Annotated in this window: 52 protein-coding genes (2 of these 52 only partly in view); 21 read left to right on the top strand and 31 right to left on the bottom strand. The window is 63.0% G+C overall.

Features of this window, described 5'->3' with window-relative positions:
• Both CTR2_RS25125 and CTR2_RS25120 read left to right on the top strand, forming a co-directional pair.
• Positions 1-688: the 3' portion of an ABC transporter ATP-binding protein gene (locus tag CTR2_RS25125; protein ID WP_087080098.1), read on the top strand. It extends 161 nt beyond the left edge of the window; only the last 688 of its 849 coding nucleotides appear in the window; its start codon lies off the left edge, out of view; the stop codon is at positions 686-688.
• A gap of 8 nt (positions 689-696) precedes the next feature.
• Positions 697-1,467 (top strand): ABC transporter permease, encoded by a 771-nt coding sequence (locus tag CTR2_RS25120; RefSeq protein ID WP_087080100.1) that lies wholly within the window; start codon positions 697-699, stop codon positions 1,465-1,467.
• 74 nt (positions 1,468-1,541) lie between these two features.
• On the opposite strand, the gene CTR2_RS25115 is transcribed toward CTR2_RS25120, so the two are convergent.
• The gene (locus CTR2_RS25115; protein WP_254913201.1) at positions 1,542-3,227 is read right to left on the bottom strand and encodes a phosphoethanolamine transferase; all 1,686 of its coding nucleotides are present in this window, start codon (positions 3,225-3,227) and stop codon (positions 1,542-1,544) included.
• A gap of 117 nt (positions 3,228-3,344) precedes the next feature.
• Positions 3,345-4,526: an aminopeptidase gene (locus CTR2_RS25110; protein ID WP_087080104.1), complete on the bottom strand. Its 1,182-nt coding sequence runs from the start codon at positions 4,524-4,526 to the stop codon at positions 3,345-3,347.
• A 42-nt stretch (positions 4,527-4,568) separates the two neighbouring features.
• On the opposite strand from CTR2_RS25110, the gene CTR2_RS25105 reads away from it, so the two are divergent.
• From CTR2_RS25105 to CTR2_RS25095, 3 genes are all read left to right on the top strand, one after another.
• Positions 4,569-5,186, top strand: a complete 618-nt coding sequence (locus tag CTR2_RS25105) for a hypothetical protein (protein ID WP_087080106.1) — start codon at positions 4,569-4,571, stop codon at positions 5,184-5,186.
• A 74-nt stretch (positions 5,187-5,260) separates the two neighbouring features.
• A complete protein-coding gene (locus CTR2_RS25100; protein WP_087080107.1) occupies positions 5,261-6,532 on the top strand; it encodes an SAM-dependent methyltransferase in 1,272 nt (423 codons plus the stop codon).
• Positions 6,533-6,543: 11 nt separating this feature from the next.
• Entirely contained in the window at positions 6,544-6,864 is a 321-nt protein-coding gene (locus CTR2_RS25095) for a DUF1840 domain-containing protein (protein WP_087080109.1), read from the top strand.
• Between the two features lie 76 nt (positions 6,865-6,940).
• Here CTR2_RS25095 and CTR2_RS25090 read toward each other — a convergent pair whose 3' ends face one another.
• The 8 genes from CTR2_RS25090 to CTR2_RS25055 all read right to left on the bottom strand — a co-directional run bounded on the left by CTR2_RS25090 (position 6,941) and on the right by CTR2_RS25055 (position 16,946).
• Positions 6,941-7,930: a tripartite tricarboxylate transporter substrate-binding protein gene (locus tag CTR2_RS25090; RefSeq protein WP_003068642.1), complete on the bottom strand. Its 990-nt coding sequence runs from the start codon at positions 7,928-7,930 to the stop codon at positions 6,941-6,943.
• A 288-nt stretch (positions 7,931-8,218) separates the two neighbouring features.
• Complete coding sequence (locus CTR2_RS25085; RefSeq protein ID WP_087080111.1) at positions 8,219-9,466, bottom strand: phenylacetate--CoA ligase family protein; 1,248 nt, start codon at positions 9,464-9,466, stop codon at positions 8,219-8,221.
• Between the two features lie 159 nt (positions 9,467-9,625).
• Positions 9,626-10,465, bottom strand: coding sequence for an ABC transporter ATP-binding protein (locus tag CTR2_RS25080; RefSeq protein ID WP_012840001.1), 840 nt, complete (start codon positions 10,463-10,465; stop codon positions 9,626-9,628).
• Positions 10,466-10,664: 199 nt separating this feature from the next.
• A complete protein-coding gene (locus CTR2_RS25075; RefSeq protein ID WP_087080113.1) occupies positions 10,665-11,981 on the bottom strand; it encodes an ABC transporter substrate-binding protein in 1,317 nt (438 codons plus the stop codon).
• Between the two features lie 220 nt (positions 11,982-12,201).
• Positions 12,202-13,266, bottom strand: a complete 1,065-nt coding sequence (locus tag CTR2_RS25070; RefSeq protein ID WP_003068654.1) for a branched-chain amino acid ABC transporter permease — start codon at positions 13,264-13,266, stop codon at positions 12,202-12,204.
• 17 nt (positions 13,267-13,283) lie between these two features.
• Entirely contained in the window at positions 13,284-14,213 is a 930-nt protein-coding gene (locus CTR2_RS25065) for a branched-chain amino acid ABC transporter permease (RefSeq protein ID WP_087080115.1), read from the bottom strand.
• A gap of 10 nt (positions 14,214-14,223) precedes the next feature.
• Entirely contained in the window at positions 14,224-15,009 is a 786-nt protein-coding gene (locus tag CTR2_RS25060) for an ABC transporter ATP-binding protein (RefSeq protein ID WP_003073630.1), read from the bottom strand.
• An 11-nt stretch (positions 15,010-15,020) separates the two neighbouring features.
• Positions 15,021-16,946, bottom strand: a complete 1,926-nt coding sequence (locus CTR2_RS25055) for an AMP-dependent synthetase/ligase (protein WP_087080116.1) — start codon at positions 16,944-16,946, stop codon at positions 15,021-15,023.
• Positions 16,947-17,172: 226 nt separating this feature from the next.
• Here CTR2_RS25055 and CTR2_RS25050 point away from each other — a divergent pair, with 226 nt between their 5' ends.
• From CTR2_RS25050 to htpG, 3 genes are all read left to right on the top strand, one after another.
• Positions 17,173-17,904 (top strand): Crp/Fnr family transcriptional regulator, encoded by a 732-nt coding sequence (locus CTR2_RS25050; protein WP_003068662.1) that lies wholly within the window; start codon positions 17,173-17,175, stop codon positions 17,902-17,904.
• An 84-nt stretch (positions 17,905-17,988) separates the two neighbouring features.
• On the top strand, positions 17,989-19,971 hold the full coding sequence (locus CTR2_RS25045; protein ID WP_254913202.1) for a pseudouridine synthase: 1,983 nt from the start codon (positions 17,989-17,991) through the stop codon (positions 19,969-19,971).
• A gap of 287 nt (positions 19,972-20,258) precedes the next feature.
• Entirely contained in the window at positions 20,259-22,208 is a 1,950-nt protein-coding gene (htpG, locus tag CTR2_RS25040) for a molecular chaperone HtpG (protein ID WP_087080123.1), read from the top strand.
• A 112-nt stretch (positions 22,209-22,320) separates the two neighbouring features.
• On the opposite strand, the gene CTR2_RS25035 is transcribed toward htpG, so the two are convergent.
• Positions 22,321-23,529, bottom strand: coding sequence for an MFS transporter (locus tag CTR2_RS25035; protein ID WP_087080125.1), 1,209 nt, complete (start codon positions 23,527-23,529; stop codon positions 22,321-22,323).
• A 22-nt stretch (positions 23,530-23,551) separates the two neighbouring features.
• On the bottom strand, positions 23,552-24,046 hold the full coding sequence (locus CTR2_RS25030) for a RidA family protein (protein ID WP_087080128.1): 495 nt from the start codon (positions 24,044-24,046) through the stop codon (positions 23,552-23,554).
• Positions 24,047-24,246: 200 nt separating this feature from the next.
• Here CTR2_RS25030 and soxR point away from each other — a divergent pair, with 200 nt between their 5' ends.
• Positions 24,247-24,714, top strand: coding sequence for a redox-sensitive transcriptional activator SoxR (gene soxR, locus CTR2_RS25025; protein WP_087084416.1), 468 nt, complete (start codon positions 24,247-24,249; stop codon positions 24,712-24,714).
• Between the two features lie 6 nt (positions 24,715-24,720).
• Here soxR and CTR2_RS25020 read toward each other — a convergent pair whose 3' ends face one another.
• Positions 24,721-25,929 (bottom strand): MFS transporter, encoded by a 1,209-nt coding sequence (locus tag CTR2_RS25020; protein ID WP_087080130.1) that lies wholly within the window; start codon positions 25,927-25,929, stop codon positions 24,721-24,723.
• A gap of 120 nt (positions 25,930-26,049) precedes the next feature.
• On the opposite strand from CTR2_RS25020, the gene CTR2_RS25015 reads away from it, so the two are divergent.
• Together CTR2_RS25015 and CTR2_RS25010 are read left to right on the top strand one after the other, a co-directional pair.
• Positions 26,050-26,757 carry a TetR/AcrR family transcriptional regulator gene (locus tag CTR2_RS25015; RefSeq protein WP_087080132.1) on the top strand — a complete coding sequence of 236 codons (708 nt, stop codon included), beginning with the start codon at positions 26,050-26,052 and terminating at the stop codon, positions 26,755-26,757.
• Between the two features lie 10 nt (positions 26,758-26,767).
• Positions 26,768-27,220 carry a hypothetical protein gene (locus CTR2_RS25010; RefSeq protein WP_087084417.1) on the top strand — a complete coding sequence of 151 codons (453 nt, stop codon included), beginning with the start codon at positions 26,768-26,770 and terminating at the stop codon, positions 27,218-27,220.
• A 22-nt stretch (positions 27,221-27,242) separates the two neighbouring features.
• Here CTR2_RS25010 and CTR2_RS25005 read toward each other — a convergent pair whose 3' ends face one another.
• Positions 27,243-28,277, bottom strand: a complete 1,035-nt coding sequence (locus CTR2_RS25005) for a serine/threonine protein kinase (protein WP_087080133.1) — start codon at positions 28,275-28,277, stop codon at positions 27,243-27,245.
• Positions 28,278-28,453: 176 nt separating this feature from the next.
• On the opposite strand from CTR2_RS25005, the gene CTR2_RS25000 reads away from it, so the two are divergent.
• The gene (locus CTR2_RS25000; RefSeq protein ID WP_087080135.1) at positions 28,454-29,119 is read left to right on the top strand and encodes a 2'-5' RNA ligase family protein; all 666 of its coding nucleotides are present in this window, start codon (positions 28,454-28,456) and stop codon (positions 29,117-29,119) included.
• Here the strand turns inward: CTR2_RS25000 and CTR2_RS24995 are convergent.
• From CTR2_RS24995 to CTR2_RS24975, 5 genes are all read right to left on the bottom strand, one after another.
• On the bottom strand, positions 29,116-29,532 hold the full coding sequence (locus CTR2_RS24995; RefSeq protein WP_087080137.1) for an organic hydroperoxide resistance protein: 417 nt from the start codon (positions 29,530-29,532) through the stop codon (positions 29,116-29,118). The two genes, CTR2_RS25000 and CTR2_RS24995, sit on opposite strands and share 4 nt — an antisense overlap.
• 63 nt (positions 29,533-29,595) lie before the next feature.
• Entirely contained in the window at positions 29,596-30,072 is a 477-nt protein-coding gene (locus tag CTR2_RS24990) for a MarR family winged helix-turn-helix transcriptional regulator (protein ID WP_087080139.1), read from the bottom strand.
• A gap of 139 nt (positions 30,073-30,211) precedes the next feature.
• Positions 30,212-31,537 carry a serine hydrolase domain-containing protein gene (locus tag CTR2_RS24985; RefSeq protein ID WP_176391574.1) on the bottom strand — a complete coding sequence of 442 codons (1,326 nt, stop codon included), beginning with the start codon at positions 31,535-31,537 and terminating at the stop codon, positions 30,212-30,214.
• Between the two features lie 21 nt (positions 31,538-31,558).
• On the bottom strand, positions 31,559-32,374 hold the full coding sequence (locus CTR2_RS24980) for a crotonase/enoyl-CoA hydratase family protein (protein ID WP_087080143.1): 816 nt from the start codon (positions 32,372-32,374) through the stop codon (positions 31,559-31,561).
• 75 nt (positions 32,375-32,449) lie between these two features.
• Positions 32,450-33,298: a 3-hydroxybutyryl-CoA dehydrogenase gene (locus CTR2_RS24975; protein WP_087080145.1), complete on the bottom strand. Its 849-nt coding sequence runs from the start codon at positions 33,296-33,298 to the stop codon at positions 32,450-32,452.
• A gap of 196 nt (positions 33,299-33,494) precedes the next feature.
• Between CTR2_RS24975 and CTR2_RS24970 the strand changes: the two genes are divergently transcribed.
• A complete protein-coding gene (locus CTR2_RS24970) occupies positions 33,495-35,087 on the top strand; it encodes a GMC family oxidoreductase (protein WP_087080147.1) in 1,593 nt (530 codons plus the stop codon).
• A gap of 1 nt (position 35,088) precedes the next feature.
• Here CTR2_RS24970 and CTR2_RS24965 read toward each other — a convergent pair whose 3' ends face one another.
• From CTR2_RS24965 to CTR2_RS24955, 3 genes are read right to left on the bottom strand one after another with little or no spacing between them, the layout of a single operon-like run.
• The gene (locus CTR2_RS24965; protein WP_087080149.1) at positions 35,089-36,303 is read right to left on the bottom strand and encodes a GGDEF domain-containing protein; all 1,215 of its coding nucleotides are present in this window, start codon (positions 36,301-36,303) and stop codon (positions 35,089-35,091) included.
• A gap of 9 nt (positions 36,304-36,312) precedes the next feature.
• Positions 36,313-37,764 (bottom strand): AMP nucleosidase, encoded by a 1,452-nt coding sequence (locus CTR2_RS24960; RefSeq protein ID WP_034373561.1) that lies wholly within the window; start codon positions 37,762-37,764, stop codon positions 36,313-36,315.
• A 45-nt stretch (positions 37,765-37,809) separates the two neighbouring features.
• Positions 37,810-39,888, bottom strand: coding sequence for a putative bifunctional diguanylate cyclase/phosphodiesterase (locus CTR2_RS24955; RefSeq protein WP_087080151.1), 2,079 nt, complete (start codon positions 39,886-39,888; stop codon positions 37,810-37,812).
• Positions 39,889-40,048: 160 nt separating this feature from the next.
• Here CTR2_RS24955 and CTR2_RS24950 point away from each other — a divergent pair, with 160 nt between their 5' ends.
• Genes CTR2_RS24950 through CTR2_RS24940 form a run of 3 tightly spaced genes read left to right on the top strand, consistent with a single transcriptional unit; the run spans position 40,049 to position 43,305 of the window.
• Entirely contained in the window at positions 40,049-41,023 is a 975-nt protein-coding gene (locus tag CTR2_RS24950) for a cation diffusion facilitator family transporter (RefSeq protein WP_087080153.1), read from the top strand.
• Positions 41,020-41,469, top strand: a complete 450-nt coding sequence (gene dtd / locus CTR2_RS24945) for a D-aminoacyl-tRNA deacylase (RefSeq protein ID WP_087080155.1) — start codon at positions 41,020-41,022, stop codon at positions 41,467-41,469. The genes CTR2_RS24950 and dtd overlap by 4 nt, the downstream gene beginning before the upstream one ends.
• Positions 41,470-41,523: 54 nt before the next feature.
• A complete protein-coding gene (locus CTR2_RS24940; protein ID WP_087080157.1) occupies positions 41,524-43,305 on the top strand; it encodes a dipeptidase in 1,782 nt (593 codons plus the stop codon).
• A gap of 46 nt (positions 43,306-43,351) precedes the next feature.
• On the opposite strand, the gene CTR2_RS24935 is transcribed toward CTR2_RS24940, so the two are convergent.
• Positions 43,352-44,683 (bottom strand): amidohydrolase, encoded by a 1,332-nt coding sequence (locus CTR2_RS24935; protein WP_087080159.1) that lies wholly within the window; start codon positions 44,681-44,683, stop codon positions 43,352-43,354.
• 156 nt (positions 44,684-44,839) lie between these two features.
• Here CTR2_RS24935 and dbpA point away from each other — a divergent pair, with 156 nt between their 5' ends.
• Positions 44,840-46,249, top strand: a complete 1,410-nt coding sequence (dbpA, locus tag CTR2_RS24930; RefSeq protein ID WP_087080161.1) for an ATP-dependent RNA helicase DbpA — start codon at positions 44,840-44,842, stop codon at positions 46,247-46,249.
• Between the two features lie 101 nt (positions 46,250-46,350).
• Here the strand turns inward: dbpA and CTR2_RS24925 are convergent, their stop codons facing one another.
• Positions 46,351-47,115: a sulfite exporter TauE/SafE family protein gene (locus tag CTR2_RS24925; protein WP_087080163.1), complete on the bottom strand. Its 765-nt coding sequence runs from the start codon at positions 47,113-47,115 to the stop codon at positions 46,351-46,353.
• Positions 47,116-47,296: 181 nt separating this feature from the next.
• Between CTR2_RS24925 and CTR2_RS24920 the strand changes: the two genes are divergently transcribed.
• Positions 47,297-48,280 (top strand): Bug family tripartite tricarboxylate transporter substrate binding protein, encoded by a 984-nt coding sequence (locus CTR2_RS24920; RefSeq protein ID WP_087080165.1) that lies wholly within the window; start codon positions 47,297-47,299, stop codon positions 48,278-48,280.
• A 65-nt stretch (positions 48,281-48,345) separates the two neighbouring features.
• Here CTR2_RS24920 and CTR2_RS24915 read toward each other — a convergent pair whose 3' ends face one another.
• The 6 genes from CTR2_RS24915 to CTR2_RS24890 form a co-directional block, all read right to left on the bottom strand.
• The gene (locus CTR2_RS24915) at positions 48,346-49,017 is read right to left on the bottom strand and encodes an outer membrane protein (protein ID WP_087080167.1); all 672 of its coding nucleotides are present in this window, start codon (positions 49,015-49,017) and stop codon (positions 48,346-48,348) included.
• A gap of 18 nt (positions 49,018-49,035) precedes the next feature.
• Positions 49,036-49,530 (bottom strand): GlcG/HbpS family heme-binding protein, encoded by a 495-nt coding sequence (locus tag CTR2_RS24910; protein ID WP_039050092.1) that lies wholly within the window; start codon positions 49,528-49,530, stop codon positions 49,036-49,038.
• Positions 49,531-49,621: 91 nt separating this feature from the next.
• A complete protein-coding gene (locus CTR2_RS24905) occupies positions 49,622-50,248 on the bottom strand; it encodes a response regulator transcription factor (RefSeq protein ID WP_003068724.1) in 627 nt (208 codons plus the stop codon).
• 7 nt (positions 50,249-50,255) lie between these two features.
• On the bottom strand, positions 50,256-51,770 hold the full coding sequence (locus CTR2_RS24900; RefSeq protein WP_087080168.1) for a sensor histidine kinase: 1,515 nt from the start codon (positions 51,768-51,770) through the stop codon (positions 50,256-50,258).
• Positions 51,771-51,788: 18 nt separating this feature from the next.
• The gene (ybeY, locus tag CTR2_RS24895; protein ID WP_087080170.1) at positions 51,789-52,247 is read right to left on the bottom strand and encodes an rRNA maturation RNase YbeY; all 459 of its coding nucleotides are present in this window, start codon (positions 52,245-52,247) and stop codon (positions 51,789-51,791) included.
• Positions 52,248-52,296: 49 nt separating this feature from the next.
• Positions 52,297-53,307 carry a PhoH family protein gene (locus CTR2_RS24890; RefSeq protein WP_039050090.1) on the bottom strand — a complete coding sequence of 337 codons (1,011 nt, stop codon included), beginning with the start codon at positions 53,305-53,307 and terminating at the stop codon, positions 52,297-52,299.
• Between the two features lie 49 nt (positions 53,308-53,356).
• Here CTR2_RS24890 and ruvA point away from each other — a divergent pair, with 49 nt between their 5' ends.
• Entirely contained in the window at positions 53,357-53,932 is a 576-nt protein-coding gene (ruvA, locus tag CTR2_RS24885) for a Holliday junction branch migration protein RuvA (protein ID WP_012839968.1), read from the top strand.
• A gap of 49 nt (positions 53,933-53,981) precedes the next feature.
• Positions 53,982-55,535: a trypsin-like serine peptidase gene (locus tag CTR2_RS24880; protein WP_087080172.1), complete on the top strand. Its 1,554-nt coding sequence runs from the start codon at positions 53,982-53,984 to the stop codon at positions 55,533-55,535.
• Between the two features lie 24 nt (positions 55,536-55,559).
• Here the strand turns inward: CTR2_RS24880 and CTR2_RS24875 are convergent, their stop codons facing one another.
• Entirely contained in the window at positions 55,560-56,093 is a 534-nt protein-coding gene (locus CTR2_RS24875) for a peroxiredoxin (protein WP_087080174.1), read from the bottom strand.
• A gap of 143 nt (positions 56,094-56,236) precedes the next feature.
• On the opposite strand from CTR2_RS24875, the gene ruvB reads away from it, so the two are divergent.
• Positions 56,237-56,586, top strand: the start of a protein-coding gene (gene ruvB / locus CTR2_RS24870; protein ID WP_087080176.1) for a Holliday junction branch migration DNA helicase RuvB. It continues 745 nt past the right edge of the window; 350 of the gene's 1,095 nt are visible here — the first part of the coding sequence; its start codon is at positions 56,237-56,239; its stop codon lies off the right edge, out of view.

Here is a 56,586-nt window from a genome sequence, read left to right as displayed (position 1 = left end):
CTGTGGCAAGTCCACTTTCATGAAGCTCACCACGGGCCTGAAGATGCCCTCCATGGGCCGCATCACGGTCGATGGCCAGCGTGTGACCGGGCCGCTCAAGATCTCGGGCATGGCTTTCCAGTCGTCCTCGCTGCTGCCCTGGCGCACCACGCTGGACAATGTGCTGCTGCCGCTGGAGATCGTGGAGCCGCACCGCTCGCAGTTCAAGCAAAAGCGCAAGGAATACGAGGCGCGTGCCATCGAGCTGCTGGGCAAGGTGGGCCTGGCAGGCTATGAGCGCAAGTTTCCCTGGCAGCTTTCCGGCGGCATGCAGCAGCGCGCCAGCATCTGCCGCGCCCTGATTCACGAGCCGCAGATGCTGCTGCTCGACGAACCCTTTGGCGCCCTCGATGCCTTCACCCGCGAAGAGCTGTGGTGCATTTTGCGCGACCTTCAGGCCGAGCAGAAGTTCAATGTGATCCTGGTCACCCATGATCTGCGCGAGAGCGTGTTCCTGGCCGATACCGTCTATGTGATGAGCAAGAGCCCGGGCCGCTTCGTGGTGCGCCGCGATATCGACCTGCCGCGCCCGCGTGATCTGGAGGTCACCTACACCCCCGAGTTCTCGGACATCGTCTACGAGCTGCGCGGCCATATCGGCGCCCTGCGCAAGAACGGCCCCGAAACTGCAGCAGCCATTCCTCAATAAGGCGCATCATGAAACATCAAAAGACCGCCGAGCGTTGGGCTCCCTGGCTGCTGTTGCTGCTGATCGTCCTGCTCTGGCAGATCATCTGTTCGGGCTTCGGCGTTTCGGAGTTCATCTTCCCCAGCCCCTGGGCCATTGGCCATCAGCTCTATGAGTTTGCGGGCACGATTGCCATGCATGCCTGGCGCACCTACTGGGTGACGATGGCAGGCTTTGCCCTGGCGATCGCGGTGGGCGTGCTGCTGGGCTTTCTGATCGGCTCCTCGCGTCTGGCCTATGCGGCGTTCTATCCGCTGATGACGGCCTTCAACGCCTTGCCCAAGGCCGCGTTCGTGCCGATTCTGGTGGTCTGGTTCGGCATCGGCGCAGGCCCGGCCATTCTCACGGCCTTTCTGATCAGCTTTTTCCCCATCATGGTCAATATCGCCACGGGTCTGGCCACGCTGGAGCCCGAGCTGGAGGATGTGCTGCGTGTGCTGGGAGCCAAGCGCTGGGACGTGCTGATCAAGGTCGGCCTGCCGCGTTCCCTGCCGTATTTCTACGGCTCGCTCAAGGTTGCGATCACGCTGGCCTTCGTCGGCACCACGGTCAGCGAGATGACGGCTGCCAACGAGGGTATCGGCTATCTGCTGGTCTCGGCCGGCTCTTCCATGCAGATGGGCCTGGCCTTTGCGGGGCTGATCGTGGTGGGAGCCATGGCCATGGTGATGTACGAGCTGTTCAATCTGCTGGAAAAGCACACCACGGGCTGGGCGCGCCGCGGTTCTCAGAGCGAGTGATACGCAGCTGCTGAAAGCAAAAAAGCCTGCCGGATCGTGGATCCGGCAGGCTTTTTTTGCTGCGCAGTCAATGACTAGCTGAGCTTGCGGCAGCTGGCAAATGCATCCAGCGGCTGCTTGTAGGTGGGCGAGCTGACGTCCATCAGACCCATGACCGTATGGAACAGGTTGTCATGCGAGAGCGGCTGATCCAGCGTCTTGCTCAGACAGCTCTGATCCAAACCGGTGCGAGCCCCCAGCGTTCCCAGCCAGGCAATCATGGGCACATGTTTCTGATCATCGGGCGCCATGGCGTAAGGCATGCCATGCAGATAGACACCGAGCTCGCCCAGCGATTCACCATGGTCGGACATGTAGAACATGCCGGTTTCAAACTGGCTTTGCTGGGTCTTGAGCCAGTCTATGGTTTGGGCCAGGAAATGGTCGGTATAGCGAATGGAGTTGTCGTAGACATTGACCACGCTTTGCTGCGGGCAGCTGGACAGGGCATTGGTGGCGCATTCGGGCTTGAAGGCCTTGAGGTCTGGTGTGGAGCGCTTGAAGTACTCGGGGCCATGGCTGCCCATCTGGTGCATGACCAGCACCAGGCCCTTGGCGCGGCGCGCGGGGTCCAGCTTGGCGATGCGCTCGTCCAGGCCGCTGAGCAGCAGGGCGTCCAGGCATTCGCCATCCTGGGCGCACAGCGCCTTGCCGGCCGGCGTATTCACGCTGTCGGCGGTATCGGCCATGGGGATGCGCTTGCACACGCCTTTGCAGCCTGCCTGGTTGTCCACCCAAAGCACGGCCAGTCCGGCGGCCTGCAGTACGTCGAGCAGGTTGTCATGCTCGACCTTGGAGGCGTAAAAGCCTTCGCGGCCCAGGTTGGAGAACATGCAGGGCACTGATTCGCGGGTGCTGGTGCCGCAGGAGCGGGCATTGCGCCAGCTCAGCACATCGCGCTTGGCCAGCTCGGGGTTGGTATCGCGCTCATAGCCGTTGAGGCTGAAGTTCTTGGCGCGAGCCGTCTCGCCCACCACCAGCACCAGCAGCGGTGGCTTCTGGACCGCGGCATAGCTGGCACCCAGGGTCGCACCGCCCGTGATGCTGACAAAAGGCCTGGGCTTGTTGAGCAGGGGATCCAGCGCCACCGAGGCCGCGGACAGCACGGGGTTGATCGGATTGATCATGTAGCGCAGCCAAAGATTGTTGCGCACCACGGGGGCCAGATCGCGGTAGGAAACGGCCAGCGAGGCGGCTATCAGGGCAACGCCGCCCAGCAGCAGCAAGGCGGTGCGCAGCATATTGCGCCAGGCGCTGCTGGCGCGTTTGAGCGGGGTTTTCCACAGCCAGATGGCTGGCAGTATGGCGATGATCAACACCTCGGCCAGCAGCTTGATGTTGAACAAGTCCGAGCTTTCACGCGCATCGGTCTGCAGGATGTTGTGAATCATGCCCTTGTCCATCACGGTTCCGTAGCTGACCATGAAGTACTGGGAACTGGCCGCCACCAGCAGCAGCGCAACCCAGAGCGGCTTGGTAAAGCGCGGCCAGGCAAACAAAGAGGTCAGCAGAAGGCTGGCGCCCAGCACCAGCGGCACAACCCTCAGGGCCAGCAGGGCCAGACTGCCGTGATAGCCATCCAGGGAAGGCAGGCGCAGCCACAGGGCCCAGTTCGCCGTCAGTGTCAGCCAGATGGCCAGGGCCAGAGCGATGAACTGAGGCGTGCGAGGTTGAAAAAGCCCCTTGAAAAATGGGGCAGAAACGGAGTCTTTGGAGGCCACAGCAGACGGCAAAAAAATAGGTATCGGAGAAGTCTGGCGGGACTTTCTTAAAAACCGCTGAAGCCTCCTACATGGTTAACCCTTGTAAAAAATTGTTTTTATGTCAATTTGAGGTGTTTATTGGCACTGAGTCGCTGTTTCTGCCGCTTCTCCCCATTGGGCGCATAGCCGCAGCTTGCGCTCTTCAGCAGGCAAGGCTGCCAGCTCGCGCATCTGGACATAGAAGCCGCGCCAGGTCTCGGGAGTGGCCGGGCCTTCGCCGCGCAGTTGCTGCCACCAGCGAGTCATGGCCGGCACCCAGTCGTCATAGGCGGCCAGGGCTCCAAAACTGGCGTTATTGGCCTGGGCCACCCATTCATCGGTCTGGGTCAGGCGCCGGTAATACTGCTCGCGCAGGGCGAGGCTGGTCAGCAGGGGCTCGTCAGCGGTAATCCATTGCGCTCTGAGCTGCGCATAAGTGGCGCGGAATTCCTCAAATACTTTGTTTTTGATGGCTTCCAGCACTTTGGCATCCAAGGCTTCGGTATTTTTCCGCTCATAAATCTGTTGCAGGCGCTGACGGGTCTCGCGCGTCAGCTGCTGCCATAGCTCGCGCCGCTGCAGGCTCTGTTGCCAACGTTGTTGCGTGGCGGCGCTGGCATGGCTGTGCAGCCACAAGGGCGTGGCCATGCGTTCCACCGTGGTGGCAAAGGATTCGTTGAAGGCCGTGTCATTCTTCACATACAGCAACTGGTGGGCCAGTTCGTGGAACAGCAGGCCGGCAAAGTCACCCTCCTGCCAAGAGGTGAAGGTGCTGAGCAAGGGGTCGCCGCCCAGCCAGTTCAGATAGCCCAGCGTGGAGTAGGCAGGCACGCCATAGACGCTGGTTTCCAACCCCTGGGACTGAAGCGTTCGTGCCTGCGCCTGTGCGTCGCTCTTGCTGAAGTAGCCTCGGTAGGCAATGCAGCCGGTGACGGGAAAGCACCATTGGTGCATCTCCAGGCTGTAGGCCGGGGCTGCCACCACGTTCCAGACCGCAAACGGACGCTGGAGCTGAGCGTAGCGGGTGTAGCTGGCATTGTCGGGCAGAGCCAGCTCCTGGCTGGCGAAGCGGCGCATCTGTTGCGCGGTCTGCAGGCGCTGACGCAGTGCTGCGGAGGTACTGTCTTCTGCCAGCCAGTCATCAATAGGTCGTGCGGCCTGAAGAATCTGCATCTGTCCCTTGAAACCTTGCCAGTAATAGCCGGCGCTGCTGCAGCCCGTCAGGCCTGCAATTGCGGCACTAATTCCCAGCAAAGCCCTCAGGCTGACTACACTCATCCTTTTTCTCATTGCGCTTGTCCGCCTGTCTGGTTTCGCTTCATGGATTTTCTAACGCTCGCCATCATTGTCACCACCGTGCTCTACGTGCTCAAGAAGCAGGAGCAGCGTCAGCACACCCAGCTTCTGGCCCAGCATCTGGCACGCTTTCAGATCGAGAAGCTCATGGCCAATCTGATGGAGGGATATCTGCGTGTCATCGGTGAGAAGGATGCGCAGCGGCGTGAACAGATCTGGCCCGTGCTGGCCAATACCGAGAGCAGTCTGGTGAGCCAGTTTCAGCGTTTCGCGGATGAATTCGCCACCTTGCCGGCCGAGCAGACGCGTACCAGCACCCTGCCGCTGGCGCTGCCCTATATGACCAGGGTCCTGCCTTCGGCCACCATGGATGTGCGCGAGACCATGAAGCTTCATGCCCAGGCACTGGCGGCTGCCCGTGTGGGGGATGCTGCCGACGAGGAAGAGCGCAAGCGCCGAGCCTTCACCATGACGGCCGAGCTGATGCTGATGCAACACACCTGCCACTGGTTCTGCCGCAGCCGCACCGTTGCCTCCATGCGCTTGCTGGCGCGTCACAAGACGGCTTATGAACAAGTGCTGCAGTCTGTGGCCCCCGCCACCCTCAAGGCCTACGACAGGCTGGTGAAAGCCAGCAGCTGATCCTCTGCCAGTCCTGGAGGCAGTTTTAGGCAGGGATGTTTTCCGTCTTGACCCTGCCATAGTCGATGTGAACAATGGTTTTCATGAAAAACCTGTTGAGCACATTGGAGCCGCTGCTAGCAAGACTTCCTGTGACTGCATCGATACAGCTTCCCTCGGGCGAGCGTATCGGGCCTGAACACAGTGCGGTTCAACTCATTTTTCGCTCTCCCAAGGCTGTTGCGGCGCTGCTGGACGGCCAGATCGGCTCGATTGGTTCGGCCATCGTCGAAGGCTGGGTGGAGGTCAAGGGCAGCTCCCGCGACATCATGGGAGCAGCGGCCGGGCTGCTGCGCGGTGATCCGGTCAGTCGTACGCCCTCCTGGCTGGGGCAGACGGTCTCCAAGGCCAGGTCGCTGGCCATGCACACGCTGACCCGCGATGCCGAGCAGATTCAGTTTCATTACGATCTCTCCGACGACTTCTACGCACTGTGGCTGGACCCGCGCCGCGTCTATTCCTGCGCTTACTACAAAGAGCAGGGCATGAGCCTGGCGCAGGCGCAGGAGGCCAAGCTCGATCACATCTGCAAAAAGCTCAAGCTCCAGCCCGGAGAGCGCTTCTGGGACATAGGCTCCGGCTGGGGCGGGCTGATCTTCTGGGCGGCCGAGCATTACGGCGTGCAGGCCCATGGCATCACGCTGTCGCGCAACCAGTTCGATCATGTGCAGCGTCTGATCGCCGAGAAGGGTCTGCAGGGCAAGGTTCAGGTCGAGCTGCGCGACTACCGGCAAATGGGCGATGTGGCGCCGTTCGACAAGATCGGCTCGGTCGGCATGTTCGAGCATGTGGGCAGCGCCAATCTGCAGGAATACTTCGAAACCATTTATTCCATGCTCAGGCCCGGCGGACTGGCCCTGGTTCATGGCATCACGGCGGGCGGTGTCAGCAATGTGGAGCTGGGTGCCGGCATGGGCGAGTTCATCAACCGCTACATTTTTCCCGGTGGAGAACTCATGCATGTCAGCCGCGTGCTGCATGATCTGGCGGCCAGCGGGCTGGAAATGGTGGATACAGAGAACTTGCGCCCGCACTACGCACGCACGCTTTGGGCCTGGTCGGATGGGTTGGAGGCCAGGCTGGGCGAAGCTCAAATCATTTTGCAAGCCCAGTACGACGAGGAAAAGGCCGCCAAGGCTTTGCGTGCCTACCGCCTCTATCTGGCGGGGTCGGCCATGGGCTTCGAGCACGGCTGGATTGCGTTGCATCAGATGCTGTGCTGCAAACCCGATGGCGATCTGCACAGCGGCACGATGACCGGTGCGCAGAGCGGCTATCCTTTCAACCGCGAATACATCTACCGTTGAAGGAACCGCTCATGCCCTACAAATTCAAATCGCGTGCCACGGCAGACCTCATCATGTTGGACGCCAACGGCCGCAAGCTGCTGGAAATCATCGGAAAGTCGCCCGACGAGGTGCACGGCATCATCACCGTGGAGCAGATTCCGGCCGCCATTGCCGCGCTGGAGGCAGCTGCCGCCGAAGAGGCCGCCAGGCGCAAACAGCCGGAGGAGGACGCGCAGGACGAGGATGCCGTGCCTGCGAGCCAGGACAGCGTGGCCCTTGGTCAGCGCATCGTGCCTTTTGTCGACATGCTCAGGCGCAGCGCGGCCGATGGCAAGGAAGTGACCTGGTAAGTCCGGCCACCTTCCGGCTGCCCAACAAAAAAGCCTGCAGATGCAGGCTTTTTTGCGTTGAACGGATCGTGCGTTCTCAGTCGGCGTAGATGCCGGCGGCCTTGATGACCTTGCCCCACTTGGCGATTTCGGCTTCCACAAACTTCTTGTGGCCCGCAGGGTTGGTGCGGTCGTCCGTGGCAATCACGGCACCCAGGGCTTCCTGGCGCTTGATGAACTCGGGGTCCTTGAGCGAAGCCTTCATGGCTTCGTTGATCTTCTGCACCACATCGGCAGGCGTGCCCTTGGGGGCGTACAGGCCGTGCCAGATGGTCACGTTGAAGTCCTTCAGGCCCAGGGACTGCAGCGTGGGCAGGTCCTTGAGTGCAGGCGTGGTCAGAGGCTTGGCAGTGGTCACGGCATAGGCCTGAACCTTCTTGGCGGCAATCTGCGAAGTGGTGTTGGTGGTCTGGTCGCACAGCAGGTCCACCTGGTTGCCCATCAGATCGGCAATCGCAGGAGCTGCACCCTTGTAGGGCACGGGCGTCATGTCCTGCTGCAGCGAGGCCTGGAACATCAGGCCGCACAGGTGCGAGGCCGAGCCCACGCCGGCGTTGGCCAGATTGACCTTGCCCTGGTTCTTGCTGACCCAGTCCTTGACTTCGGCGAAGTTCTTGGCGGGCAGGGTGGGGCGGCCGATCAGTGTCATGGGCACATCGTTGATGATGCCGGCGTACTCGAAGTCGTTGAGCACGTTGAAGGACAGCTTGCGGTACAGCGTCGGGATGGTGGACATACCGATATGCGTCAGCAGCAGCGTGTAGCCGTCATTGCGTGCACGTGCGGCCTTGGCCGTGCCAATCGTGCTGCCGGCACCGTCTGCGTTGTCGATGACGATGGTGGCGTTGTTGAGCTGCTTGCGCATGGATTCGGCCAGGTCGCGAGCCACCTTGTCGGTGGGGCCGCCTGCCGTGAAAGGCACGATGATCGTGATCGTCTTGCCAGCGGCTGGGTAGCTGTCGGCATGGCTGCTGATGGCTGCGGTGGCGGCCAGAGCGATGGTGGCGATCTTGAAAATAGTTTTCACAGTGTCTCCCTAAAAATAATGTGCAAGCAGACCAGGACGGTTGACTTGTCGTGACGTAAAGCCGGATTCTAGGTAGCGCTAATCTGTGGGGTTTTTGTTATTTTCTAAGTGTTATCCCTTGATGGAGCGGGCGATCACATTGCATTTGCGTTAAAGCAAACCGATTGCCTGTCGCGTATTGGCGACACATGTGCAGGGGCTTGCCCAAGCTCAAGCCCCAATACAAAAGCCCCTGTACAAAACCTTTGGGCCGCAGAGCCAGCCGAATGCCGGCAGCTCTTCAGGGCTTCACTGATAGGAGCGCGCGTCCTCGATCACCTTGCCGTCATTGGGCAGGCTGCCGGGAGACACCATCTGCACTTCGCCGCGCAGCTTGGTGACTTCGCGCAAGACGTCGATCACCTGCAGGGCAAAGCCCGGTGCGGTTTCCGTGGTTTCAACCAGCAACTGCATCTGGTCGTTGGCCATCTCACCCGTCACCACCAGCCTGGCCCTGACGATCTGCGGAAAGCGCTTGACGACCTCGGCCACCTGTTTGGCATGCACGAACATGCCGCGCACCTTGGTGGTCTGGTCGGCGCGGCCCATCCAGCCCTTGATGCGGGCATTGGTGCGGCCCGTGGGGCAGGTTCCCGGAAGATAGGCCGAGAGGTCACCCGTGCCAAAGCGGATCAGCGGATAGTCGGGGTTGAGCGTGGTGATGACCAGCTCGCCCACCTCGCCCTCCGCCACAGGGTCGCCGGTTCCGGGGCGCACGATCTCCACGATCACGCCCTCGTCCAGCACCAGACCTTCACGGGCGCTGGTCTCATAGGCAATCAGACCCAGATCGGCCGTGCCATAGCTCTGGTAGGCATCTATGCCATGCTCGCGCATCCATTGGCTGAGCGAGGGAGGGAAGGCTTCGCCGCTGACCATGGCCTTGGTCAGGCTGGGCAGCTTCACTCCCATCTCCAGGGCCTTTTCCACAATGATTTTCAGAAAACTGGGCGTACCCACATAGGCGGCTGGCCGCAGATCGGCCATGGCCTGCACCTGCTGCTCGGTCTGGCCCGTGCCGCCCGCGAACACCGTGCAGCCCAGGGCCTGGGCACCGGTTTCCATCATCGATCCGGCGGGCACGAAGTGATAGCTGAAGCAGTTGTGCACCAGCTCGCCAGCCCTGAAGCCTGCGGCGTACATGGAGCGGGCCATGCGCCAGTAGTCGGGGCGGCGGCTTTCGGGCTCGTAGATGGGACCGGGGCTGGAAAACAGCCTGGGCATGTCGCGGCCAAGGCCAATGGCATTGAATCCGCCAAAAATCTGCTGCGGACGCTGTGCGGCCTGGCGCTCCAGCAGCTCGCTCTTGCGCGTCACAGGCAAGGTGGCCAGCGCTGCGCGACTGGTGATACGGGACGCATCCACACCTTTGAGAATTTCGGCAAAAGCGCTGGAGCGCTGCTGTGCATGGGCAATCTGCAGCGGCAGGCTGGCCATGCAGTCGGCTTCGCGCTGTTCGGGGCTGCGGGTTTCCAGGGCATCGTAGAAATCACTCATGGCAAATCCTGTAGAGAAAATCTGCAAGCAAAACTGAAGTCAATGGGCGCAAGCTAAAAACTGGCGCGCACCAGGCCAGAGACAGCGCGCAAGCGCCGCCGCGCGGCGAGGCTGTCGTCCCCCTCAGGGGAAGGCGCGAAGCGCCTCAGGGGGCCGCCATCAGGCCAGCCAGCGCTTGCGGCGCTTGTAGCTCTTGACGTCCTTGAAGCTCTTGCGCTCGCCGCCACCCACGCCCAGATAGAACTCCTTGACGTCCTCGTTGCTGGCCAGATCCTTGGCGGAGCCGTCCATGACGATGCGCCCGCTTTCCATGATGTAGCCGTAGTCGGCGTACTTGAGCGCCATGTTGGTGTTCTGCTCGGCCAGCAGGAAGGTGACTTTTTCCTTGCTGTTGAGGTCTTTGACGATGTGAAAGACCTCGTCCACGATCTGCGGCGCCAGGCCCATGGAGGGCTCGTCTAGCAACACCATGCGCGGGTTGCTCATCAGCGCGCGGCCGATGGCGCACATCTGCTGCTCGCCGCCCGAGGTGTAGGCCGCCTGGCTGGTGCGCCGGGTCTTGAGGCGCGGGAAGTAGTTGTAGACCTTCTCGAGATTGGCTGCAATCTCACCCTTGTCCGTGCGTGTATAGCTGCCGGTGAGCAGATTTTCTTCGATTGTCAGGTGGGCGAAGCAGTGGCGTCCTTCCATGACCTGGACCACTCCGCGCTTGACAAGTTCGGCGGGCGAGAGGTTGGCGATCTGCTCGCCCTCCAGCGTGATGCCGCCCTTGGTGACTTCGCCGCGCTCGCCCTTGAGCAGATTGGAGATGGCGCGCAGCGTGGTGGTCTTGCCCGCGCCATTGCCGCCCAGCAGGGCCACGATGCTCTGGTGGGGTACTTGTAGCGAGACGCCCTTGAGCACCAGGATCACATGGTTGTAGATGACCTCGATGCCATTGACTTCCACCAGCGGTGCGGTCTGGGCGGAGGTGGAAACTGTGTGCGCGATATCGGTCATGCGGTCACCTGATAACTCAAAATAGATAGCTGCCTGCACTTTATGGATAAGCGCTTGAGGCTGATTTTTATAAATCCGGCTGCGACGAGGTGAGCCTTGGTCAGAGACATCAAGCAAGGACCGGGGCTGGCCGCGCCGCAGCGAGGATGTCGTCCCCCTCAGGCGCTTGGCGCCAGTGAGGGGGAAGGCGCGAAGCGCCTCAGGGGGTGCAGGTTCTGACCTTGACGTTCTTTTCCTTGGCGTACTTTTCCGCGAACTCCTTGTAGAGCGGATCGACCATGGACTTGTCGGCCTGGTACCAGTCGGAAGTCACCTTGAACTTGGCGCCGTCCCAGGTGGCAATACGCGCCCAGTCGGCACCCAGGTGGTTGTCGCAGCTGGTCTTGAAGGGGCGGATGATCTTGCCGAAGCCCAGCTCGTTCAGGCGCTCCTGCGTCATGTTCAGGTTCTCCAGGCCCCAGCGCACCTGCTCGGGCGTCATGACCTTGCCCTTGCCGAACTTTTCCTGTGCGGTGCGGATGGCCTCGACCTGCAGCATGGAGATCACCATGCCGCGGGTATGTGCCAGCTGGCCCAGTTCCTTGGCGTCCTTGGCCGTGCCCTGACCCTTGTCGTAGAGCATGGACTTGATGTCGCCATGCACCTTGTCGCTCTCGGCCGTGTTGTGGATGGTCACCGTGTTGTAGCCCTTGGCGCCGGCACCGATGTCCTTGACGTCATGGTCGGAGCCGCCCCACCAGACGGCATACATCTTCTCGCGCGGGTAGCCCGTGGCCTGCGCCTCACGCACGGCCGTAGGCGTCATCACGCCGGCCGACCACAGCAGCACATAGTCGGGGCGGTTCTGACGGATCTGCAGCCAGGTGGATTTTTGCTCCACGCCGGGGGCAGTCACAGGCAGCTTGATCAGCTCGAAACCATCCTTGGCGGCGCGCTTTTCCAGCAGCGGAATAGGCTCCTTGCCATAAGGCGAGTCGTGATAGACCAGTGCGATCTTCTTGCCCTTGAGGCTGCCTTTTTCCTTCTTCAGGATGTCCTGCACGATGGAGTCGGCGGCTGTCCAGTAGTTGCCCAGCAGGGGGAAGTTCCACTCGAAGACCTTGCCGTCCACGGACTGGGACAGACCATAGCCTGGGGTGACCACCGGCACCTTGTCGCCAGGGGCCTTGTCGGTCACGGCAAAGGTGATGCCCGTGGACTGGGTGTCAAAGCCGGAGGCTCCGCCGTCCTTGTTCTTGAGGCGCTCGTAGCATTCCACGCCCTTGGCCGTGTCATAGGCGGTTTCGCATTCCTCGAACTTGATCTTCACGCCGTTGATGCCGCCCTTGGCGTTGACCAGCTTGAGGTAATCCTGCTTGCCGTCGGCCCATGGAATGCCCAGGGGCGCGAACTGGCCTGTGCGATACACCAGCAGAGGCACGAACTGCTCCTGGGCCTGAGCGGCAGGCGAAGCCATCAAGGCTCCCATGCCTGCAGCAACAGCAGCGGCAGCAATCGCAATCTTCTTGAACATCATCAACTGTCTCCTTGGGTTGTATGGGACGGGGTCCCGGACAGGCACTCTGTGGTGTCTTGATTAATAAGGGCTAGGGCTCACGCATTGGAAACTGTCTTGGGATTTGGCAACAGCCATCTCAGAGACATCGAGCAAGGGCCGCCCCGCAGCGAGGATGTCGTCCTCCTCCCGCGAAGCGAGAGAGGAGGAAGGCGCGCAGCGACTCAGGAGGTGTTTCATATCAATGCGGGAATGGCCAGACGCGCAGCTTCTGACGGGCCGTGGCCCAGAGCTTGGCCAATCCGTGGGGTTCCACAATCAGGAAGAACACGATGAGCGCACCAAAAATCATGTGCTCGAGATAGGTCGCCGTGGCCGTGGACAGCGGCAGACCCAGCCAGTGGGGCACCTGGTTGAGCAGCAGCGGCAGCAGCACGAAGAAGGCGGCGCCGAAGATGCTGCCCACGACGGAGCCCAGGCCGCCGATGATGATCATGAACAGCAGCTGCAGCGAGCGATCCAGGCTGAAGGCAGCGGGCTCCCAGGCGCCCAGGTGGACAAAGCCCCAGAGCGCACCGGCCACACCGACGATGAAGCTGCTCACGGCAAAGGCCGAGAGCTTGGCGTAGGTGGGGCGGATGCCGATCACGGCAGCCGCCACGTCCATGTCGCGCATGGCCATCCATTCACGGCCTACCGAGCTGCGCACCAGATTCTTGGCGGCCAGGCCGAGCAGACACAGGATCGCCAGGCAGAGCAGGTACTTTTCCATGGGTGTGTCGATGGCCCAGCCCAGAATGGCCAGCGGCTTGGCGCTGACGGAGCCGGACGAGGAGTTGTTCGTCACCCAGGCCGCACGGGTCGCCAGCCAGTCCACAAAGAACTGGGCGGCCAGCGTGGCCACGGCCAGATACAGGCCGCGAATGCGCAGGCTAGGCAGCCCGAAAACCACGCCGAACGCCATGGCCACCACGCCACCGCCGAGAAGTGCTACCAGCAAGGGCATGCCTTCAATGCGGGCCTGCAGGTTGTAGGCCGCATAGGCACCCACGGCCATGAAGGCGGCGGTACCCAGCGAAATCTGGCCGCAGTAGCCGACGAGGATGTTGAGACCCAGCGCTGCCAGCGACATGATGACAAAGGGAATCAGAATTGCCTGGAAGGTGTAGTCGCTGGCAATGAAGGGGATGGCCAGGAAGGCAAAGGCCAGCACCAGCAGGATGACCCAGCGGTCCTGGGCGACGCCGAAGATCTGCTGGTCTGCCGCGTAGCTGGTTTTGAACTGGCCGTTTTCACGATAAAACATATTCTTGTTCTCCCCGTTCAGACGCGGTCAATGATCTTGTCGCCGAACAGACCTTGGGGCCGTACCAGCAGGAAGCAAAGGGCCAGACCATAGGCAAACCAGGTCTCGATGCCGCCGCCCACCATGGGGCCGATGTAGACCTCGGAGAGCTTCTCTCCCACGCCGATGATCAGGCCGCCGATGATGGCGCCGGGCAGTGATGTCAGGCCGCCCAGAATCACCACGGGCAGGGCCTTCAGGGCCACCAGCGACAGCGAATACTGAACGCCCAGCTTGCTGCCCCAGATGATGCCGACGACCAGGGCCACGCCGCCGGCCACCGACCAGACGATGACCCAGATGCGCGACAGCGGAATGCCGATGGACTGAGCGGCCTGGTGGTCGTCGGCCACGGCACGCAGCGCGCGCCCGGTCTTGGTTTTCTGAAAGAAGATGCTCAGGCAGATCACCAGAATGGCGGCGATGCAGGCCGCATACAGGTCTTCCAGGCTGATCATCACGCCGCCCTGAAACAGGCTGTCCATGATGAAGACGGGGTCCTTGGGCATACCGACGTCAATCTTGTAGACCTCGCTGCCAAAGACCATGGGACCGAGGCCATCGAGCAGATAGGCAATGCCCAGCGTGGCCATCAGCAAGGTGATGGGCTCCTGATTGACCAGATGGCGCAGGGCCAGCCGCTCTATCACCCAGGCCACGACCACCATCAGCGCCAGGGTGACGACGATGGCCAGCAGGTTGCCGACCAGCCCCGGCTCCAGGCCCAGCCAGCCGGGAATCCATTGCGAAAAACGCGCCATGGCCAGGGCCGAAAACAGCACCATGGCACCTTGCGCAAAGTTGAAGACGCCAGAGGCCTTGAAGATCAGCACAAAGCCGATGGCGATCAGTGCATACAGCGTGCCCACCATGAGGCCGCCGAACAATGTCTCTAAGAAAAATCCCATGACTGCTCCTTCAGTGGCCTGCGCCCAGATAGGCGCGGATCACGTCTTCGTTGTTGCGTACTTCATCGGGAGCGCCGTCGCCGATCTTCTTGCCATAGTCCAGCACCACGACACGGTCCGAAATGTCCATGACCACGCCCATATCGTGTTCGATGAGCACGATGGTGGTGCCGAACTCCTCGTTCACATCGAGGATGAAGCGGCACATGTCCTGCTTTTCTTCCACGTTCATGCCGGCCATGGGCTCGTCCAGCAGCAGAACCTGAGGCTCCATGGCCAGGGCACGGCCCAGGTCCACGCGCTTTTGCAGGCCGTAGGGAAGCTGGCCCACGGGAGTCTTGCGATAGGCCTGGATTTCGAGAAAGTCGATGATGTGCTCGACGAACTCGCGGTGCTGCATTTCCTCGCGTTGTGCAGGGCCGATACGCAGGGCCTGCATGAGGATGTTGCTCCTGATCTTGAGGTTGCGGCCGGTCATGATGTTGTCGATCACGCTCATGCCCTTGAACAGCGCCAGGTTCTGGAAGGTGCGTGCGACACCCATCTCGGCCACCTGGCGGCTGTTCATGTGACTGAAGGTCTGGCCGCGAAAGGTGATGGAGCCTTCGGACGGCGTGTAGACGCCGTTGATGCAGTTGAGCATGGAGCTCTTGCCGGCGCCGTTGGGACCGATGATGGAGCGGATCTCGTGCTCTTTGACATTGAACGAGATATCGGTCAAGGCCTTGACGCCGCCGAAGCGCAGGCTGATGTTCTTGATGTCCAGAATCACGTCGCCGCTGGTTCTTGTATTCATGAAAATTCCTCTCAGGCGGCAGCCGGGTGGAGCTTGGCTTCGACGATGGTCAGCGTGGCACTGACGCTGCCCGTGCGGCCGTCCTCGAACTTCACCAGGGTCTCGATGAACTGCTGCTGCTTTCCGGTGTAGAGCGCTTCCACCAGTACGCCGTACTTGTCGGCGATGAAGTTGCGGCGCACCTTGCGGGTGCGGGTCAGCTCGTCGTCATCGGGGTCCAGCTCCTTGTGCAGCACCAGAAAGCGCGCCACCTGGGTGTCGGCCATGCCGGGCTCGCTGGCCAGGTCGGCGTTGACCTTGTCTATGCAGTCGGCCACCAGCTCCAGCACCTTGGCCTTGCTGGCCAGGTCCACATAGCCGCCGTAGGGCAGGCCCTGGCGCTCGGCCCAGTTGCCCACGGCCTCGTAGTCGATGTTGATGAAGGCGCAGACCTCGTCCTTGCCATGGCCGAAGCAAACGGCTTCCTTGATATGCGGGAAGAACTTGAGCTTGTTCTCTATGTAGTTGGGCGCGAACATGGCGCCGCGGCTGGTCTTGCCCACATCCTTGGCGCGGTCGATGATGCGCAGCTGGCCGTTGGCGTCGATCACGCCGGCATCGCCGGTATGGAAGTAGCCGCTGGCGTCGATCACCTCTGCCGTGGCATCGGGGCGCTTGTAGTACTCCTTGAGCACGGACACGCCCTTGACCAGCACCTCGCCGTTGTCGGCGATCTTGAGCTCGATGCCCGGTGCTGCCTGGCCCACGCTGGACAGTTCCACCTGACGGTCGCGCTGCAGGCAGACATAGGCACAGGTTTCGGTTTGACCGTAGAGCTGCTTGAGGTTGATTCCGATGGAGCGGAAGAAGCGAAACAGCTCGGGGCCGATGGCAGCGCCTGCCGTATAGGCCACGCGGATGCGCGAAAGGCCCAGTGCATTGCGCAGCGGCCCGTAGATGAACAAGCTGCCCAACTGGTATTTGAGGCGATCCATGGCTGCGACGTTCTTGCCGTCCAGAATGTCCGAGCCGACGCGACGTGCCACCTCCATGGCCTTGGCATACATCCATTGCTTGAGCGGCGAGGCATCTTCCATGCGGATGGAAACCGAGGTCAGCATGCCCTCGAATATGCGCGGCGGAGCAAAGTAGTAGCTGGGTCCGATCTCGCGCAGGTCGATGGCGATGGTCGAGGCGGATTCCGGGCAGTTGATGGTGAAGCCCGCCACCAGCCATTGCGCAAACGAGAACAGATGGTCTCCCACCCAGGCCGGCGGCAGATAGCAGATCACATTGTCCGAAGCATTCAGGCCATCGGTCTGCACGCCGCCGCGGGCAGATTCGCCAAAGCTGGCATGGGTCTGGCATACCCCCTTGGGCTTGCCCGTGGTGCCAGAGGTGTAGAGGATGACCGAAACATCGTCGGGCGAGACGGCCTGGACCATGGCCTCATAGGCTCCCGCGTGCTGTGCATCCCATTCCTTGCCCTTGGCCAGCAGCTCATCGGTGCTGATGAGTCCGGGTTGGTCATATTTGCGCAGGCCGCGCGGGTCGTCATAGATGATGTGACGAATGCCGGGAACGCTCTCGCGCACTTCCAGCAACTTGTCCACCTGCTCCTGGTTCTCGGCAAAGGCGAACGCAAGCTCCGCGTCTTCCATCACAAAGCGCATTTCGGCGGCCACGGCATCCTGGTACAGCGGAATGGGCACTGCGCCACAGGCCTGAACGGCCAGAAAGCCCATGTAGACATGGGGCCGGTTATCGCTGATGAACGCCAGGTTCTGGCCACTTTCAAGCCCCAGCGCGCGCAGGCCGCAGGCCATGTGGCGCACGGTCTGCGCGGCTTCGCGCCAGCTCCAGGTTTGCCAGATGCCATACTCCTTTTCGCGCAGGGCGGGCGCATCGGGGCGTTCTGTCGCGTGCTTGAGCAGCAGTTGCGGGAACGTGGTTGTCATGCCTGATCCTCTTGGTTGGGGTTGGTGCCGCCGCGGCTACCCTTCACGAAAGTCTTGCAGACATGCTATGAGCGACTTTGACGTCAGGATGTCTGTTTGACGACAATTTGAGGGAAAGCCTGCATAGTGGAAATCCGCTGTAACAAATGCTGCTGAAAATGGCGCATTTGCTGCCTCGTGGAAATCCCGCTGTTGCGCCAGCGCGGCTTTGGCAATGCTTCTGGGCATGAGTCAAGAACTGTCCCTGCATCAAAGGCGGCGAAAGCCTTTGAGCTCAGAACTCGATGGCATTCCCTGGTGGCCTGTTCTGTTGCCCATAGAACGTGAAAACGTGGCACGCGTGCTGCTTGTCGGCGATGCCGAGCCCGGCGACTATGTCTGTCGCACCGGTCGTCCGCCTACCTACTGGTTTGGCGTGGTCGACGGTCTGCTCAAGATGAATACCGAAAGCGCCGACGGAGTCAGCATGACGCTGGCCGGCCTGCCTCCCGGCGGTTGGTTTGGCGAGGGAACGGTCATCAAGCGCGAGCCCTATCGCTACAACGTGCAGGCCATTCGCAAGACTGTTGTGGGGGGCCTGCCCATCGACATGTTCCACTGGCTGCTTGATCACTCCATAGGCTTCAATCGTTTTGTGATGAACCAGCTCAATGAGCGTCTGGGCCAGTTCATCGCGGCGCGCGAGATCGACCGCATGAGCAACCCTGATCTGCGCGTGGCGCGCACTCTGGCAGCCTTGTTCAACCCCTTGCTCTATCCCGGTGTGGGGCAGATTCTGCGCATCACCCAGCAGGAGCTGGCCAATCTGGTCGGCCTGTCACGTCAGCGTGTGAACGAGGCCTTGTCCGTGCTGCAGCGCGAGCGCGTGATCCAGATCGAGTATGGCGGCCTGCGCGTACTGGACCTGGAAGCGCTGCGGCATGGTGAGTTCTGTGCGTCGCGCAAGGCGCTTGCCTGAGGGACGTCCTATAACCTAGCTCCGCGCTGGAATTGTGGATAACTCTCGCCTCGCGCCCGCGCGTCGCGAGACAATTACGCCCAAATGTCAGTCAAACCTCCTAAAGAGTCCGGCGCCCCTGGTGCTGGCAAATCCTCCGCGCCTTCGGATTCCTCGTCGGCGCGCCCTGTTTTGCGTGCACCGGCCAAGCCAGCCAAGGCCGAAAAGCCTGCGGCAGCCCGTGGCTCCAGGCCTGCTGGCGGCACCGATCGTGGCCCGCGCGGCGAAGGCCCGCGTGGCGAGCGTGGCGCACGCCCTCAGCGTGAGCGCGACGAGCGCCCCCGCGCTTCCGGCTTTGGTCGCCCCGATGGCGGCCGCCCTGCTCGTGACGACGGTGAGCGTCGCGGCGGTTTCTCGCAGCGCGACGAGCGCCGTCCCCGCACTGATCGCGATGACCGCTTTGCCGAAGGCGGCGAACGTCGCTTTGGCGGCGGTGACCGTGGTTTCCGCCCCTATGGCGAGTCCCGTGACGGTGATCGCGGTGGCGAGCGCCGCGAGTTCCGTCCTCGTGACGACCGCCGTGATGATCGCCCTCAAGGCGGCCGTGACTTTGGTGACCGTCCACGTTCGTCCGGTTTTGGCCGCCCCGACCAGGGCCGCTTTGAGCGCTCCGAAGGCGGCGAGCGTCGTGAATTCCGTCCTCGTGACGACCGCCGTGATGACCGTCCGCAAGGCGGTCGTGACTTTGGTGACCGTCCACGTTCGTCCGGTTTTGGCCGTCCTGAACAGGGCCGTTTTGAGCGCTCCGAAGGCGGCGAGCGCCGTGAATTCCGTCCACGCGACGGCGAACGTCGTGGCGGTGATCGCTTTGAAGGCCGCCGCGATGAGCGTCCTCAAGGTCGTGACTTTGGTGACCGTCCGCAAAACCGTGGTTTTGGCCGTCCAGACCGCTCCGAAGGTGGCGAACGCCGCGAATACCAGCCCCGTGATGGCGAGCGCCGTGGTGGTGATCGCCCGCAAGGCCGCGACTTTGGTGATCGTCCGCAGAACCGTGGCTACGGTGACCGTCCCGAAGGCCGTTCCTTTGATCGTGACGACCGTCGCGGTGACGACCGCCGCGGTAGCGACCGCCGCAACGACGAGCGCCGTGGCGAACGTCGCGACGAGCGTGGTGGCGAGCCTGAAAAGCGTCATATTCCGGGCTCGTTTGTGTCGGAGGCTACACGCCGTCCCACGACCGGCATTCGTACCTATCGCCCCGCAGCCGATGGCTCGGACCGCGCAATTCCCGTCAAGCGTGCGCCCGAAGTGGAGGCGCGCCAGGACGACCGTCCCGGTGCCGTGCGCATCAACAAGCGCATTGCCGACATGGGCATGTGCTCGCGTCGCGAAGCCGATGAGTGGGTGGAAAACGGCTGGGTCACGGTCAACGGCGAAGTCGCAACCATGGGCCAGAACGTGGTGCCCGGCGACAGGATCGAGATCGACCAGAAGGCTCAGGAGCGGCAGGACCAGCAGGTCACCATCCTGCTGAACAAGCCCATGGGCTATGTCAGCGGTCAGGCCGAGGACGGCCATGAGCCCGCCGTGGTGCTGATCACCAACGAGAACCGCTGGAACGAAGACCGCAGCAAGACGCGCTTCAACTTCAGCCAGCTCAAGGGCCTGGCTCCCTGCGGCCGTCTGGACATCGACTCCGTGGGGCTGCTGGTGCTGACGCAGGACGGCCGCGTGGCGCGCCAGATCATTGGCGAGGACTCGGAAGTCGACAAGGAATACCTGGTGCGAGTGACCTTCGGCGATCGCGACGTGGATGTGCAGTCCGTCTTCCCCGAGGAAAAGCTGGCCCTGCTGCGCCACGGCCTGTCGCTGGACGAGCAGCCGCTCAAGCCGGCCCAGGTGGACTGGCAGAACCCCGAGCAGCTGCGCTTTGTGCTGACCGAAGGCAAGAAGCGCCAGATTCGCCGCATGTGCGAGCAGGTCGGCCTCAAGGTCGTGGGCCTCAAGCGCATCCGCATCGGCGGCGTGACCCTGGGCAATCTGCCCACCGGCCAATGGCGCTATCTGGCTCCACACGAGAGCTTTTGATACCCCCTGAGCGGCTTTGCCGCTTCCCCCAAGGGGGACGGGCAGCTTCGCCGCGAGGCGGCTCTTGCTCGCTGCCCCTCGGTTAGGGTGATGCCGGTTTTGAGTGAAATTGGCCTCTGGTCCTTTATTGATAAGCGCAAGTAGCTATTCTTTTTGAATAAGCGCTTGCGCTTTTTTCTTGCCCGAATAGCCCTTGAAATATCAGGGGCAGGCCCTAGCTATGACTGCGAATCGCCTTGAGAGGATCTCCGGGCGGCTTTTGACTTCAGTTTTTCGCTCACAAAGACATGACAAAGCAAACCCATTCCTTCCAGGCCGAAGTGGCCCAGCTGCTGCACCTGGTCACGCATTCGCTGTATTCCAACCAGGAAATCTTCCTGCGCGAGCTGATCTCCAATGCTTCGGATGCTTGCGACAAGCTGCGTTTTGAAGCGCTGGGCGACGCCAGCCTCTACGGCGATCAGCCCGAGCTGGAAGTGCGCGTCTCCTTCGACAAGGCTGCCCGCACGCTGACCATCACCGATACCGGCATCGGCATGAGCGAGCAGGAAGCCATCGACAATCTGGGCACGATTGCCAAGAGCGGCACCAAGGCTTTCATGGAAAAGCTCAGCGGCGACCAGAAGGCGGACTCGCAACTGATCGGCCAGTTTGGCGTCGGCTTTTACTCGGGCTTCATCGTGGCCGACAAGATCACCGTGGAAACCCGCCGCGCCGGTGCACCTGCTTCAGAGGGCGTGCGCTGGATCAGCGGCGGCACGGGCGACTTCGAGATCGAGCAGATCGAACGCGCCCAGCGCGGCACCAGCATCATCCTGCACCTGCGTGACGACGCCGAGGAGTTTCTCAACGGCTACAAGCTCAAGCAGGTCATCTCCAAATACTCCGACCACATCAGCCTGCCCATCCTGATGGAAAAGGAAGAGTGGAAGGAAGGCGAGAACGATCAGCCCGGCGAGATGGTCAAGACCGGCGAATGGGAAACCGTGAACAAGGCCAGCGCCCTGTGGACCCGGGCCAAGAAGGACATCACGGAAGAGCAGTACAAGGAGTTCTACAAGGCCATCAGCCATGACTTCGAGGACCCGCTGACCTGGAGCCACAACCGCGTCGAAGGCAATACCGAGTACACGCAGCTGCTGTACATCCCCGCCAAGGCCCCGTTCGACCTGTACCAGCGTGACAAGCACGCCGGCATCAAGCTCTATGTGAAGCGCGTCTTCATCATGGACGATGCAGAAGCGCTGATGCCCCAGTATCTGCGCTTTGTGAAGGGCGTGATCGACTCTGCCGACCTGCCGCTGAACGTGAGCCGCGAGCTGCTGCAGGAAAGCCGCGATGTGCGCCTGATCCGCGACGGCTCGGCCAAGCGCGTGCTTTCGATGCTGGAAGACCTGGCACGGCACGACAGGCACGAAGCCGCGGCAGAGGCTGCCGATGGCGTACAGGATGTCGTCAGCGAAGAGGACAAGGCCAAGGAAGGCAAGTTCACGCAGTTCTACAACGAGTTCGGCGCCGTGCTCAAGGAAGGCCTGGGCGAGGACTTCGGCAACAAGGATCGCATTGCCAAGCTGCTGCGTTTCGCCTCCACCACGCACGAAGGCCTGAACACCTCGTTTGCCGACTACAAGGCACGCATGAAGGAAGGTCAGGACGCGATCTACTACATCACGGCCGACACCCTGGCTGCGGCCAAGAACAGCCCGCAGTTGGAAGTGTTCAAGAAGAAGGGCATCGAAGTCCTGCTGATGACCGATCGCGTGGACGAGTGGGCGCTCAACTATCTGAACGACTTTGACGGCACGCCGCTGCAATCCGTGGCCAAGGGTGCCGTGGATCTGGGCAAGCTGCAGAACGAGGAAGAGAAGAAGGCTGCCGAGGAAGCCGCCGAGGCCTTCAAGCCCGTGCTGGCCAAGCTCAAGGAAGCACTCAAGGACCGTGCCGAAGACGTGCGCGCCACCAGCCGCCTGGTCGACTCACCCGCCTGTCTGGTGGTCAGTGACGGCGGCATGAGCCTGCAACTGGCCCGCCTGCTCAAGCAGGCCGGCCAGGCCGCGCCCGAGTCCAAGCCGGTGCTGGAGGTGAACCCCGATCACGCCCTGGTCAAGAAGCTGGACGGCTCCGTCCACTTCAACGATCTGGCCCAGATTCTGTTCGACCAGGCCGTGCTGGCCGAGGGCGGCATGCCCGAAGATCCGGCGGCCTATGTCAAGCGTGTGAACGCGCTGCTGGCCTGAGCGGTTCGGTTACCCCGATAAAAATCCCCGCAGAGTGGTGGCTCTGCGGGGATTTTTTATGATTTCTGGCTGTATCGCTTATGGGTAGGGCGCGACCAGCTATCAAAATGGATTAGCTGCGTGAACGCGCCAGCAGGCTGCGATCCCAGAGCACCGTGGCCAGAGTGAGCAGTCCCAGCAGGCCGCCCATGAGGCTGGTGCCGGTCCAGCCATGGGCCAGCCAGGCCCACGAGCCCAGAGCCGAGCCGAGCGAGGCGCCGAGAAAGTACGTGGTCATATAGACGGCATTGATGCGCGAGCGGGCCTCGGGCGCCAATGCATAGACCACGTTCTGGTTGCTGATGTGCAGGGCCTGCAAGGCGCCGTCGACCACCAGCAGACCCAGCAGAAACCACCAGATGCTGCTGCCGCCCAGCCACAGGCACAGCCAGCCCAGCAGCATCAGAATGGCGCCGGCCAGCGTGGCGGACTGCTCCAGTCCCTTGTCGGCCATGCGTCCGGCCACATTGGCCATCAGCGCGCCGGCAATGCCCACGATGCCTATCAGGCCGATCATCAGGTCCGAGAGTTCAAAGCCCGGCCCGGCCAGCAGCAGCGCCATGGTGGAGAACAGCACGCTCACGGTGGCAAAGCCGGTGCCGCCAATCAGCGCACGGCTGCGCAAGCGCGGATGCTTGCGCAGCAAGTCCCCCAGGGACTTCATGACTTCGCCATAGCTGACGGGAGCGGTGGGAGCCGCCTTGGGCAGGGCCCGTGCCAGCAGCACGGCCATGAAGGCGGTGCTGATGGCCCCCACCCAGTAGACGGTGCTCCAGCCGCCCAGATCGGACAGAATCCCCGCCACGCTGCGCGAGGCCAGAATGCCGATCAGCAGGCCGCTCATGACCAGGCCGACGGCACGCCCGCTGGCGCCAGGGGCGGCAAAGGTGGCGGCCATGGGCACCAGCACCTGGGCGGCCACCGAGAACACGCCGGCCATCAGGGTGCCGGCGGCGAGCAGCGCGAAGCTGCCGGCCAGGCCGCTGATGCCCGACAGCAGCATGCCGCAGGCGGCCAGCAGCATCAGGGTCAGAACCAGGCGGCGGCGCTCCAGCATATCGCCCAGCGGCACCAGAAACAGCAGTCCCAGGCCATAGGAGACCTGGGCCATGGTCACGGTGCTGGAGGCCTGGGCATCGCTGATCCGCAGATGCTGGACCATGGAGTTGAGCAAGGGCTGGTTGAAATAATTGGCTCCGGCGCACAGACCACAGGCCGTGGCCATGAGCAGCAGGGTGGTTCTGGAGAGGACTGTGGTGGCCGCTGGTGTTGTGGTTTTCATGAGGCGCTCAGGTGCGAAGGGGTCAGGCGGGAGTGGCGGCTTTGGCGCCCATCGCCATGGGCAGGGCCGCCGTGGCCTCCACCTCGATCAGCATGCCGGGCAGGGCCAGCTTGGGCACGGGAATCAGCGTGCAGGCCGGAAAGCGCGGCCGTCTGTCGCCGGGCTCACCGCTGCCCCAATGCTGTCTCACTGCGCTTTGCCAGTGCTCGAAGCGCTCCAGCGAATGATCGACGATGAGCACGGTGAGCTTGAGTACATGGCTCATGTCCGCGCCACCGGCGGCCAGGGCGGTCTTGACATTGGCCAGAGCCTGCACAGCCTGCTGGGCAAAGCTGTCTGGCAGCTCGGCCAGAGCATTTTCTCCGCCCTGGCCCGAGACGAAGAGCCAGCGCAGCGGCTCCTGGACGGTGACCACGTGGGTGTAGCCATTGGGCAGGCTGTCATAGAGCCCGGCGGGCTGCAGATAGCGTGGTTGCGGGGAAGGGGATTGGGCAATGAAACTGGGCTTGGCGTCCATGAAAGTCTTTCAGGCAAGGCAGCTCCGGCAGGGCCCGCCAGCGGCAGGCCTTTGTTCCGGAAGCCGCTGGAATTGTTCAACCTCAACTAAGCTTGAGGTCAAGCGGTTTGTATGACCACACAGGATTGCGGTCATGGCGGCCAGGCAGGGACAACGGGAAGCAGCGGGAGATGACTGTGCAGTGTGAAGAGGCAGGCGATATGAATGAATGCGGCAGCGGCCTGGTGGCCGAGGTTGAGGGAATGCCGGATCTCAGTGTGGGAGAGGTCGCCAGCCGCAGCGGGGTGGCGGTATCGGCCCTGCATTTCTATGAGAAGCAGGGTCTGATCGAGAGTGCGCGCACCGCAGGCAACCAGCGCCGCTATGCGCGAGCGGTGCTGAGGCGGGTGGCCGTGATCAAGGTGGCCCAGCGCATGGGCGTGCCCCTGGCCGAGATTGCGCAGGCACTGGCCCACCTGCCGGCCAACCGCGTGCCCGGCAAGGCCGACTGGAGCCGCCTGTCCTTGCATTGGCAGGCACAGCTCGATGCACGCATCGCGATGCTGACCCTGCTCAGGGATCAGCTCGACTCCTGCATAGGCTGCGGCTGCCTGTCTCTGCAGGCCTGCCCGCTGCGCAACGACCATGACTGTCTGGCGGCGCAGGGAGCCGGCCCGCATTTCAGATAGCCAGGCCTACTGGCGCGGCACGGGCAGCACGCGTGCCCGTGCGCTGATGACGCCCAGCAGCGCCGACAGCAGACCCAGACAGGCACAGAAGGCTATCAATGCGCCCGTCAGCCCGATATGGTCGGACAGCCAGCCCATGCCCAGGATGGGGACGATGGTGCCCACATAGCCCGCGACCAGATAGGTGGACAGCAGGCCTGTGCGGTTGACGGGTTTGGAGACCTTGTTGACCACGGCCATGCCCGACAGATTGCACAGTGCATGTCCGCAGGACATGCTCAGCACACTCAGTGCGAACAGCCATGGCGAGCCGGCAAACAGATTGAGAACCAGCAGGGCATTGGTCGCCGCCAGGGCGAAGAAGCCGATGATGATCAGTCGCTTGGTGGGATAGGGCCGGGCGATCAGCTGGATGCCGGCCGACAGAAACAGGATGACGCCGATGGACAGGCCCGAGACCGCAGGTCCATGCCAGGGCAGCATCTGGGCCATGAAGCTGGGGGCCATGGCAGCAAACAGGCTGAACATGCCGAAGGCGGAAAACGCCGCCATGCAGCCCAGCGCATAGTGATAGAGAAAAGGCTTGCGCGGCTGTGAGATGCTGGGCAGAACATCTTTCAGCGTCAGGCCGGGTGCGTTGTGGACGGGCGTACTGGCCGCCGGTAGCTGGATCTTGAACAGTGCATGGATGCCCAGAAAGCTCAGTGCGATGGGCGGCAGATAGCTGCTGACCAGGGGGAATGGCACCCATTGCGCCATCAGGCCGCCCACCACGGGCCCCAGGCCGAAGCCGAAGGCAATCGTCAGGCTGGTGGTCGCAGCCGCACGCTGCAGGTCCCCCTTGTTGTTGAGTTGGGTCATGCCTATGGAGGCCGAGGTGGTGATCAGGCCCGAGGCCAGGCCGATGATGAAGCGGGAAGCACCCAGGCTCCAGGCATTCCAGGACAGGGCCGAGCCGATGACGCCCACGGTCATCACCATCAGTCCCAGGCGCAGCACTTTGAGAAAACCGAAGAGGTTGGTCAGACGGCCCAGAAACAGCAGGCTGATCAAGGCGCCCAGCATATAGGTCACGAAAATTTGCGTGATATGGCTGGGCTGCAGCCCCCAGGCCTGCTGGTAGAGCGGGTAGAGCGGGCTGGCAAGCGCCGTTCCCATGACGCCGACGCACATGGAAAAGCACACCCAGGCATAGGGACTCAGACGGGATTGCATTGGGAAAGCATTGGTGGGGCAGTCATCCGCATGTCCGGTGTGGGCAAGTCGGCTTGACCTAGAATTATTAAAAATGACTATTTGGTCAATTTTATGAATTCTAGAAAAGGATTTCAGCGCATGGCGAATGGCGCAGCGGCTGCCCCTTGCGCAGACCCGGATATCGGCACCCAGGCAAAGCGTCAGCGGCGCACGCGTGGCCCGAGTCTCGACAAGACGGCACAGACGCGTCAGCAGATTGCGGAGGCCGCACTGGCCGAGTTCGTGGAGTGCGGCGTGGCCCGCAGCACCATGGAGCGCATTGCCTGCCGCGCGCAGGTGGCCAAGGGCACGCTGTATCTCTACTACCCCTCCAAGGACGAGTTGCTGCGGGGCGTGGTGGAGCATGCGCTGCGGCATTCGACCGTCTATCAACCGCTCAGGCGCCGCAAGGGCGAGACGGTGCGTGCCTTTCTGCGCCGCAGTCTGCTGCCGACGCTGGAGGCCGTGGACAGCAGCGAGCGCGGCATGCTGGCACGCCTGGTGCTCAGCGAGGCCCAGCATGCGCCCGAGCTGGGCAGACTGTACAAAGAGCTGGCTTTTGATGCCTGGCAGAACTATGTGCAGGACTTGCTGGCGCTGGCCGTGAAAGAGGGGGAGCTCAGGACCCGCTCGGTCAGCCGCAGTGCCCAGTTGCTGGCCAGCCCGTTCTGGATGGCGCTGGTGCACAACAACCTGCTGGCCTCCGAGGGCTCTCAGAAGCTGGCTCTCAAGCCACTGGTCGAGCTACTGATTGATAACCTTTTTGCAGGCACGGCCGGTGACAATGCGGCTGTCAAACGTCAGTGAGATGAATTCCATGCCAGTCACCATCAAGCCCGGTCATCACAGAATCCTGAGTACGGTCTGCGCCGCTGCTCTGGTGCTGGCCTTGCCCGCCTGCGGCTCCGTCGGGGCCGGAGTGGGCGTCGGGATTCCGGTGGGGCCGTTTTCCGTGGGCGTGGGTCTCGGCAGCGGCGGTCTCAGCGCAGGCGTTGGCACGGGTGTCGGGCCTGTCGGTGTGGGCGTAGGCGTCAACCAGCGCGGGCAGGTTCTGGGTAGTGCCGGCGTCGGCGCGTCCACCGGTGTGGGCGGTGCCAGCGTGGGTGTCGGGGTGGGATCCTCCACCGTGCTGCATGACCCCAATCGCCCGCAGGCACCGCAGGCGCAGCCCGCGCCGCAGCCGGCCCCCGCGCAGAGTGGCGATGCCGTGCAATGGCGCGATGCACGTGGGCAGCTCGTGCCCGAATGCCGTTTGCAGGGGCGCTGCTAGTTCTTTGCAGGCATCGGCTGCCCTACGCGTAGAGCGGCTCCTGCTGCATGGCTTCGATCTGTTCGTTCAGCATGCCCACCTGGCCCTGCCAGTAGTCGGTGCTGCCGAACCAGGGGAAGTTGATGGCAAAGATCGGGTCCTGCCAGCGGCGCGCCAGCCAGGCGCTGTAATGCAGCAGGCGCAAGGTGCGCAGTGGTTCGATCAACGCCAGCTCGCGCCGGTCGAAGCTGCGGAACTGCTCATAGCCTTCGAGCAGGGCCGACAACTGCTGGGTCTGCTGGCCACGGTCGCCCGACAGCAGCATCCACAGATCCTGCACGGCGGGACCGCTGCGTGCATCGTCCAGATCGACAAAATGCGGGCCGCCGTGGCCTTCGTCATCCAGCGGCGTCCAGAGAATGTTTCCCGGGTGGCAGTCGCCATGCAGCCGAATCTGCGTCGCAGAATGCAAGCCAAAATGGCCTGCAGCGCTTAACCCATCTGCGGATGGTGCTATCAATGAAAGAGCTTTGTCGCAAGCCTGCTGCCAGCGGCTGCGCACTTCGAGCGCCACGACCTCATGTTCGAGCAGATAGTGCATGGATTCGTAGCCAAAGCTTTTCAGGTTCAGCGCAGGGCGATGCGTGAAGGGCTGGGCGGCCCCCACGGTGTGGATGCGGGCCAGAAAGCGGCCTGTCCATTCCAGTACCTCCCAGTCGTCCAGCTCGGGGCGGCGTCCACCGCGCCAGGGACTGATGCTGAACAGAAAGCCCGCATGTTCGTGCACCGTCTGTCCTTGCAGCACCAGCGGCGCAACCACGGGAACCTCCCCGTCCGCCAACTCCTGGGAAAAAGCGTGCTCTTCCTCGATCTGGGCACGGCTCCAGCGGCCGGGGCGATAGAACTTGGCGACGATCTTGTCGCCCTCGTCCTGGTGGGCCAGATAGACTCGGTTTTCATAGGAGCTCAGCGCCGTCAGCCGTCCATCCGGCACAAGGCCCGTGCTGCACAGCGCATCGATCACGCAGTCCGGCGTGAGGTCCGCATAGGGGTGAGAGGGGTCTTGTGTATCGCTCATTCCTGCATTGTCAGGCCCAAACAGGCCAGTCCAGGTCGGACGGGGTTGCGCATACGCCGGCAAGATTGCTTTTGATTTGATAGCTGTATCCATTTGACAGGCCTGGCTTTACGGCCTGAAAAATGGGAAAAATTTCCAGGTGCTGTGCATACGGCCGAAGCTGGCACACTGCCCGCATGCAAGAGAGCGAAGAACTTTCACAGCCCTGCGAGGACCGGGATTTTGCCGAGTGGCACAAAGGCTGCCCCTGGTGCGCCGTCTGGGTGGTGATGCTGCAAGGCCCTGACCTGGAGTCCTTGCTGCAGCAGGCCAGATCCAGACTTGGTGATGCCTTGCTGCCGCGCCATGCGCGCCAGCCACATATCACGCTGGCCTATAGGGGGCTGTGCGGGGGAGGGGACGAGCATGCGGCGCGGGAATATGACCGGCTGGCGCTGCGCGCCGATGTTGCCATGCTGCAAAGCCTGCGGCTGCGCCCTTTTTCCGTGCAAGTCGCGAGGGCTGGCAGCTTCACCACCGTGCCTTATCTGGGCATTGGGCGGGGGCAGGAATGCTTGCAGCGCCTGCATACGGCGCTGGTGCCCGTGGAGCCCGCGCCGGGCTGGCGCTATGTACCCCATGTGACCCTGGGCCACTATGCGAGGCGACTACCGCTGCGAGAGGCTGTGGACAAGTTGCTGGCGCTGAGCCAGGACTTGCCGGTCTTCGAGGTGAGGCAGCTGGCGCTGGCCCGCTATGCAACGGCCGATATTGCCGGGCCGCTGACGCTTGAAGGCGTCTTCAAACTGGACACCGGGCGCTATGTTGCAGCGCCCGGTGCCCTGTGGCCTGAGCTGCTTTAGGCGATGGTCAGCGTCACGCCGATATTGCCGCGCGTGGCGTTGGAGTAGGGGCAGACCTGGTGAGCGGCGTCCACCAGTTGCTGGGCCGCAGCCTTGTCCATGCCGGGCAGGCTGATCTTCATGCGCACGGCGATACCGAACACTTCGCCCACGGGGCCCAGATCGACTTCTGCGTCTACCGACAGGTCGGCAGGCAAGGTCAGCTTCTGGCGAGCGGCCACAGCCTTCATGGCGCCGATAAAGCAGGCGGAGTAACCGGCGGCAAACAGCTGCTCGGGGTTGGTGCCCTTGCCGGCGCCGCCGGGCGAGCTCAGCTGGATGTCCAGACGGCCATCATCGGTGCGCGAAGCGCCTTCGCGGCCGCCGGTGGTGTGGGCGTGGGCGGTGTAGAGAACCTTGTCGAGTTGGGCCATGGTGTCTTCCTTTGCGAGATTGCCCGGCAATGCGGGCGGGTGGAGGAAATCGTCACCCCGGTATCAGCCGGAGTGGCTGCGGCGCGGTGCCAGCCGTGCACGCAGTGTGCCGAGCTGGCCCGTAAGGGCCTGCAGCTCGGGCAGGGTGCACTGCGTGCTCTGCAGCACGCAGGCAGGTATTTTTTCGGCCTCGGCGCGCAGCGCCCGGCCGGTATCTGTGAGGGCGATGCGCACGCGGCGCTCGTCCTGTGCATCGCGCTGGCGTGCCAGCAGGCCTGCGCTCTCCAGTCGCTTGAGCAAGGGAGTCAGCGTGCCTGAATCCAGATAAAGACGTTCGCCCAGTTCCGAGACCGTGAGCTGGTCGCCTTCCCAGAGTACCAGCATGACCAGGTACTGAGGGTAAGTCAGGCCTATGGCATCCAGCAAGGGTTTGTAGAGCTTGGTCATGGCCAGCGATGCCGAGTACAGCGCAAAGCAGACCTGATTGTCCAGGCGCAGCAGCTCGGAGCTGTCGGGGAGAAGGTCGTCATCGGATCGCATGGGTTGAATTATTGCAGACAATTAAATTGTGTGCAATTTAATTTGCAGATCACCAAGCCGCAGGAGGCAGTGCAGAGGTCCGGTGCAATGCAAACAGGCTCCGTGAGCGGAGCCTGTCGCGGCTGAAGCTGTCCCGTGACTAACGGGCGGTCAGCGCATCGGCCAGAGCCTGGTACATGGGCAGGCTGGTCGGGTCTATGCCCGCATTGCCTGCAATCGGGTGGGAGGCATAGCGCACCACCACCATCTGGGCCTTGGGGTCGATATAGATGGCCTGACCGTGAATGCCGCGTGCCATATAGGCCCCGTTGGGGTTGTGCGAGACCCACCACATATTGCGATACGACCAGCCGGGCAGCGTGGCATAACCGGCCTTCACGAACTTGGCGGGGTCGGCGCCGCGGCGGATGTCCTGGACCACGGCCCTGGGAAGCACCTGCTGGCCGCTGGCGGAGCGGCCTTCGTTGCGCATCAGCTCGCCGAAGCGAGCCAGGTCGCGCAGCGTGGTGTTGAGGCCGCCGCCGCCCGATTCGGTGCCTATGCGATCCACCATGAAGTAGGCGTCCTGCTCGGCACCGATGCGGCTCCAGATGCGCTCGGACAGCAACTGGGCCAGAGGCTTGCCGCTGGCGCGGCGCACGATCCAGGCCAGGACTTCGGCGTTGACCGTCTTGTAGGCAAATCCCTGGTCATGCTCGCCCTCTTTCTGCAGGGTCTGCAGGAATTCGTAGAAGCTCCTGGGCCCGGCATAGTCCTTGCCCTGGGGCATCATGCCGCCGGCGCGGGCGTAGTCCCAGACTTCGGCCTTGGGATCGGCGTAGTTCTCGGAGTACTTCACGCCAATCGTCATGTCCATCACCTGGCGCACCGTGGCGTCGCCATAGGCGGTGTTCTTCATCTCGGGCAGATAGTCGGTCACCGGTGCCTCGGGCTTGATGATGCCTTCATGGGCCAGCAGGGCGGCCAGGGTGCCGACAAAGGACTTGGTGACCGACATGGCCAGGTGCGGGCGCTGCGGCTCCAGCGCGCCCAGATATTTCTCATAGATCACGCGGCCCTTGTGCATGACGAGAATGCCGTCGGTGTAGTTGCGATCCAGTGCCTGGGCAAAGCTCAGCTCCTCGCCTGTACCCATGACCTTGAAGCGCACTTGCTCGATGTCGACCGGAGCCGAGCGCAGGGCGCTGGGCGCGCCAGGGCCACGCCAGACATTGGCCGTGGGCGTGATTTCGCGGATATGCGAGAAGGTCCAGCGATTGCGCGGAAAGGTATTGCCCAGGGGGTTGTCGAAGGTGATGAGCTTGTCGGCAGCGGGCGGAAAGCCCTGCATCCAGCCCATGGCCTGCACGCTGGTGCTGGCCGGGTCGGGCAACGCGGGAGCGGCAGCCTGTGCATGGACCGCAGAAACCATAGCTGTCAGCGCAAATGGCACAAGCGTTTTGCGCGTAAAAGACTTCAAACTCATCATCACCTCTTGGACTTGGGATTAACGACCGGTAAAACGTGCTGGGCGTTTCTCGACGAAGGAGCGCACCCCTTCGGCGGCGTCCTCGCTGTTGGCCAGGCGCTGCTGCACGGGGATGAAGTCGGCCACGGCGGCGGCCTGGCCCAGCTCTATGGCCTTGAGGACATTGAGGCGTGTGGCCACCACGGCCTGCGGCGCCTGGGCGGCAATGCGCTCGGCAATGCGAAAAGCCTCGTCCAGTTCCTGGCCCGCAGGCACGACTTTTTGCACAAAGTGGCAGCGCAAGGCCTCGGCCGCGTCGAAGGCGTCGCCGGTCAGCAGATGCAGCATGGCATTGCCCACGCCGGCGCGCTCGGGCATGCGCAGCGTGGCGCCGCCCGTGGGCATGATGCAGCGCTGCACTTCCATCTGTGCAAAGCGGCTGCTGTCGGCCGCGACGACGATATCGGCGCCCAGCATCAGTTCTATGCCGACGGTAAAGCAGATGCCCTTGACGGCGGCGACCATGGGCTTGGTGCGGCGGCGGTAGCCGGGCAGGCCATAGTCATGAGGCTCCACGAGACCCGCAGGGATGACCTTCTGGCCGCTTTTCATGAACTCGGCGATGACGGGCAGATCCAGTCCCGCCGTGAAATGTTCGCCGAAAGCATGGAGCAGGCCCACGCGCAGTCCGGGCTCGTCGTCGAGCCGGGTATAGGCCTCTCCCAGTTGCTGGAACATGGCCGGCGTCCAGCCATTGCGCTTGGCCGGACGGTTGATGCCTATCAGCAGCACATGGCCGCGGACTTCACAAGAAATGCAGCCCTCGGGCGGAGGGCTGGGCTGGTCGATTTGCATGGCAGGTCTCCTGCTGCAACCTTAGACGGCTGTCGCAGCCGCCGCAGTCGCGCACAAGACCTGAAGGCCTGCGATTTAGTAGGTGTAAACACCCTGGCCGGTCTTGCGGCCCAGACGGCCGGCGGCCACCATTTCGCGCAGCAGGAAGCAGGGGCGGTACTTGCTGTCGCCGAATTCCTTGAGGTAGACCTCCATCACGGCCAGGCAGACGTCCAGACCGATCATGTCGGCCAGGGCCAGCGGGCCAATCGGCTGGTTGCAGCCCAGCTTCATGCCGGCGTCGATGTCCTCGGCCGAGGCTGTGCCTTCGCTGAGCACCTGGAAGGCCTCGTTGATCATGGGCACCAGAATGCGGTTGACCACAAAGCCGGGAGCGTTCTTGACGGTGATGGGCGACTTGCCCAGTTTTTCCGACAGGGCCTTGACGGCATCGTGGGTGGCGTCGCTGGTCTGCAGGCCGCGGATGATCTCCACCAGGGCCATCATGGGCACGGGGTTGAAGAAATGCATGCCGATGAACTTGTCGGCACGCGTGGTGGCGGCCGCCAGCTGGGTGATGGAGATGGACGAGGTGTTGGTGGCAACGATCACGTCCTGTGCCAGCAGGGTATCGAGCTGCTTGAGGATCTTGACCTTGAGCTCGTAGTTCTCGGTGGCGGCTTCGATCACCAGCTGGGCCGACTTCAGATCGTCGTAGCTGGTCGAGGTCTTGATGCGTGCCAGCGCTGCGCTCTTGTCGGCTTCGCTGATCTTTTCCTTCTTGATCAGGCGGTCCAGGCTGCCGGCCACGGTGGCCAGGCCTTTTTGCACGGCGGCGTCGGAGATGTCCACCATCACCACGTCGATGCCCGATACGGCGCAAGCCTGCGCAATGCCATTGCCCATGGTGCCCGCGCCGATGATGCCTACGGTTTGGATTGCCATATTTTTGTCTCCATTCAGATAAGTGCGTTTGAACGGGAAAATGTTATCCCGGTTCTGACCGGGTTTGACCCTAGTCGGACATGGTTGGCGTGTTAGGAGTCATCACGATGACAGTGTTTTTTCTGCACGACCGTGTTTTTCCGCGTTTCGCCGTCCCAGACCTCTGGTCAGAATTTGCGGCAAAAGGAGTGCGGACATGCGTGACTATCTGGTGGTGGGAGGCGGCTCCGCTGGTGCGGTGCTGGCAGCCAGGCTCAGCGAGAACCCGCAGGTCAGCGTGACCTTGCTGGAGGCTGGCGGCGAAGACACAAGCGTGCTCATCCACTGCCCCGCAGGGCTGGCGCTGATGGCCAAGCAGAAAAACTACAACTGGGCCATGAGCACGGTGCCGCAGCCTGGACTCGGTGGCCGACGGGGCTACCAGCCGCGCGGCAAGGTGATGGGCGGATCCAGTTCCATCAATGCCATGATCTATCTGCGTGGCCAGCCTGCGGACTATGAATATTGGAGCGCTCAGGGTAATCCAGACTGGGGCTGGAGCGATGTTCTGCCTTATTTCCTGAAGGCCGAATGCAATACACGCGGCGCGGATGCGCTGCATGGTGCCAGCGGTCCCTTGCATGTCTCCGATCTCTGCGACCCGAATCCACTGGCCCAGGCCTTTGTGCGGGCGGGCGTGCAGGCCGGTCATGCGCACAACCCGGACTTCAACGGCGCAGCTCAGGAAGGCGTGGGTCTGTATCAGGTCACGCACCACAAGGGCGAGCGCTGCAGTGCGGCCAAGGCCTATCTGACGCCGGTGCGCGGCAGCCGGTCCAATCTGGAAATCATCACCTCAGCCCAGGTGCAGCGGGTTCTGATGGACGGACGCAAGGCTGTTGGCGTGGAATATGTGCAGGGAGGGCATGTCAGGCAACTGCTCTGCCGACGCGAGGTCCTGCTCTGCGCTGGCGCACTGCAGTCGCCGCAGCTGCTGATGCTCTCGGGCATCGGTCCGGGTGAGCATCTGCAGCAGCTGGGCATCGATGTCGTCCACCATCTGCCTGGCGTGGGCGAGCATCTGCACGACCATCCCGATGTGGTGCAGGTGGTGGACGGCCCGCAGATGACGGACAGCTTTGGCCTGTCATTTGCCGGTCTCAGGAATGTCTGGCAGGGCATTGGCCGCTGGCGCCATGAGCGCCGGGGCATGCTGACCAGCAATTTCGCCGAGGCCGGTGGCTTTATCCGAAGCCGGCCCCAGGAGCCGGTGCCCGATCTGCAGCTGCATTTTGTGGTGGGCAAGCTGGTCGACCATGGCCGCAAGACCTTGCTGGGCCATGGCTATTCCTGCCATGTCTGCCTGCTGCAGCCAAGGAGTCGGGGGCGCGTGAGGCTGGCATCTGCCGACGCGGCCATCATGCCGCTCATAGACCCGGCCTTTTTTGCCGAGGCCGACGATATGCAGCGCATGGTGCGCGGCGTGCGCCGCATGCGCGAAATTCTCGGGCAGCCTGCGCTGGCCCGCTTCGAGGGGCGGGAGCTGGAGCATTCGGCAGGGGCGCGCAGCGACGAGGAGATCGAGCAGTTCATCCGCAATTACGCCGACACCATCTATCACCCCGTGGGAAGCTGTCGCATGGGGCCGGGCGCGCAGGATGTGGTCGATGCCCGCTTGCGGGTGCATGGGGTGCAGGGGCTGCGCGTGGTCGATGCCTCGGTCATGCCGCGCATCGTGAGCGGCAATACGAATGCGCCGACCATCATGATTGCCGAGAAGGCAGCCGATCTGATCAAGGCCGAGTGCTGAATCAGGTCAACGGAGCCAGGTCGGAGGGGGCATGATCCTCGTCGGGCGGAGGCGTCAGAGTGGTGCATTCCACCCTTCCCCGGCCCTGATTCTTGGCCTGTTGCAGGGCGGTGCCGGCATGGCTGGCCAGCTCGTTGAGGCTCAGGCTCTTCCAGGCGGTGGGGACCAGGGCACAACCCGCGCTGAAGTCCAGATCCATCTGCAGTTCGTACTGCGCGCCGATCTGGAATGCGGACTGGATGCGAGTCAGCAGTGACCTGACACCCAATTGGTCGGCGTGAATCAGCAGGCAAAAGGATTCTCCCTGCCATCTGGCCACGACCTCGTCGCCGCGCATCTGCTTTCGCAGAGTGCGTGACATGAGCTGCAGCGCCGCGTTTCCGGCCTGGTAGCCATGGCGGCTGTTGACCCGGGAAAAGTGATCCATGTCGATCAGAATCAAGGCCAGCGGCAGGCTTTCGCGCCGAGCTCTGTTAAGCATGAAGCGGGCCTGGTTCTTGATGGCCTGGCGCAGCGGCAGGCCGGTCAGGCTGTCCTCTGGTGCGTTTGCGGATCGCTGACGGACTTCTTCGTCACGGCAGGCCATCAGGATCGATACGAAAAGAATGGCGGAACCCATGGGGATCAGCCACGAAAGCAGCATATGTGGGCTGGGTTCCTCTGCAAAGCTGTGAAGCCAGGGAGCGTGCAAGGTGAAGTAGCCGCGTATGACCAGAATGCCTGCGATGCAAAGGCCAGCACCCAGCAGCAGATATCGCCAGGCAGTGGCGGAGTTGGTTTGCGGCGATAAGGTCAGGCAGACCAGAGTGGCAAGGCTCAAGCCGTAGCTGACATTGAACCAGGCCAGCCGGTAGGGCTTGCTCTCGATCAGAACCAGCACGCCCGCAAGTGTCAGCAGGCACAGCAGGGCCAGGGAGCGGGTGAGTATCTTGTTGCGAGGTCCAAGCCAGCCCTTGAGTGCTTTGTGCAGCTGCCACAGTGCACCGGTTGCAACAGCGGCACTGGAGATCGACAGCAGCGCATTCCATGTGAAGGCTAGTACATGCCCGGCGCAGAAGACGAGCAACCAGGCCAGCCCCTGCAAAAGCAGGAATTGCTGAGCATTTCTGGTTGCCCGGCTCATTTGCTGACCCATAAACCATGGCAGTGCAAAAGCGACCGTCATCAAATTGACGGCCACCATCAATGTCATGGAAAACTGGTCGGTCTCCGGCATGGCTGGGCTTTACTGGAAGGCCACTTCGTCAAAGCTGCGCAGCTTGCGGCTGTGCAGGCGGTCGGAGCCGCCTTCGCGCAGTATGTCGACGGCACGCATGCCGATGCGCAAGTGCTGGTCCACACGCTCTCGATAGAAATGGTTGGCCATGCCAGGCAGCTTGATCTCGCCGTGCAGCGGCTTGTCGCTCACGCACAGCAAAGTGCCATAGGGCACGCGGAAGCGGAAGCCGTTGGCGGCAATGGTGGCCGACTCCATATCCAGCGCCACGGCTCGGCTCTGGCTGAAGCGGCGCTGGGGCAGGTTGTCGGGCAGCAGTTCCCAGTTGCGGTTGTCGGTGCTGGCCACGGTGCCGGTGCGCATGATGCGCTTGAGATCGGCACGCTCCATTTGCGTGACATCGGCCACGGCCTGCTGCAGCGCGACCTGGATTTCGGCCAGCGCAGGAATCGGCACCCATAGAGGAAGCTCTTCGTCGAGCACATGGTCTTCGCGCACATAGGCGTGGGCCAGCACATAGTCGCCCAGCTGCTGGCTGTTGCGCAGACCCGCGCAATGGCCCAGCATCATCCAGGCATGAGGGCGCAGCACGGCGATGTGGTCGGTGATGGTCTTGGCATTGGCCGGGCCCACTCCGATATTGACCATGGTGATGCCGCTGTTGTCCGCGCGCACCAGGTGGTATCCCGGCATCTGCGGCAAGCGCGGCGGCGCCGTGCCGAGTTCGTCGACGGCTTCCGCGGGCAGGCCGGCGCGGCGGGTCACCACATTGCCGGGCTCGACAAAGGCAATGTATTCGCTGTCCTCCTTGGCCATTTCGGCGTGGCCCAGGCGGATGAATTCGTCGATATAGAACTGGTAGTTGGTGAACAGCACGAAGTTCTGAAACCAGTCAGGGGCCGTGCCTGTGTAGTGGCGCAGGCGATGCAGCGAGTAATCCACGCGTGGGGCGGTGAACAGCGACAGAGGCAGGGCCTCGCCTGCCGCCGCGCGCCAGGTGCCGTTGGCAATGCCGTCGTCCATGGATTCCAGGTCGGGCAGATCGAACACATCGCGCATCAGCATGCGGCGCTCTGGCGAGAGCGAACCTTCGATATGGTCGTTGTCGGCGAACGAGAAATGAATCGGGATGGGTTTGTCGCTGAGGCCTACTTCGATGGGGACCTGGTGGTGCAGGATCAGCAGGCGCAGTTGCTCGCCGAAGTAGCTGGAAAACAGGTCGGGCCGGGTCAGCGTGGCCTCGTAGGTGCCTGGGCCTTCCACAAAGCCGTAGGTCAGCTTGGTATCGGCTTGCGCCACCGTGGTGGTCTTGATGCGTACGAACGGGTAGTAGGCATGAATGGGCGCGGCCGGAGTTTCACCCGCCACGAAACGCTGCATGGCAGCTCGCAGATGATCGATTTGCTCGCGGTACAGCTGCTGCACATGGGCCAATGCCTGAGGGGCATCCGTATGAAACATGCTGCTGCTTTTATGAGAGGGTGTCGGTGTATTCGAGGCCATGCACTATTGTCTTTGTAGCAGTTGACAGTGTTGCGACATCCATGCCGAAGCCTGCTCGGCAGATAATGGCGCTGACACGAGAAACCCTTGCATCATGGCACAGCCCATCTCTCTCAGAAGTTGCAGCTGTTCAGTGCTTTCCACACCCTCGGCCAGAATCTCCAGATGCAGGCTGCGGCCCATCTGCACGATGGCATTGACAATGGCGGCCGCATCCGGGTTGTGGGGCAGATCGGCCACGAACGAGCGGTCGATCTTGAGGCGGTCTATGGGGTGCTTGCGCAGATAGGCAAGAGACGAGTAGCCGGTACCGAAATCGTCGATCGCCAGCCCCACGCCCAGTGCCTTGAGGGCATGCAGAGTCTGCTGCATCTGGTTGCCCGAGAGCATCAGCGTGGTTTCTGTGACCTCGATGTGCAGATAGCAGGCGTCCAGCCCCGTGTCGGCAAGTGCCTGCGACACTTCCTTGACTACATCGCGCTGGCGGAATTCCTGTGCCGACAGGTTGACGGCTACGGGGATGGCGGGAAAGCCTTGTTGCTGCCAGGCACGGGCTTGACGACAGGCCTGATAGAGCACCCAGCGGTCCACGGCTGCGATCAGCCCCCGGTTTTCGGCAAAGCCGATGAACTCGTCGGGTGAGACCAGGCCGCGGTGCGGGTGCTTCCAGCGCACCAGGGCTTCGAAGCCTGAAAGCTCGCCCGTCTGCATGAGGGTCTGCGGCTGGTAATGCAGCTCGAACTCACCGCGTTCCACGGCGTTGCGCAGCATTTGCTCCTGCATCAGCATGCGTGTGGCCCGGCTTTCGAGTGCAGGAGTGTAGAACTGGGAGAAGCTGCGGCCGCGACTCTTGGCCATCTGCATGGCGGCCTCGGCATTGCTCAGCAGGGACGCCGGACATTTCCCGTCCTTGGGATACATGGCGATGCCGACACTCACGGAAATCACCAGTTGGGTACCCTCGATCAGATAGGGGGCCTCTGCCGTGGCCCGAAGTCGCGTCAGCAGGGCCTCGGTCTCCAGCAGGCCGGGGTTTTCGGGCAGCACGACCACAAAGTCGTCGCTGCCGGTGCGGGCCACGATGTCCTGAGCACCCACAGTGCTTCGGAGCCGCTTTGCAAGCTCGCACAGCAGCAGATCCCCTGCCTGATGACTGAGCGAATCGTTCACCGCCTTGAACTGGTCCAGGTCCAGCGACAGCACCGCCAGTCGTGATTGCTCGCCGGCAGCCCTGGCGATGGCGTCGGCCAGCAAATGGTTGAGACGCGCTCGATTGGGCAGATGTGTCAGCAGGTCATGCTGGGTCAGATAGTCCATGTGCTGCCGGGTCTGAAGACTTGCGGTCAGGTCGCGCAGCAGGACGATGCGATGCCTGTCCTTTTCTCCAGGCATGGTGCAGGCCTCTATCTCTACGGGGATTAGCTGGCCGTTCTTGTGCATGATCACGGACTCGAGGCGATCTTCTCGCTCGCTGCGCATGTTCTGCAGCGCCCGCAGGCGCGCTTCAGGTGCCACGTAGTCGAGAACCGGTGTGCCGCGCAGCTCGCCAAGCGAGTAGCCAACCAGCCGGGCCAGTGCGTCATTGCCGTCCGTGATGATGCCGTCACGATGCAGCACGATGGCCTCGGTGGTGATGGCAGCGAATTTGCGCATGCGCTCTTCGCTGTCGCGTATCTGCTGTGTCGCCAGATGGTGGTGGCTGACATCGGTCATCAGCGCCACAACGCCCTTGAGTACGCCTTTTTCCTCATGAGGGCGCAGCACTGCCTCGATGTGTTGCAGCCGGCCAATCTCGTTTTCGACCTGGCGGGTGTAGCGCAGCGTCTGAGTATTGTCGACAGCCACGGAGTCCAGATAGGGTTCGATCTGTGTCCAGACCAGCTCGCCCACAATGTCACGCACATCCATGCCCACAATGGTTTGCATGGTGTGGCCAAAGTGCTCTGCATAGCGCGCGTTGGCAAAGCGACAGGCGCGTGTGTCGGCATCAAAATAAGCCAGCATAGCGGGCGCTGTATCGGCCACCAGTCGAAGAATGGCGTCCTCATCCCTCGGTTGCTGTGCTATCAACGTATCAGGCATGCGCCTCCCTTTTTTCTGGGAGTATTTATATAGGAATCAGGTCAGCCTCGACCATGACATGTCCATCACGATAAGGGATTCTGGGTTGCTTTATAGACAACTTGCAAAGACTATTGATGTATCAAAGCACTTGGTGATATAGAGGCTGTAGAACCTGAACATGTCCAAATCTGACGTCTCAACATATTCACAATGGCTGCAGCCGCACAATTTGCTGCGCCTCTCCGTGGTGGTGGCACTGCTCACCATTGTGCTCAAGACCCTGGCCTGGTGGCTGACCGGCTCGGTCGGCCTGCTGTCCGATGCGCTGGAGTCCTTTGTGAATCTGGCCGGAGCCATGTTTGCACTGACCATGGTGACCGTGGCCAAGCGACCGGCGGATACCGAGCACCCTTATGGACATTACAAGGCAGAGTACTTCTCGGCCGGTTTCGAAGGCGTGCTGGTCATAGGCGCCAGCCTGGCGATTGCCTGGGCGGCGCTGTCGCGGCTGTGGAACCCGCAACCACTGGAGCAATTGAGCTGGGGCCTGATGCTGTCGCTGCTCAGCACCGTCTTCAACGGGCTGCTGGCCTGGGTCATGCTGGGCTCTTCACGCAAGTACCGCTCCATGGCGCTGGAGGGCGATGCGCGGCATCTGCTGACCGATGTCTGGACTTCGGTGGGCGTGGTGGTCGGGCTGCTGGCTGCGGCCTTGACGGGCTGGCTGTGGATGGATGCACTGGTGGCTCTGGCAGTGGCTGTGCATATCTGCGTGCAGGGGGTGCAACTGGTCTGGCAGTCCTCGCAAGGACTGATGGATCAGGCGCTGGACGCGCCGCAGCGTCTCAAGATTGACACTTTGCTGGACGGCTATGCCAAGCGCAACGAGGGGGTGAACTTTGACAATATCTCCAGCCGCCAGGCGGGGGAGCGCAGCTTTGTGGACTTTCACATGCATGTTCCTGGCCAGTGGAGCGTGCAGCGAGCGGCACAATTGCGCTCCGAGATTGAAGCCGCGCTGCTGCAGGCCATTCCAGGCCTGTATGCCCGCATCGAGCTGCTGCCCATGGGCATGAACACGGTCAGCGAAGTGGCCGATGGAGAGCAGGGCGGCGAAGCACAGGGCGCGGCCAAGGAAGGTTTGAGTACATGATGAGTGTGATTCAGCGCGTCAAGCAGGCGCGCGTGGAGGTCGACGGCCGTATTACGGGCCAGATCGACCAGGGCTTGCTGGCGCTGGTTTGTGCCGAGCGCGGCGATACCGAGGCTGAGGCCGACAAGTTGCTGGCCAAGATGCTGAAGCTGCGCATCTTCAGCGACGAGGCCGGAAAGATGAACAAAAGCCTGCAGGACATTGGCGGAGGGCTGCTGGTGGTCAGCCAGTTCACGCTGGCGGCCGATACCAGAGGCGGCAATCGCCCCAGCTTTACCGCCGCCGCCGCGCCCGACGAAGGCCGGCGCCTCTATGAATACTTTGTGGACCAGGCCCGGATGGCCCACGCTCAGGTGCAGACCGGTGAGTTTGCTGCCGACATGCAGGTACATCTGGTCAATGACGGCCCCGTCACCATTCCCATGCGCATGGAGCCGCAGGCCTAGGCAAGGCCAGGCCTGCGAACCCATCCGCCACCACGATTTCAACAACAGCTGTCCATGAAGCCATCCTGCAAGCCCTCTTTGCCCCTCATCGCCGCCGGCCTGATTCTCGGTCTGGCAGGCGTCAGTCTGCCCATCCAGGCGCAGACCTTGAAGAAACCCGCGCTGGACGCACTGATCGCATCGTCCGCTGCGACCCCGTCCGAATCCTTCAAGGCCTTTGCGCAACAGGCCGCCAGGGCCGAGCCTGGCGTGGCGGCTGCCGTGCAGCGCTATACGCGCGGCCAGACGCTGTCGGACGGCGAACTCGCGGATATCGCCCGGTTGCTGGGGGTGTACAACCGCCTGACCCAGGAGACAGCGGTGCTGGAAAGCCTGCAGCGCATGGTGGCGCTGCCCACGGTGCGTGATTCCAAGGTGCCTGCGCATGAGAGTCCGGCCATCCTGGACTTCGGCAAACTCGTTGCATCCATGGCTGCCGAGTTCGGGCTGCGCTTTCGCAATGTGGACAACCGCATCTTTGAGGTGACACTGCCTGCCAATGCGGCGAGCCGCGCCAGCGAGGCCGCCGAGTTCGGCATCCTGACCCATGCCGATGTGGTGCCGGTGGTGGCCGCCGAGTGGATACTGGACGGCAAGCAGATCAATCCTTTCCAGGTCACCCGCGTGGGCGACCGGCTTTACGGGCGCGGCACGATTGACGACAAGGGCTCCATCGCCACCGTGCTGTATGCGATGAAGGCAGTCAAGGACAGCGGTCTGCCGCTGTCGCGCAGCATTCGCCTGATGATAGAGACCACCGAGGAAACCGGCGGCGATGCCATGAAGTACTACCAGAGCAAGACCTCGCTGCCGCAGTACAACATCGTGCTGGACAGCAAGTACCCGGCCGTGGTCGCTGAAAAGGGCACGGGCGCGCTCAAGGCCTTGTTTGCAGATGTCGCCGTGGATGCCGCCAAGCCTGCCATCACCGCCATGGCCGGCGCCGCCTCGGCCAACTCCATTGCGCAGACGGCCTCCGCCACCGTCTCCGCCACCGATGTGGCTGCGCTGGATCTGATCGCGCAGCGGCTGTCCAAGGACAAGGACGACTTTGTGCGCCGGTACGAGGTTCAGGGGAAGTTCTCCATCGATGTGCAGCGCGCAGAGGGCATGGTCACGGTCAAGGTCAGCGGTGCATCCGCTCACGGCTCGCGCCCCGAGGAAGGTGTGAATCCCGTGCCGCGCCTGGCGCTGTTTCTGCAGCAGAGCCTGATGCCGGAGCAGGGCGCGGCACTGCTGCAGCCCAATCAGTACAGCCAGGCCGTGCGCTATATCAATGGCGTGTTCGGCCTGGACTATCTGGGCAAGCAGCTGGGCATTGCCTATGCCGATGATTTCATGGGGCCGCTCACGCTGTCGCCCAATCTCATCAAGTCCGTGGACGGCAAGCTGGAGGTGACGGCCAATGCGCGCATGCCGCGAGGCAAGACGCCGGAGCAGCTGCGCGCTGCGGTGGAGCAGGGCATTGCCCGCTGGAGCGATGCGGCCAAGGTGCCGGTCAGCGTGCAGTACACGCAAGGCAACTGGATGGCCCGCGACCCCAAGGGCGCGTGGCTGAGTACCCTGCTCAATATCTTTGGCGACACCACGGGGCTGGACGCCAAGCCCGTGCCTACCGCAGGCAGCACTACGGCCAAGCTGATGCCCAATGCCATCAACTTCGGCCCGGCGATGCCCGGCAAGAAGTACACGGCCCACAATGCGCTGGAGTACCAGGAGCTGCCGGATCTGCGCACGGACATGCAGATGTTCACCGAGATGCTGGTGCGCATCGGCAATCTGCAGCAGATGCAGTGACGCGCTGAAGGCAAGGCGCAGCCCCGATGGCGGGGCTGGCTTGCGATTACTGCATCACGTTCATGACCGCCAGGGTCATGGTTTCCACGCCGGTCTTGAACGTGGGTTCGGGTTCTGGGGCGAAGAAGGGTGAGTGATTGAAGGGCAGGGGCTTGCCACCGGGCTGACTGGCCTCGGCCACCTTCTTGGGGTCGTACACGCCCAGGGTGTAGAACATGGATGGCACACCCTGATTGATGAAGTCCGAGAAATCTTCGCTGGCCGTGATGGGCGGGATGGGGATCACGTTCCGGTCGCCGAGCGCGGCCTTGAACAGCTTGACCGTGCGGCCGACCAGTGCTGCGTCGTTGACCACGGCATCCGAGCCTTTGAGCAGCTTGATCTCGGGTGCAGGAGCGCCCGACATGGCGGCTTCGGCCTTGGCTGTGCGCTCTATGCCTTCGTGCATTCTGGTACGCACCTCGCTCTTGTAGCTGCGGATGGTGCCCAGCAGCCGCGCCTGATCGGGAATGATATTGCCCGCGCTGCCTGCATTGAAAGCACCCACGGTAACCACGCCGAATTCCATGGGGTCTTTTTCGCGGCTGATCACGCCCTGCACATCGACCACAAAGCGCGAGGCCATGAGCACCGGGTCAATGCCTTTGTCCGGCATGGAGCCGTGGCTGCCACGGCCATGGAAAGTGATGTCCAGAGAGTCCGAATTGGAGGTCGCCGGCCCGGCCACATAGCCCACCGTGCCATAAGGCATGGAGCCGGTATGCAGCGCAAAGGCGTAGTCGGGCTTGCCGAACTTCTGGAACAGACCGTCGGCCAGCATGGCCTTGGCTCCTGTCACGGTTTCCTCGGACGGCTGGGCGACGAACATCAGCGTCCCCTTCCATTGGTTCTTCAGGCCCAGCAGCGCCTGCGCCGTGCCCAGCCAGCTGGTCATATGCATGTCGTGGCCGCAGCTATGGGCGACAAAGCTCTCCTTGCCGTTGTACTGGGCCTTGGCCTTGCTCGCATAGGGCAGTCCGGTTTTTTCCTCCATGGGCAGGGCGTCCAGCTCGGTGCGCACCATGACGGTGGGACCCGCGCCATTGCGATAGATGGCGACCAGGCCGGTCTTGCCAATGCCCTCGGTGACCTCGAAGCCCAGCTTGCGCATTTCGGCAGCCAGCTTGGCGGCGGTGCGGGTTTCCTGGAAACCCAGCTCGGGGTGGGCATGCAGATCCTCATAGATGCTGCGCATGCCGGGGTACATCTGGCCGATCAGGCGTTGCAGCTCGGGCTTGATAGGTTGCGGGTCTAGCTCGGCGCTCCAGACGGGACTGGCGCTTAGGGAGCAGATGGCTGTGGCAATGGCGCAGAAGCTGCGGGCAAGTTGAGGGTGCATGTTTGTTGGCTGTTTGGAGTGGCATGACGGCCTGCGATTGGCAAAGGCCGTACTTTTCAGCCTAGGCGCATGGCTGCAGAGAGCTTGAGAGGGACAACCCGTGTGAATAGTCACTCAGGCAACTTGCTGTTCGCAGTCCCCGGATAATTGCGACCCATGAATACCTCCACCAGCGCCGCCCAGGCCTCTGATCCCACCGCTTTCTCGGCGCTGCCCCTGTCCCCCGAAATGCTGGCCAACCTCCAGCAGCTCGGCTATGCGCAGATGACGCCTATCCAGGCTGCCAGCCTGCCGCTGACCCTGCTGGGCAAGGACCTGATCGCCCAGGCCAGCACGGGCAGCGGCAAGACCGCGGCCTTCGGCCTGCCCATGGTCGACCGTCTGAACCCGCGCTGGTTTGCCGTCCAGGCCCTGGTGCTGTGCCCCACGCGCGAGCTGGCCGACCAGGTCGCGACCGAAATCCGCCGCCTGGCGCGTGCGCAGGACAATATCAAGGTCGTCACCGTCTATGGCGGCGTGCCCTCGCGCAACCAGATCGCCTCGCTGGAAAACGGCGCGCACATCGTCGTCGGCACACCCGGGCGCGTGATGGATCTGATGGAGCGCGGCAAGCTCGACATCGGCAACCTCAAGACCCTGGTGCTGGACGAGGCCGATCGCATGCTGGACATGGGCTTTCTCGGCGACATCGAAACCGTGGTGCGCCAATGCCCGGCGGATCGTCAGACCTTGCTGTTCTCGGCCACCTACCCCGATGGCATTGCCTCGCTGGCCAGCCGCTTCATGCGCGATCCGCAGACCGTCAAGGTCGCGACCCAGCACAGCAGCAACAAGATTGAGCAGCGCTGGTACGAAGTGGGTAGCAGAGAAAAGGTGAGTACGGTGGCCAAGCTGCTGGCACACTTCCGTCCCGAATCGAGCATTGCCTTTTGCAATACCAAGCAGCAATGCCGCGATGTGGTGAGCGAGCTGCAGGCCCAGGGCTTCAGCGCTCTGGCCCTGTTCGGTGAGCTGGAGCAGCGTGAGCGCGACGAGGTGCTGGTGCAGTTTGCCAACAAGAGCTGCAGCGTGCTGGTCGCCACCGATGTGGCGGCGCGCGGTCTGGACATCGCCGACCTGTCTGCCGTCATCAATGTGGACGTGACGCCCGACCCCGAGGTGCATATTCACCGTATCGGCCGCACGGGCCGCGGCGATGCCGAAGGGCTGGCGCTGAATCTGGTCAGCATGGACGAGATGGGCAGCGTGGGCAAGATCGAGCAGCTGCAAGGCCGTGCTTCGCAATTCTTCCCTGTGGACGAGCTCACGCCCGCTGCCGGTGGCGAACTGCTGCCACCCATGATGACCATACAGATCATCGGCGGGCGCAAGGAGAAGATTCGCGCTGGCGACGTGATGGGCGCCATGTGCGCGGACTTCGGCTACAGCCGCGACCAGATCGGCAAGATCAGCGTCAACGACTTTTCCACCTATGTGGCCGTGGACCGCAAGATCGCCTCGGCGGCCTGCGCCAGGCTCAATGCAGGCAAGGTCAAGGGCAAGACGGTCAAGGCTCGTCTGCTCTGAAAATATCAGTCAGGTTGGCCTCTAGCGTTTATCTATCAAGCGCTGCGTGCTCACAAAAAAGCCTTCTCGCTCCGAGAAGGCTTTTTGCTTTGGGCGGCGCTTCAGCCTTTGGCGAAGAACAGCCCTGCCATCACCAGCCCCGTGGCCACAATGCCCCAGCGCAGGACATGGGGTGCAATCTTGCGCGCCACGCGGGCCCCCAGATAGCCGCCCAGGGTGGCGGCCACCATCATGACGATGGCCAGCTTCCACTCCACAATGCCGCCTGCGGCGTAGATCACCACGGCAATCGCCGTCAGCAGGGCCGAGACCAGGTTCTTCATGCCGTTCATGGCGTTGAGCGAGGTCTGGCCCAGCAGGCCGAACAAGGCCAGCAGCAAAATGCCCAGGCCGCCGTTGAAATAGCCGCCGTAGATGGCCACGATCAGCATGCCTGCAGCGGCCTTGGTCGCCGATGTGGCGGTGTGGGCGGCATTCTTGCCCGAGGCCCAGGCGCGCAGCTGCGGGCCGAAGGCGAACATGGCGGTGGCGGCCAGCAGCAGCCAGGGCACGACCTTGCGGAAGGTTGCGTCGGGCGTGAACAGCAGCAGCGCCGCACCGGCGGAGCCGCCGATCAGGGACAGCGCCACCACCTGCTTCATGGACAGGCCCGGCGGGGATTGCATATCGTCCTTGAAGCCCCAGGCGCCCGCGATATAGCCTGGCAGCAGGGCCACGGTGCCCGTGGCATTGGCAATCACGGGCGGCACGCCGGTGAAGACCAGCGCAGGAAGGGTCAGAAAGCTGCCGCCACCGGCGACGGCGTTGAGCGCGCCAGCCGTGAAAGCTGCGGCCAGCAAAAGGGCGAGGTGGCCCAGGTTCTCCATGTTCTTGTCTCCTGATTTTCTCTGTCGGCTTTGCGCCTTGTTGTCGGTGTCGATCTTAGGCGATGGCCTATCTCGCTTCTTGTGTGGTTAATTATTTTTAGAAATAAAAGAATGTAAAAACAGTATTTTGAGGAATAAGTGATTGTTTTGACAATCAACTCCCTAGTTAAGGAGTTTTGCCGTGAATCTGCCCCGTTTCTTCTCCCGCACCGTTTGGGCCTTGCTGGCCGCAAGCTGTGTATCGGGCGCAGCCATGGCCCAGCAGCCGGAGTTTCCGGCACGCTCCGTCAAGCTGGTGGTGGCCAACGGTCCGGGCAGCGCTCCGGATTTGCTGGCCCGTCAGGTGGGCAATCTGGTGGGCAGGGACTGGAAGCAGGCCATCGTGGTGGAAAACAAGGGCGCGGCCGGCGGTGTCTCGGCCGTGGACTCCGTGGTCAAGGCACAGCCCGACGGCTACACCTTGCTGGTGGGCGGCGACAGCGCCATCACCATCATGCCCAATGTGCAGCGCAATCTTCCCTATGACGTCAAGAACGATCTGGTGCCGGTGACCAAGCTGGGCCAGTCCGACTTCGTGCTGGTGGCCAATCCCAGGAAGGGCTTCAAGACCTTGCAGGACTTTGTGGCCTACGCCAAGACCCACCCGGGCAAGATCAACTACGCCTCCTCGGGAACGGGCGGTGCCCAGCATCTGGCCATGGAACAGTTCAAGCAGCGCGCAGGCTTTTTCGCCACGCATATTCCCTATCGCGGTGGACCTCAGGGCCTGCAGGATGTGCTGGCCGGCCAGGTCGACGTGATGCTGATTGCTGTTGCTCCGGCGCTCACCCAGATCCAGAGCGGCAAGCTCACGGCGCTGGCCGTGTCCGGCCTGCAGCGCCATGCCTTGTTGCCCCAGGTGCAGACCCTGGCCGAGAGCTACAAGGGCTTTGAGGCCGGTGCCTGGTTCGGCCTGTTCGCACCCAAGGGCACGCCCGCTGCCGTGGTCCAGGCCATCGCCCAGGACACGGACAAGGCGCTCAAGGACCCCGAGCTGCGCAAGAGCCTGCTGCAGCAAGGCATCACCCCCGTGGGGGAGGGCCAACAAGTGTTTGCCAAACAGATCAGGACCGAAGATGTGCGCGTGGCCCAACTGGTGCGCAGCATTGGCCTGAGCGTCGAGTAAACGGCTTTACGCACCAGCAGAAAAAGCGGCCGAGGGCCGCTTTTCTGTTGCTCGAAAGGACTGGGTCAGAAGCTGTAACGCAGGCCGATCGAGATTTCGCTGGCCGTCAGCTTGGCACGCATCTGCTCGTCCTGCAGGCCGCGGACGTTGGCGAAGTTGTTGGCACCGCTCTTGGCCTTGCCCATGTCGACATAGCGCCAGCCCAGGTCGATGCTGAGCTTCTGGACAGGCGAATAGCTGACGCCAAAACCCACGGAATACGCCAGATTGCTCTGGGTGTCGCTGATGTACTGACGGCCCGGATTGCCCTGCCAGCCGCTGGATTCCAGACGGGCCAGACCCAGGCCGGCCATTCCGTACAGCGAGAACCGGGCGTTCAGGGGGAAATCCTTGTATGCATTGACCATCAGGCGCTGCGAGCGGATCTGGTGGTGATTGAAGCTGGTGGGGAAGCGGGTGGAGCCGCTGGTGAACTCATTGTTCTTGGGCAGGGTGTACTCGGCTTCCACGCGCCAGTTCGACGGGAGCTGATAACCAAGGGCCAGAGAGCCACCTGTGGCGGTATTCGCCTCGTCGCCAGGCACGAACTGGCCCAGGCCGGGGCGGGCGCTGGAGTCCATGTCGTGGGCTTGATAGCGTGCGGAATTGATCCGCAGGGCGCCGTAGTAGCGATCGTCGGCAAAAGCGCTGCCAGCGGCAGCCAGGATCAGCAGGGGGACAATGCGTTGCAATTTCACGAAAAATCCTAGATCCGATTACTTCAGCAGGTCCTGCACCTTGGCCAGGGCGGCCTGTGCGCATTGGTCGTCCAGATGGCCGCCGGGGGCACCGGCCACGCCCACGGCACCGATCACCTCGTTGCCCACCTTCACGGGCACGCCGCCGCCCAGCAGCAGGAAGCCGGGGATGTCCTTGAGGTTGGCTGCGCCGGCGTTCTTCTGGGAGTTTTCCATGATGGCAAGCGTTGGCGCCTTGGCCGATGCCGAGGTGAAGGCCTTTTCGCGGCTGGCTTCCACGGTGTGTGGGCCGGCGTTGTCGGCACGCTGCACGGCGCGCACGCCGCCGGCGCGATCAACCACGGTGGCGGTCACGGCATAGCTGTTGGCGGCGCAGGCCGAAACGGACTGGGCGGCGATCTGGTTGGCCAGCTCCAGCGACATATTCTTTTCCGTGCGCACGGCCTGGGCGTTGGCGGTGCCGGCAGTCAGGGTGGCCAGAGTCAGGGCGGCAAGTGTCAGAGTGTGTTTCATACGTTTTTCCGGGTGGATGGGTATGAACGCAACTGTAGAAAAACGCCACCCGGGCGTCCATGCGGCCGGCTACGCGCCTACCTCCGTAGAACTACGGAGCGGCGTCCTCGACCAGGGCCGCGTAGCGCCGGATGAGCATGGCCAGCGAGTCGGTCTCCAGCTTGGCGAACAGGTTGGCGCGGTGGGTCTCCACCGTGCGCGGCGAGAGCGACAGCGCGCGGCCGATCTCCTTGTTGGTGAGTCCCTCCACGATCAGGCCCAGCACCTCGCATTCGCGGCTCGAGAGCTGTGCATAGCGCTCGCGCGCCTGCCGGTCGGCCTGGTGGCGCTCGCGCGAGCGCACATGCTGGCGCACGGAGGCCTGCAGTGCCTCGATGAGCAGCTCGTCATCGACCGGCTTCTCAAGGAATTCCGCAGCCCCGGCCTTGAAGGCGCGGCGGCACATCTCCACGGTTCCATGGCCCGTGAGCATGATCACCGGCTGATCCACCCCTTGCGCCACCAGCCTGTCCAGCACCGCCAGCCCGCTGGTGCCAGGCATGCGCACGTCGAGCACGATGGCGCCCACGTCGCTGCGGTCGAACTCGGCGAGAAAGACATGCGGGTCGGACCAGGTTTGGACGCGCAGGCCCACCGTGCCTATGAGCAGTGCCAGGCTGTCGCGCACGGCGGCATCGTCGTCCACAAGGTGAATCAGGGGCGAGAGGGAAGAGGTCATGTCGCGTTCAAGGCAGGTGGGCCAGCGGGAGCTGCAGATGGAATTCGGCCCCAGGCCCGTCGGCAGGCGAAGGAGAGGGGGGCGCCAAAGTGAGCTCGCCTCCCATCGCCTGCGCCAGGCTTTCCGACAGCGACAAGCCCAATCCCAGGCCGCCGGAGCGTGTGGTGTAGAACGGGGTGAACAGGCGCGCTCGCGCTTCGGGCGCCACGCCGGGGCCGGTGTCGCGCACGCTCAGCAGGACTCGCGCGCCCTGGGGGCTCAGTGTGAGGCGCAAGCGGCGCTGGCCGGGCTCGGTCTGCTCCATGGCCTGCAGCGCGTTCATCACCAAGTTGTGGATGATCTGTTGCAAGGCCACAGGCTCGGCACGCACGGCCGGCAGGTCTGCGGGAGCATCCACCTGCACGGCAATGCTGCGGCGGCGCAGCTCGGGCTCCAGCAGGTGCAGTGCATCATGCACGGCAGTGGACAGAGGCAGAGTCTGGACCTGGCCTGACAGATCGGGCCGCTCGACCACGCGGCGCAGGCGTCCCACGACGGTGCTGGCGCGCCTTGCCTGGGCCACGGCCTGACTCATGGCATGGCGCGCCATGTCCAGATCTGGCTCCTCATCGCCCAGCAGGCGCTGCGCCGCCTGGGTATTGGCCAGCAGCGCGGTCAGCGGCTGGTTGAGTTCATGTGCCATACCCGCGGCCAGTTCGCCGAGCTGGTTGAGACGGGCGACCTGACCCAGACGCAACAGCTCTTCTGCTCGGCGTGCGGCCACGCGCTGGCGCAGCAGGGTGCGCAGTGCGGCCAGTGCCGCAGCGCTGGCAGCCGCCCAGGCCAGCATGGTGGTCCAGGGCAGCTCGCTCCAGCCTACGTCGCGCTCCAGCACCACATCGAAGGGCTGGCTCTGCGAGGCCAGCAGCTTGTGAAAGTCGTAATTCCAGCCGCGCTCCAGTTGCCGTCCGGCCTGCACGGTAAAGGCCTGTCCCTGATACTGAAGTCGCACGCGCACTGGACTGGTCTGTGCATCCATGGGCCACTCGTCCCAGGGAATGGTGGCATGCAAATCCAGCAGCAGGGCGTGGTCGGCGGCTGGGCCGGCAAGCGCCAGCCATACCCGGCCTCTGGGCAGGTCGGCCCGGGCCAGTTCGGCATGGCCGCTTTGCAGCGAGCGGGCCTCGGCCATATCCAGCGCGGCACCCAGGTCATGAGGCCAGTCAGCCGGCCAGCTACTGTCCGGCAGACGGCGCAGTACCTCGATGATCTGCGGATAGGCAGCAGGCAGGCGCGGCAGCGGCAAGGCTACCTTGGCACTGTGGCCTTCCGCAGGTGGCTGCAGCAGGGGCAGCATGGCCATCACCGCATCGTGTTGCACGGCACGCTGGCTCAGCAGCCGGTGCACGATGCGCGCATCCGTCACGAATGCATCCTCCAGGGCCAGCAACCGCGCATGCACGAGCCAGCCTGCGCCCGCAATGGCCACCAGGGCCCAGGCCATCAGCCAGGTCAGGGGGCGGCGCCAGTGGGGGATGATCATGGCCGGTGTGGTCGCGGATTATTTGGCGTAAGGGTCTTCGTAACCCAGTTCCTTCATGATGTCGGTCTCGTAAGCCTCCATCTCTTCGGCGTCTTCCTCGCTGGTCTCGTGGTCCCAGCCCTGGGCATGCAGCGTGCCATGCACCAGCAGATGGGCGTAATGCTCTTCCAGGCTCTTGTTCTGTTCCTGGGCCTCGCGCTCCACCACGGGGGCGCAGAGCACAAGATCGGCCATCACGCAAGGCTCCTGCTGATAGTCGAAGGTCAGCACATTGGTCGCGTAGTCCTTTTTGCGGTACTCGCGATTGAGCTTGCGGCCTTCCTCTGTGTCCACGATGCGCACGGTGATCTCGGCATCCACGGCCAGCGCATGGCGGATCCAGCGCGTGACGCGGCTGCGGCTCAGCAGTTCGCGATGGGCAGCGGCCTCGGCGCTGGGACCGAATTGCAGCGATAGTTGCAGTTGATTTAAGGTCATTTTGGCTTTTAGCCCTTATGAGGTAAGCGCTAGTAGCTATTGATTTTGATTAAAGTTCGTCTGCCGTTGGCAGCGGGCGGGCCGAACGGGGGCTGCTGCGGTGCTTGGGGGCCGAAGTGCCTTCGGACACGCGGCCGCGTGCGTCGTAGGCGTCCACAATGCGGGCCACCAGCGGGTGGCGCACCACGTCGGCGCTGGTGAAGTGGTTGATGGAGATGCCCTTGACACGCCTGAGCACGCGCTCGGCATCGACCAGGCCGCTGGGCGCGCCCTTGGGCAGGTCGACCTGACTCACGTCACCCGTGACCACGGCCTTGGCGCCAAAGCCGATGCGGGTCAGAAACATCTTCATCTGCTCGGGCGTGGTGTTCTGCGCCTCGTCCAGGATCACGAAGGCGTTGTTCAGCGTGCGTCCGCGCATGAAGGCCAGCGGCGCGATTTCCAGTGCATTGCGCTCGAAGGCCTTCTGCACCTTCTCGTAACCCATCAGATCGTAGAGCGCGTCGTACAGCGGGCGCAGATAGGGGTCCACCTTCTGCGTCAGGTCGCCGGGCAGAAAGCCCAGGCGTTCGCCGGCTTCCACGGCGGGCCGGGTCAGCACGATGCGCTGCACGGCGCTGCGCTCCAGCGCGTCCACGGCACAGGCCACGGCCAGATAGGTCTTGCCCGTGCCGGCCGGGCCGATGCCGAAGCTGATGTCGTGATTGGCGATGTTTTCCAGATACAGCGCCTGGTTGGGCGTGCGGGCGCGCAGATCGGCACGGCGCGTGGTCAATTGCGGTGCCGTCAGGTCGGCCTCCAGCATCTCGACATCGCCGGCCAGCATGAGCTGCAGCGTATCTTCTGCAATCACGTAGTCGGCGATCTCATAGAGAGCCTGAAGCAGCTCCAGCGCTTCATTGGCCTTGGCCTTGGGGCCGTCGATCTTGAACTGCTCGTGGCGGTGAGCGATCTTGACGCCCAGCGCGATTTCGATGGTGCGCAGATGCGCATCTGCCGGGCCGCAGAGATGGGTCAGGCGCGTATTGTTATGGGGTGTGAAGGTATGGCGCAGGATCACGCGGATAATTTCTCAAAAGAATCGCCGCACGGTGCGGCAAAGGATTTCAATGATAGGCAAATTGACTGGAACGCTGCTGGAAAAAAACCCGCCCGAAGTCCTGGTGGACTGTGCCGGTGTGGGCTATGAGGTGCAGGTGCCCATGAGCACCTTCTACAACCTGCCTGCCAATGGTGCCAAGGTGGCCTTGCTGACCCATTTTGTGGTACGGGAAGACGCCCAGTTGCTGTTCGGCTTCGGTACGGCCCGCGAGCGCCAGACCTTCCGCGAACTCATCAAGATCACCGGCATAGGGCCGCGCATGGCATTGGCCGTGCTCAGCGGCATGAGCATCGATGATCTCGCGGACGCGGTATCGCAGCAGCAAGCAGGGCGATTGGTCAAGGTGCCCGGCATCGGCAAGAAGACCGCCGAGCGTCTGCTGCTGGAGCTCAAGGGCAAGATCGGCGCGGATACCGGTGCGCAGTCGCTGTTTGCCAATAACAACGACCAGAACGATATTCAGCAGGCACTGATGGCTCTGGGCTACTCGGACAAGGAGGCCTCGGCCGCCCTCAAGAAACTCCCACCCGATGTAGGGGTGAGCGAGGGCATTAAGCTCGCGCTCAAGGCTTTGACCAAATAGCTTCGCTGGCCCTGTGCCAGTCCGATCGTGAACTGCAGGAGAACACGATATGCATTGGTGGATACAGGGCAGGCGCATTCCCTCTCTATGCGCAAGCCTGATGCTGGTGGTGCTGACCGCTTGCGGCGGCGGAGGGGGCGGAGGCAGTGTTCCGGACCCGGGCCCTGGCGGCGCAGGTGTCGGTAACGGCGGCGGCAATGGTGCGGGCGTCGCAGAGACCAGTCCTCCGCCGGGTCCGCCCACGGCCTATGTGCTGGATTCGCTGATAGTGCCTGCCGCCCAGACTGCGGCTTCGGCCAGAGGTGTGGCCGTGTCATCCGTGGCCGTTCGACCCAAGGCCGTCGATCTGGCATTGCCGCAGTGGAGCGACGCGCCATCGCCGGTCATGCCCATGCCCGGTGTGCCCATGCAGATAGGGGCGCCACGGGCGCTGTCTTCGTTGCAGTCCGCAGGCGATATGGCACGCACGCTGCGCTGGTCCAAGACCCCGGAGGGTGGTCAGGTGGCTGCGATCAGCATCACCTCGGCCGGTGCCCATGGCCTGCGGCTGGGCCTGGTGGTCGATGCCATGCCCGATACCGCCGAGCTCAGGCTGTACCGCAAGGATCGCAGCAAGACCGGGTTCGAGACCACGGGCCAGGCCATCAACGAGGCCATTGCGCGCAACCGTCGCATCGACGGTGACACCTGGGCGGCTGGCATCTGGTGGACCCCCGACCTGGGTGCCGATGAGGTCACGCTGGAGATTGCACTGCCTGCGGGACTGCCGACATCGCAGCTGCGCATTGCCATTCCCACGCTCACCCATGCCTATGTCAACCTGGCCTTGCCCGTGGAGCTGGAGCTGCGCGATAGCCCTGTGCCTAGAAATGTGGGCGATGCCGCTGGTTGCGAGCTCGATGCCAGCTGCGCCGATCAGTACGCGATCGAGCGAAATGCCGTGGCGCGCATGACCTATGTGGGCCCCGACAACCGCTACTACTACTGCACGGGCTCCCTGCTGAACAATACCAAGCGGGACTACACGCCGTATTTTCTATCGGCCAGTCACTGCATCTCGACGCAGGCAGCTGCCACTTCGCTGCGCACGGACTGGTTTTTCCGTTCGGCAAGCTGCAATAGCTTCGAGCCGAATGCAAGCACCTCGGCGCTGCAGCGCGGCGCCACGCTGCTGTATTCGACCGCTGTGACCGATGCCACGCTGATGCGACTCAATGAAGTGCCGCCGGCCGGTGCGACGCTGGCCGGCTGGGATGCGAGAGGAACGGCGGTGACGGGGACGGCCATCTACGGCCTGCATCATCCGCAGGGCGACTTGCTCAAATATAGCGAAGGACAGGTGCAGAGCTACAGAAACTGCAGCCTGGGCGCCGGCAGCATCACCTGCAGCCCGGGCAATGCCCAGAGCGATTTCGTGAACGTCGGCTGGAGCAAGGGCGTGACCGAAGGCGGCAGCAGCGGCTCGGCCATGTTTGTGGGCGGACGCGTCGTGGGCACGTTGTCCGGCGGCAGCAGCTCGTGCACGGTCAGCGGCGGCTCCGACGTCTACAGCCGCTTCGACCGGACCTTCAGCAGCCAGATCGGGAACTGGCTGGCGCAGTGATACAGGGACAGGGCCCGGCTGGGCCTATTTCCCCTGCAACTGCCTGACGGCTGCCTTGGTCTGCTCCACATGGGCCAGCGGGTCGCTGCTGACAAGGGCGAACTTCACCTTGCCGTCCTGGCCCACCACATAGGAGATGCGGTCGGCCCTGGCCGGGTTGGCGGCAGCACCCGCGTCATAGGCCTTGATGGTGAGGGCCTTCGGGTCAGAGGCCACGGCGAACTGGTCGCGGCAGGCCTCGGTGGAAAAGCGCTTGAGGGTGTCGATATCGTCATGCGACATGCCCACCACCGTGGCTTTCATCGCGGCGAACTGGGGCGTGGCTTCGGCAAAGGCATGGGCTTCCAGCGTGCAGCCTTGGGTGAAGGCCTTGGGGAAGAAATACAGTACCACGGGCCCTTTCCTGAGCGCCTCGGCCATATCGAAGTCAAAGGCCTTGCCGGCCACGGCGGCGGGCGTCTTGAAGCTCGGGGCCGCATCGCCGGGCTTGAGCGCGGCCTGGGCCGAGACGGACAGGCAAAACAGGGCGGCCGTGCAGGCCAGGGTGTGAATACGCATGAAAAAGCTCCTGAGGTCTTTGCCGCCATTGTGCGCAAAGCCCGGGGCCGAGCGTCCAGCCGGCTGTGCTGCAACTGTGGGATTTTGTTTGACCCTGTATTTTTAATCAGTGCTTCGGCCGTGCTTGGGGCACAATTGCCGTCATGACGATTCATGTGGACGAATTTGCGGCCAGTCCCGCACCTGCACGCAAGGCCAGAAGCGCGGCCGCCGACCCCGAGGCGGCTGTGCCGCGCATGGTTTCGGCCGGGCATTCGTCCCAGGGCGAAGAGGCGCTGGAGCGTGCTCTGCGCCCCAAGCAACTCCACGAATACGTAGGCCAGGCCAAGGCGCGAGAGCAGCTCGAGATCTTCATCGGCGCTGCCAAAAAGCGCAGCGAGGCGCTCGATCATGTGCTGTTGTTCGGCCCGCCGGGCCTGGGCAAGACCACGCTGTCCCACATCATCGCTGCCGAGCTGGGCGTGAACCTGCGCCAGACCAGCGGCCCGGTGCT

Origin of the sequence: Comamonas thiooxydans (assembly GCF_002157685.2) — a bacterium.
Classification (GTDB): Bacteria; Pseudomonadota; Gammaproteobacteria; order Burkholderiales; family Burkholderiaceae_C; genus Comamonas; species Comamonas testosteroni_H.
The sequence above is the reverse complement of the archived record's forward strand: the minus strand, read 5'-3'. Positions and strand labels throughout refer to the sequence as shown.

Coding starts and splice junctions, on each gene's coding strand:
- CTR2_RS25120 (WP_087080100.1), top strand. CDS start 697: ATGAAACATCAAAAGACCGCCGAGCGTTGGGCTCCCTGGCTGCTGTTG.
- CTR2_RS25110 (WP_087080104.1), bottom strand. CDS start 4,526: ATGAGTGTAGTCAGCCTGAGGGCTTTGCTGGGAATTAGTGCCGCAATT.
- CTR2_RS25105 (WP_087080106.1), top strand. CDS start 4,569: ATGGATTTTCTAACGCTCGCCATCATTGTCACCACCGTGCTCTACGTG.
- CTR2_RS25100 (WP_087080107.1), top strand. CDS start 5,261: ATGGTTTTCATGAAAAACCTGTTGAGCACATTGGAGCCGCTGCTAGCA.
- CTR2_RS25095 (WP_087080109.1), top strand. CDS start 6,544: ATGCCCTACAAATTCAAATCGCGTGCCACGGCAGACCTCATCATGTTG.
- CTR2_RS25085 (WP_087080111.1), bottom strand. CDS start 9,466: ATGAGTGATTTCTACGATGCCCTGGAAACCCGCAGCCCCGAACAGCGC.
- CTR2_RS25080 (WP_012840001.1), bottom strand. CDS start 10,465: ATGACCGATATCGCGCACACAGTTTCCACCTCCGCCCAGACCGCACCG.
- CTR2_RS25075 (WP_087080113.1), bottom strand. CDS start 11,981: ATGATGTTCAAGAAGATTGCGATTGCTGCCGCTGCTGTTGCTGCAGGC.
- CTR2_RS25070 (WP_003068654.1), bottom strand. CDS start 13,266: ATGTTTTATCGTGAAAACGGCCAGTTCAAAACCAGCTACGCGGCAGAC.
- CTR2_RS25065 (WP_087080115.1), bottom strand. CDS start 14,213: ATGGGATTTTTCTTAGAGACATTGTTCGGCGGCCTCATGGTGGGCACG.
- CTR2_RS25060 (WP_003073630.1), bottom strand. CDS start 15,009: ATGAATACAAGAACCAGCGGCGACGTGATTCTGGACATCAAGAACATC.
- CTR2_RS25055 (WP_087080116.1), bottom strand. CDS start 16,946: ATGACAACCACGTTCCCGCAACTGCTGCTCAAGCACGCGACAGAACGC.
- CTR2_RS25050 (WP_003068662.1), top strand. CDS start 17,173: ATGAGTCAAGAACTGTCCCTGCATCAAAGGCGGCGAAAGCCTTTGAGC.
- CTR2_RS25045 (WP_254913202.1), top strand. CDS start 17,989: ATGTCAGTCAAACCTCCTAAAGAGTCCGGCGCCCCTGGTGCTGGCAAA.
- htpG (WP_087080123.1), top strand. CDS start 20,259: ATGACAAAGCAAACCCATTCCTTCCAGGCCGAAGTGGCCCAGCTGCTG.
- CTR2_RS25035 (WP_087080125.1), bottom strand. CDS start 23,529: ATGAAAACCACAACACCAGCGGCCACCACAGTCCTCTCCAGAACCACC.
- CTR2_RS25030 (WP_087080128.1), bottom strand. CDS start 24,046: ATGGACGCCAAGCCCAGTTTCATTGCCCAATCCCCTTCCCCGCAACCA.
- soxR (WP_087084416.1), top strand. CDS start 24,247: ATGAATGAATGCGGCAGCGGCCTGGTGGCCGAGGTTGAGGGAATGCCG.
- CTR2_RS25020 (WP_087080130.1), bottom strand. CDS start 25,929: ATGCAATCCCGTCTGAGTCCCTATGCCTGGGTGTGCTTTTCCATGTGC.
- CTR2_RS25015 (WP_087080132.1), top strand. CDS start 26,050: ATGGCGAATGGCGCAGCGGCTGCCCCTTGCGCAGACCCGGATATCGGC.
- CTR2_RS25010 (WP_087084417.1), top strand. CDS start 26,768: ATGCCAGTCACCATCAAGCCCGGTCATCACAGAATCCTGAGTACGGTC.
- CTR2_RS25005 (WP_087080133.1), bottom strand. CDS start 28,277: ATGAGCGATACACAAGACCCCTCTCACCCCTATGCGGACCTCACGCCG.
- CTR2_RS25000 (WP_087080135.1), top strand. CDS start 28,454: ATGCAAGAGAGCGAAGAACTTTCACAGCCCTGCGAGGACCGGGATTTT.
- CTR2_RS24995 (WP_087080137.1), bottom strand. CDS start 29,532: ATGGCCCAACTCGACAAGGTTCTCTACACCGCCCACGCCCACACCACC.
- CTR2_RS24990 (WP_087080139.1), bottom strand. CDS start 30,072: ATGCGATCCGATGACGACCTTCTCCCCGACAGCTCCGAGCTGCTGCGC.
- CTR2_RS24985 (WP_176391574.1), bottom strand. CDS start 31,537: ATGAGTTTGAAGTCTTTTACGCGCAAAACGCTTGTGCCATTTGCGCTG.
- CTR2_RS24980 (WP_087080143.1), bottom strand. CDS start 32,374: ATGCAAATCGACCAGCCCAGCCCTCCGCCCGAGGGCTGCATTTCTTGT.
- CTR2_RS24975 (WP_087080145.1), bottom strand. CDS start 33,298: ATGGCAATCCAAACCGTAGGCATCATCGGCGCGGGCACCATGGGCAAT.
- CTR2_RS24970 (WP_087080147.1), top strand. CDS start 33,495: ATGCGTGACTATCTGGTGGTGGGAGGCGGCTCCGCTGGTGCGGTGCTG.
- CTR2_RS24965 (WP_087080149.1), bottom strand. CDS start 36,303: ATGCCGGAGACCGACCAGTTTTCCATGACATTGATGGTGGCCGTCAAT.
- CTR2_RS24960 (WP_034373561.1), bottom strand. CDS start 37,764: ATGTTTCATACGGATGCCCCTCAGGCATTGGCCCATGTGCAGCAGCTG.
- CTR2_RS24955 (WP_087080151.1), bottom strand. CDS start 39,888: ATGCCTGATACGTTGATAGCACAGCAACCGAGGGATGAGGACGCCATT.
- CTR2_RS24950 (WP_087080153.1), top strand. CDS start 40,049: ATGTCCAAATCTGACGTCTCAACATATTCACAATGGCTGCAGCCGCAC.
- dtd (WP_087080155.1), top strand. CDS start 41,020: ATGATGAGTGTGATTCAGCGCGTCAAGCAGGCGCGCGTGGAGGTCGAC.
- CTR2_RS24940 (WP_087080157.1), top strand. CDS start 41,524: ATGAAGCCATCCTGCAAGCCCTCTTTGCCCCTCATCGCCGCCGGCCTG.
- CTR2_RS24935 (WP_087080159.1), bottom strand. CDS start 44,683: ATGCACCCTCAACTTGCCCGCAGCTTCTGCGCCATTGCCACAGCCATC.
- dbpA (WP_087080161.1), top strand. CDS start 44,840: ATGAATACCTCCACCAGCGCCGCCCAGGCCTCTGATCCCACCGCTTTC.
- CTR2_RS24925 (WP_087080163.1), bottom strand. CDS start 47,115: ATGGAGAACCTGGGCCACCTCGCCCTTTTGCTGGCCGCAGCTTTCACG.
- CTR2_RS24910 (WP_039050092.1), bottom strand. CDS start 49,530: ATGAAACACACTCTGACACTTGCCGCCCTGACTCTGGCCACCCTGACT.
- CTR2_RS24905 (WP_003068724.1), bottom strand. CDS start 50,248: ATGACCTCTTCCCTCTCGCCCCTGATTCACCTTGTGGACGACGATGCC.
- CTR2_RS24900 (WP_087080168.1), bottom strand. CDS start 51,770: ATGATCATCCCCCACTGGCGCCGCCCCCTGACCTGGCTGATGGCCTGG.
- ybeY (WP_087080170.1), bottom strand. CDS start 52,247: ATGACCTTAAATCAACTGCAACTATCGCTGCAATTCGGTCCCAGCGCC.
- ruvA (WP_012839968.1), top strand. CDS start 53,357: ATGATAGGCAAATTGACTGGAACGCTGCTGGAAAAAAACCCGCCCGAA.
- CTR2_RS24880 (WP_087080172.1), top strand. CDS start 53,982: ATGCATTGGTGGATACAGGGCAGGCGCATTCCCTCTCTATGCGCAAGC.
- CTR2_RS24875 (WP_087080174.1), bottom strand. CDS start 56,093: ATGCGTATTCACACCCTGGCCTGCACGGCCGCCCTGTTTTGCCTGTCC.